This is a genomic window from Devosia sp. LC5 (assembly GCF_000735585.1).
In the GTDB taxonomy this organism is placed as follows: Bacteria; Pseudomonadota; Alphaproteobacteria; order Rhizobiales; family Devosiaceae; genus Devosia.
This window is the reverse complement of the sequence record NZ_JNNO01000045.1, coordinates 40,001-95,023: the sequence shown is the minus strand read 5'-3', so window position 1 is coordinate 95,023 and position 55,023 is coordinate 40,001. Positions and strand designations below refer to the sequence as shown.

Below are 55,023 nucleotides of genomic sequence, written 5' to 3'. Positions count from 1 at the left end.
TTCAAGGGTCCACCGCTTCGCAACTCGGCGACCTCTCCCCAGGTCGCCTATCTCCTGACGGCGATCATCACGTTCTGCGACTGGCGGCATCGGAAGCGCAGATACTGCTGCTGCCCCAGGTCGATGCCGGGACGGAGCTGGCCGCGATCGTCGTTCTGGACGCCCATGCGCTCGATCGCATCGAAGCGCTTGTCCGTTTCTGGACAGCCTGGCGCCGGCGGGCGGTCCCGCCCGACACGCGCATGACAGCGCAGCAGCGACTTCGATTCCGCCAGATGATCCAGGCGTCTGACGGCCGGTCGCACGGCGCCAGCTACAGGGACATCGCCACCGTCATCTTCGGCGCCGAGCGCATCCGATCAGAACCGTGGAAAACCTCGGCGTTCCGTGACGTCGTCATCCGCCTGGTGCAGGGCGGAAACCGCCTGATCGAGGGCGACTACTTGCGGCTCTTGCACCGCCGCCGCCTCGACCGCCGATAGCGGTCGCACGGGGCGCCGCGAGATCCACCGTCCCTCACTTGGGGGTGGCGAAGATCGCCACCCCCAAGTTCGCCATCCCCCCAGACGAAGCTCCTCCGCCACCGTGGTCGTCGCCCGCCGCTTCTCCTCAGCGGCCGCCCGCAACCCACGGAGGCCCCGATCCATGCGACCCGATTCCGTCGTTCTGCCGCCACGCTTCCTGCGCACCAAGGAAGCCGCCGAGTTCCTCAGCCTGTCGCCCCGAACGCTGGAAAAGCATCGGACCTACGGCACAGGGCCGTCGTACCGAAAGCTCGGCGGCCGCGTCGTCTACGCCATTGACGATCTCGAAGCCTGGGCCGCGCGCGGCGTCGTCACCTCGACCTCCGATCCGCGCGGACAGGTGCTTCCCGCCAAGCGTCAGCCGCTCCCGCAATCCGGACGCTACGCGCGCTGATCGCGTGCGGACTTCAAGATGGCGGTGCGACGTCGATCCCTCGCGGAGCGCGGACAGCTCGATCTGTTTCGGGCGCTCCCTGGCGACTTCGCGCCACGAGACGCGCAGGATCTCATGGCCTATCCCTTCTTCTCCCTCTCCAAATCCCATCGCGTCGCGCCGATCGACTTCGCCGCCGGCGACGTCGCGATCCGCGTCGAGGCCGTGCCCGATCACGGCATGGCGACAATCTGGGATGCCGACATCCTGATCTGGGCGGCGAGCCAGATCGTCGAGGCCCGCGACGCCGGTCTCAACACGTCGCGCCTGATGGCAGCGACCCCCTACGAAATCCTGACCTTCATCGGTCGCGGCGTGTCGCTGCGCGACTACCAGCGGCTGAAGGCGGCGCTGGACCGGCTGCAATCGACGACGGTTTCCACCACGATCCGCCAGCCCGCCGAAGGCCGGCGTCATCGCTTCTCCTGGATCAACGAGTGGCAGGAACGCACCGACCGCACCGGCCGCCCAGACGGCATCGAGCTGATCGTGCCCGATTGGTTCTACCGCGCCGTCCTCGATGACGCCCTCGTGCTCACCATCGACCGAGCCTATTTCGACCTGACCGGCGGACTCGACCGCTGGCTCTACCGCATCGTCCGTAAGCACGGGGGCCGGCAGAGTGCAGGATGGCGTTTCGACTTCCGCCATCTGCACCAGAAGTCGGGCAGCCTCTCGCCCTTCAAGCGCTTCGCCTTTGAGCTACGCGACATCATCCGCCGCCAGCCGCTGCCCGGCTACACCCTGTTCCTTGAGGTCGAGATCAGCGGTCGGATGCTGCTCGCCTTCGAGCCGTCGCGGCCCTGTGGAAAACCTGTGGAAGGCCTCGTGCTATCGGGAACCCGCACTATCGTGCCATCGGGAACCCGACCCTCGTGCTATCGGGAACCGGAATCGCCCCTAAGCTACGGCAGAAAAAGCCGAAATCGCGCCCTTAACTTAGAGTCTAACCAAGATTCTAACCTTGAAGAGCGCGCGCGCGATGTGGAGAACATCGCCGATCGGCATGGCGAGGCCGGCGCCGATCCGGTTCCGACACCGCAACACCCTCTTGGCGAGAAGCCGGGAGGCCAGCGGTGATCGTGGCTCTTCTCAACCAGAAGGGCGGGGTCGGCAAGACGACGCTGGCGCTGCACCTGGCCGGCGAATGGGCCGGGAGGGGGCGCAGGGTCACGCTGATCGACGCCGATCCGCAGGGCTCGGCGCTGGATTGGTCGCAGCAGCGCAGCCATGAGGGCCTGCCGCGCCTCTACGGCGTCGTCGGCCTGTCGCGCGACACCCTGCATCGCGAGGCGCCGGAACTCGCCCGTGACGCCGACATCGTCGTCATCGACGGCCCGCCGCGCGTCGCCGCCCTGATGCGCTCGGCGCTGCTCGCCGCCGACCTCGTGCTGATTCCGGTGCAGCCGTCCCCCTTTGACGGCTGGGCCTCCGCCGAGATGCTCGGGCTTCTTCGCGAAGCCCGCATCTATCGGCCCGAGCTCGCCGCGCGCTTCGTGCTGAACCGCTGCGCGGCCCGCACGGTGATCGCCCGCGCGACCGCCGAGACGCTGGCCGATCACGATCCGCCGGTGCTGGCCACGACAATCGGCCAGCGCGTGGTGTTTGCCGACGCCGCGCAGTCCGGCCGGCTTGTCTCGGAGATCGATAGCGACACTCCAGCGGCGCGGGAGATCGCGGCACTGGCCACCGAGATCGACCGGCTTCGCATCGGGAGGATCGCCCCATGACGATCCTCACAGGCGACTGCCGCGCCGTCATGCCGGCGCACGCGCCCTTCGATCTCATCCTCGCCGATCCGCCCTATGGCGACACCTCGCTCGCCTGGGACCGGCGCGTCGATGGCTGGCTCCCGCTCGCCCGCGCGGCACTCGCTCCGGCCGGTTCGCTGTGGGTCTTCGGCTCGCTGCGTTGCTTCATGGCGACCGCCGACCAGTTCGCCGACGCCGGGCTGCGGCTCGCCCAGGAGATCGTCTGGGAGAAGCAGAACGGCACCGGCTTCCACGCCGATCGCTTCAAGCGCGTCCACGAGCTCGCCGTCCAGTTCTATCCGGCCGAGACGCCATGGCGCGACATCTACAACGACGTCCAGACGACGCCGGACGCCACGGCGCGGACGGTGCGGCGCAAGCAGCGGCCGCCCCATACCGGCCATATCGACGCCGGCCACTATGTCAGCCTCGACGGCGGGCCGCGCCTGATGCGCTCGGTCATCTACGTCCGCAATGCCCACCGACACGCGATTCACCCGACCGAAAAGCCGTCGGCGCTGCTCGAAATCCTCATCCGGACGAGTTGCCCCGAAGGCGGGCTGGTCGGCGACTGGTTCACCGGATCGGGCGCAGCGGGCGAAGCCTGCCGCCTGTCCGGCCGTCGCTATCTCGGCTGCGAGATCGACGCCAGAATGGCGGATCGCGCTCGCGCGCGGATCGCCCAGGTTCTCCCGTTCCATGATGGCGGCGCGTCATGAGCGGTCGGGTGAACAAGCGCGGTTTCGCATCCCGTCCCGGCGACGCCGATAGCTGGATCAGGTCGGCGGATGTCCCGTCCGACCGCGCCGAGACGGCGGCGATCTACACCGCGCGGCTCACCATCGACATCACGCCGGAGCTGCGCGGCCACATCAAGATCGTCGCATTCCAACGCGGCACGACCGTCGCTGACATGCTGCGCGAGCTGCTCGCACGCGAATTTCCCCCGCCATCAGGAGACCCATCATGACCGGCGCCGCGGCCTCCCGCGTGCGCGGCGGCCCGGAGTCGGCCGCGCACGCTGCCGACCATCTCACCCATGTCGAACTGACCTGGGTGGAGAAGAAGATCGAATACTGGATCAGGTTCGGCGAACCCGCGCACGAACAGATCCTCGACCGCAGGCGGCGGGTTCTGTCGTTCCGCCCGAGCGCCACCTTCGCGTTCGTCCGCTGGGCGGCGAACGACTTCGGCACGATCATCTCGCGCATCGACATCGTGCGCGCCGTCGCACCGGGCGAGCCGTATCAGACCCTGCCTTTCGTTCGTCCCGGCGGCGAGATCCTGCTCAAGGTGGAGGACTGGCCGAAGGTCGAGCGCGTCCTTCTGCACATCGACGCGATCGAGGCTACGGGCATCGATCCATGCGCTGTCGCCCCTGACCACTGGCGTCACGTTCATCACCGCATGAGCGCCGGTCAGCAGCCGGGCGCCTACACCGCGTCGCGCCATGACGCCTGGCTGAAGCGCCGGAGCGTCGTGTCATGACCCGACGGACTCTTGTTGCGACCATGCTCGCGGGCGTGGGCCTGATGGTGGCGCCGGCGATCTCAGACCATCGGCCAGAACTGATCTGGAACGCCTCGGCCAGCGTGCCGATCGGTCTCTATCGCGTCTCTCCCGCGACGTGGATCGAAGTCGCCGATCTCGTCGCCGTCATGCCGCCTGAAGCACTCTCGGACTTCCTCGCCGAACGTGGATACCTCGCCCGCGACGTGCCGCTCATCAAGCGCGTTCTCGCGCTTCCCGGCACGACGGTCTGCCGCAACGGCGCGACCATCGTTGCCTATGATCACGCCTATGGGCAGGCGCTCGATCACGATCGGATCGGCCGTCCGCTGCCCGCCTGGCAGGGATGCCGCACGCTTCGCGACGGCGAAGTCTTCCTCATGAACTGGGACGCACCCGACAGCATGGACGGGCGCTATTTCGGCCCGCTTCCCATCAGCACGATCGTCGCCCGCGTGACGCCGATCTGGACCGACGAAGCCGGCGACGGCCGCTTCGTCTGGCGCGCCGCCGAGCCGGCGCCCTGAACCTCTTCCCAACCGCCATAGCAAAGGAGATTCCCAATGGCGCAGATCGGTCACTTCCATCGCACTCAGTCCGGTTATTCCGGGCGCATTCGCACCCTGTCGCTCGATCTCGAACTCACCCTCGCTCCGGCCGAAAATGCCGATGCCGAGAATGCGCCGGCCTACCGTATCCATCTCGGTGACGACGATGGGCCGGAGGTCGGCGCCGGCTGGAAACACACCGGCGAACGCGCGGGCGCCTTCATCTCGGTGCTCCTCGACGACCCGGTTTTCCCGCAGCCGATCCGCGCCCGACTCTTCCAATCGGATGAAGACGGCCGCGATTGGGGACTGCACTGGACCCGCCAAAAGAAGCGCGACGAGCAGGACTGACCATGCCCGCGCGCTCCATCCCAAACGCCCGTCGGCGATGCGGCACCCCCCGCCGCATCGCTCCTCTTCTCCTTTCCGGCCTCTTCCTCGGCTTCGCTCCGGTCCTCCCGACCGAGGCGCAGCCGGTACGCCCGGAACAGGCGACGGCGGGTCAATCCATCGCCGCCCATATCGCGGAAGCATCGCAACGTTTCGGCATTCCCGAACCCTGGATTCGAGCGGTCCTGCGAGCCGAGAGCGCGGGCGATATGCGCGCCGTGTCCTCGGCCGGGGCAATGGGTCTCATGCAAATCATGCCCGACACCTGGGCCGAGCTTCGGCTGCGCCATGGGCTCGGCCGCGACCCGTTCGATCCGCGCGACAACATCCTCGCAGGCACAGCCTATCTGCGCGAGATGCTCGATCGCTACGGCAACATCGCGGCGATGCTGGCCGCCTACAATGCGGGGCCTGGCCGCTACGACGAGCACCTCGCCACCGGCCGCTCCCTGCCGGCCGAGACCCGCGCCTATGTCGCCCAGCTCGCGCCGATCCTGGGCGCTGAGGTGCCAGCCGCGATCCCCGTCGCTGCGCCGCCACCGCCGCCCGATTGGCGCGAGGCTCCGCTGTTTGTCGATCGCTCAGGCCGCAATGAAGCTGCCGGGCCCGCGCCGCCAGAGCGCACGCCGACCGACACGCCCGCCGCCGCTCCGGTGCAGGTCGATCGCCCTGCCGGCGCACCGCAGACCGGCATCTTCCTCGCTCGCAATAGCGCCGGGGAGCGACCGTGATGCCCTGGAGCCTTCTTCGCAGCCTGTCGCGTTGCAGCGTGTCGTGGAGGGCACTGAGGGGAGAGGCAGGAACCCCAACCGTCCGATGGCAGGATAAAAGGGCGCACATTGCGCTTCGGTCGGGCGGTTGGTTTTGCTGGCTTTTCTGGCGCGCTCCGCACATTGCCCGGCTTTGGCGCAAGGTGCGCCGAAAGCCCAAACCTCTGTATCTGCGAGACCTTTCGCACATTGCGGCCTCCCGCCATGGCCGATGAACACGAATTCCGCGTCCGGCCTGGCCGCATTCGCTCGACCCGCGCGCAGCAGGCACGCCCCTTCATCGCGCAGGCGCTCGCCGCGGCGAAGAAGGCCGGCGGCGGCGTGTCCCGCTCAGGGCGCATCGTCGCCGGCAACCGCTCCCGCTTCGGCCATGGTCAGCGCGCCAGCATCCAGGCCAATCGCCTGATCACCGCCCGCTCCCGCGGGGCCGTGGTCAAGGCGCGCGTCGTCCGACATGCCGGCCGCTCAGCGCCGCTTGGCGCCCACCTCGACTATCTGCGGCGCGACGGCGTGACCCGGGACGGGGAGAAGGCGCGGCTGTTCGGGCCGGAGGGGGAGAACGCGGATGGCCGGGCCTTCGCCGAGCGGTGCCAGGACGACCGGCATCATTTCCGCTTCATCGTCTCGCCTGACGACGCGCTGGAGATGTCCGACCTCCGGTCCTTCACCAGCGACCTCGTCGGCCAGATGGAGAAGGATCTCGGCACCAAGCTCGACTGGGTCGCAGTCGATCACTGGAACACCGAACATCCCCATGTGCATCTGATCGTGCGCGGCGTCCGCGACGACGGCCAGGACCTCGTCATCTCCCGCGACTACATCAAGGAGGGCATGCGGGACCGGGCGCGCGACCTCATCACCGAGGAGCTGGGGCCGCGCACCGACCTGGACATTCGCCGCACGCTCGAACGCCAGATCGGGGCCGAGCGCTGGACACAGCTCGACCGCCAGCTTGTCCGCGACGGCGGAGAGGCGCGGATCGTCGATCTGGCCCCGCGCCCGGATCAGCAGCCCGACGAGTTTCACGCGCTGAAGGTCGGACGCCTGCGCACGCTGGAAGTCCTCGGCGTCGCAGGCCAGGTCGGCAATGCGCAATGGCATATCAAGCCCGAGGCTGAAGCCGTGCTGCGCGAGATGGGCGAGCGCGGCGACATCATCAAGCGCCTGCACCGCGCGCTGACCGACCAGGGCATCGAGCGCGGGTCGGCCAGCTATGTGCTCGCGGGCGAGAGCCTGGACACGCCGATCATCGGTCGGCTGGTCGCTCGCGGTCTTGGTGATGAACTGAACGGCACGGCCTATGCCGTGGTCGACGGCGTGGACGGCCGGACCCACCACATCAAGTTCCCCGATCTCGATGCGTCCGGCGACAGCGCCCCAGGCTCGATCGTCGAGCTGCGCAGCTTCGATGACGCACGCGGCCAACGCCGCGTCGCACTGGCCGTCCGCTCCGATCTCGACGTCAACGCCCAGGTGACGGCCTCGGGCGCGACCTGGCTCGACCGGCAAGCCATCGCCCGCGAGCCGGCAGCGTTGTCGCAAGGCGGGTTCGGCGCCGAGGTGCGCGACGCCATGGATCGCCGCACTGACCATCTGGTCGAACAGGGGCTGGCGGAACGGCGGGGCCAGCGCGTGGTCTTCGCGCGCAGGCTCCTCGACACGCTGCGCCGCCGCGAACTGGACGCGCTGGGTGAGAAGCTCACCGGACAAACGGGCCTACCGTTCAATCGCGCCGAGAGCGGTGGATTTGTCGCCGGCTCCTATCGCCAGCGCTTCGCGCTCGCCTCCGGCCGTTTCGCCATGATCGACAACGGGCTCGGCTTCCAGCTCGTGCCCTGGTCGCCATCGCTCGAAAAACAACTCGGTCGCCACGTCTTCGGTGTCGCGCGCGGCGACGGCGGCGTCGACTGGAGCTTCGGCCGCAAGCGCGGGCTCGGACTCTAACCACCAAAAAGAAAGGAACGGCCCATGTCAGGCACGAAAATCCTCTGGGGACCGATCACCGTCGTCTTCCTGATCATCCTCATCACCACCTGGGCGGCGACGCAGTTCGTGGCCTGGAGCCTCGGCTTTCAGGCGCAGCTCGGCCAGCCCTGGTTCGAGCTCTACGGCATGCCGATCTACTATCCGCCGGCGCTCTTCTGGTGGTGGTACTCCTACGAGGCGTATGCGCCGACCGTGTTCAACATTGGCGGCGTCATCGCCGCCTCCGGTGGCTTCATTGCCATTGGCGTCGCCATCATGATGTCGGTGTGGCGCGCGCGCGAAGCCGGAAACGTGGACACCTACGGCTCGGCGCGTTGGGCCGAGACGAAGGAGATCGCCGCCGCTGGCTTGCTTGGTCCGGATGGAGTCGTGCTCGGCCGCTACGAGCGATCCTATCTGCGCCACGATGGTCCGGAGCATGTGCTGTGCTTCGCCCCGACGCGGAGCGGCAAGGGTGTCGGCTTGGTCGTGCCGTCGCTTTTGACCTGGCCGGGCTCGGCGATTGTTCACGATATCAAAGGCGAGAACTGGCAGATCACGGCCGGGTTCAGGGCCAGGCATGGCCGCGTGTTGCTGTTCGATCCGACCAACGCGAAGTCGTCGGCCTATAATCCGCTGCTCGAGGTCCGCCGCGGCGAATGGGAGGTTCGAGATGTTCAAAACATCGCGGACATTCTGGTCGATCCGGAAGGAAGCTTAGAGAAGAGAAATCACTGGGAAAAAACCAGCCACGCGCTCTTGGTCGGCGCGATCCTCCATGTCCTGTATGCGGAGAAGGACAAGACCCTCGCCGGCGTCGCCGGATTCCTCTCCGATCCGAAACGGCCGATCGAGTCGACGCTCGCCGCAATGATGAAGACGGCGCATCTCGGCGAGGCGGGTCCGCATCCCGTCGTCGCCAGCGCCGCCCGCGAGTTGCTCAACAAATCCGACAACGAGCGCTCGGGCGTGCTTTCGACCGCTATGTCTTTCCTCGGCCTCTACCGCGATCCGGTCGTGGCAGAGGTCACGCGGCGGTGCGACTGGCGGATCGCCGACATCGTGGGCGGCGCCCGGCCGACGACGCTCTACCTCGTCGTGCCGCCGAGCGACATCAACCGCACCAAACCTCTGATCCGGCTTCTTCTCAACCAGATCGGCCGTCGCCTGACCGAGGATTTGCAGGCGAAAGGCGCGCGCCATCGCCTGCTCCTGATGCTGGACGAGTTCCCCGCGCTGGGCCGCCTCGACTTCTTCGAGTCCGCGCTGGCGTTCATGGCGGGCTACGGGCTCAAGAGCTTCCTGATTGCCCAGTCGCTCAACCAAATCGAAAAAGCCTATGGCCCCAACAATTCGATCCTCGACAACTGCCACGTCAGGGTGAGTTTCGCGACCAACGACGAGCGCACGGCCAAGCGCGTGTCGGACGCCCTTGGCACGGCGACCGAGATGAAGGCTATGCGCAACTATGCCGGCCACCGCTTGTCCCCATGGCTAGGGCACCTCATGGTCTCGCGATCTGAGACGGCCCGGCCGCTGCTCACGCCTGGCGAGATCATGCAGCTCCCGCCGGCCGACGAAATCGTCATGGTCGCGGGCACGCCGCCGATCCGGGCGAAGAAGGCGCGCTATTTCGAGGACGCGCGCTTCCAGGAACGTGTGCTGCCGCCGCCCGCGCTCGCAGCGCCAGGGCGAGGCCGCCCCGACGACTGGACCACCTTGCCGCTGCCTGCCACGCCGGCGCTCGATCCCGTCGATCCCGCCGCGGGCGAGGATGACGACCCGACCGGCTCCGAGAAGCGCAAACAGCCCGAATTGGCCCGCGCCAAGCCGATCGAGAAGAAGGCGCCGATCGACAACGAGTTCGAGATCGACGCGGCCGCCGACGATGATGAGGACGCCGCGCAGAACCGACGTCTCGCCAGAGTCATGCAAGGTGTCGCCCGCCAGGTCTCTTTGAATCCGAAGGACGGGATGGAGCTTTGATCGCCATGACGGTCCGCAAGAAGAAGGCGCAGATCTCCGTCTATCTCGATCCCGATGTCATGGCGATGCTCGGCGACTATGCGGCGAAACGCGATCAGCCGATGTCGATGATCGCCGAAGCGGCGATCGCCTCCTTTCTTTCGCCTGACGCCGCCGAGCGACGGGAAGCCGCCATCGCCCGACGGCTCGATCAGCTAGACCGACGCATGACGCGCCTCGAGCGCGACACCGGCATCTCAGTCGAGACGCTGGCGGTGTTCGTCCGCTTCTGGCTGAACACGACGCCGGCGCTGCCCGAGCCGGCAGTCGAGGCGGCGCGCGCCAAGGCGGCAGAGCGATACGAGGCGTTCATCACCGCGCTCGGCCGGCGATTGGCGAAGGGCCCCAAGCTCCGGCAGGAAATCGCGGAGGACGTCGCGGGCGAGGACGCCCGAATCTCACATTCTCCCACAGACGAATAGTAGTGATCGGACACGTTCGTCTCGACACCCAAAGTTCATCAACACCGCCGTTCTCCTGTATTTGCACGCTACACTTCTACTACGACCGAAACTTGTTGAATCGGCCTGACTTCGGGCTCTTTTAATCATCCCCGATCCGGGGATCGGTCATCGCATCCCCGCGCACGACGGGGAAGATATGACGGAAACCCACCAGAAATTCGAGGCGATCCAGCGCGGCGCACGCATGTTGCGCACGGCGCTCGGGCCCTCGATCGCGCGGTTTCTGGAAGACCCCGCCGTCGTCGAGGTCATGTTGAACCCGGACGGCCGTCTGTGGATCGATCGCCTCTCTGAAGGGCTCTCCGATACGGGTGAACGGCTGTCGCCAGCCGACGGCGAGCGCATCGTTCGCCTGGTCGCCCACCATGTCGGTGCGGAGGTGCATTCGCGCAGCCCGCGCGTCTCCGCCGAGTTGCCCGAGAGTGGCGAGCGGTTCGAGGGCCTGCTGCCCCCGGTCGTCGCCGCCCCGACCTTCGCCATCCGCAAGCCCGCCGTCGCCGTCTTCTCGCTCGACGACTATGTGGCCGCCGGCATCATGACGCCCGATCAGGCCGTGGTCCTTCGGCAGGCTGTCGTCGCGCGCGCCAATATTCTGGTCGCTGGCGGCACCTCGACCGGAAAGACCACGCTGACCAACGCGCTTCTGGCCGAGGTGGCGAAGGGCGACGATCGCATCGTCCTCATCGAGGACACGCGCGAACTGCAATGCGCCGCGCCTAATCTGGTCGCGATGCGGACCAAGGACGGCGTAGCGACGCTCTCCGATCTGGTCCGTTCCTCGCTTCGCCTGCGGCCCGATCGCATTCCGATCGGCGAGGTCCGTGGGGCCGAAGCGCTCGACCTCCTGAAAGCCTGGGGCACCGGCCATCCCGGCGGAGTGGGCACCATCCATGCCGGCTCCGGCATCGGCGCGCTGCGCCGGCTCGAACAGCTCATCCAGGAAGCCGTCGTCACGGTCCCGCGCGCACTGATCGCCGAGACCATCGATCTTGTCGCCGTCCTCTCCGGACGCGGCGCCGCGCGCCGGCTTGCCGACCTCGCCCGCGTCGAAGGGCTCGGGCCGAGCGGCGACTATCGCATCACCCCCGCAACCCTCGAACCTTCAGGAGATCCCCAGTGATCCGACACGCCCTGCGTATTCGCCGTCACATCGCGACGGCAGCCACCGTCACCTACGTCACCCTGGTCATGGCGCCCGCCGCGCATGCCTCCGGCTCCTCCATGCCATGGGAACAGCCGCTCAACCAAATCCTTCAGTCGATCGAAGGTCCCGTGGCCCGCATCGTGGCCGTGATCATCATCATTGTCACCGGCCTCACGCTGGCCTTCGGCGACACGTCGGGCGGGTTTCGCCGGCTGGTCCAGATCGTGTTCGGCCTGTCGATCGCCTTCGCCGCGTCGAGCTTCTTCCTGTCCTTCTTCTCGTTCGGCGGCGGGGCGGTGATCTGATGGCCGCTGTTCTCGAACAGCTCGACGCGGTGCCGGGCTTCGCCGTCCCGGTTCACAGGGCGCTGACGGAGCACATCCTGCTCGGCGGCGCCCCGCGCTCGATCGCCATCCTCAACGGCACGCTCGCCGCGGCCATCGGCATCGGCCTGCAGCTCTGGCTGGCCGGGCTCGCGATCTGGCTGATCGGCCACTTCGCCGCCGTCTGGGCCGCCAGGCGCGATCCGCTCTTCGTGGAAGTCGGCAGAAGGCACCTGCGCATCCCCGGTCATCTGTCGGTCTGAGGAGCGAACATCATGATGAACCTCGCCGAATATCGCCGGACCGCCGCAAGGCTCGCGGACTATCTGCCCTGGGCGGCCCTTGTCGGCGACGGCGTCGTCCTCAACAAGGACGGCAGCTTTCAGCGCAGCGCGAAGTTTCGCGGCCCCGATCTCGACTCCGCCGTCGCGGCCGAGCTGGTGGGCGTCGCGGGCCGCCTCAACAACGCCTTCCGTCGTCTCGGATCGGGCTGGGCCATCTTCGTCGAGGCGCAGCGGCACCCCTCCAATCAATATCCGGGAAGCGCCTTCGCCGATGCGGCGTCGGCGTTGGTCGACGCCGAGCGCAAGGCCGTCTTCGAAGAGGCCGGATCGCATTTCGAGTCGAGCTACATGCTCACCATCACCTATCTCCCGCCGGCCGAGGACGCCGCGCGCGCCGAAACCTGGCTCTATGAGGGACGCGATAAGGCCGGTGTCGATCCGTGGGAGATCCTGCGAGGCTTCGTCGATCGCAGCAATCGCGTGCTGGCGCTGCTCGACGGCTTCATGCCGGAATGCCGTTGGCTCGATGACGTCGAGACGCTGACCTACCTGCATTCGACCGTCTCGACCAAGCGGCACAGAGTCCGTGTGCCCGAGACGCCCATGCACCTCGACGCGCTGCTCGCCGACCAGCCGCTGACAGGCGGGCTGGAGCCACGCCTCGGCGAAGCGCATCTGCGCATCCTCACCATCGTCGGCTTCCCGAGCGCGACGACGCCGGGAATCCTCGACGAGCTGAACCGCCTGGCGTTCCCGTATCGCTGGAGCACCCGCGCGATCCTGCTCGACAAGACCGATGCGACGCGTCTGCTGACCCGGATCAGGCGGCAATGGTTCGCCAAGCGCAAGAGCATTGCGGCGATTCTCAAGGAGGTGATGACTAACGAGGCGTCCGCCCTGGTTGACACCGACGCCTCCAATAAGGCGGCCGATGCCGATCTCGCGTTGCAGGAGCTCGGCGCGGACTATGCCGGACAGACCTACGTCACCGCTACGGTCTGCGTCTGGGACGCCGATCCCCGCATCGCCGACGAGAAGCTCAGATTGGTGGAGAAGGTCATCCAGGGCCGCGACTTCACCTGCATGGCCGAGACCATCAACGCCGTGGACGCCTGGCTCGGCAGCCTGCCGGGACACCTCTACGCCAATGTCCGCCAGCCGCCGATTTCGACGCTCAATCTCGCCCACATGATCCCCCTGAGCGCCGTGTGGGCGGGGCCGGAACGGGACGAGCACTTCGATGCACCCCCGCTACTCTACGGAAGGACGGAGGGCTCGACCCCGTTCCGGTTTTCCCTTCACGTCGGCGATGTCGGCCATACCCTCGTCGTCGGCCCGACCGGCGCGGGCAAGTCCGTGCTGCTGGCGCTGATGGCGCTCCAGTTCCGGCGTTATCGAGGATCGCAAGTCTTCGCCTTCGACTTCGGCGGCTCGATCCGAGCGGCCGCGCTCGCCATGGGCGGCGACTGGCACGACCTCGGCGGCGCCCTGACGGATGGCGCCGAGACATCGGTTTCGCTCCAGCCGCTCGCCCGCATCCACGACACTTACGAGCGCGCCTGGGCTGCCGACTGGCTCGTCGCGATCCTGATGCGCGAGGGCGTGCAAAACACGCCCGAGACGAAGGAGCATTTGTGGACGGCGCTGACCTCGCTGGCTTCCGCGCCGGTCGAGGAGCGCACGATCACCGGCCTCGCCGTGCTCCTGCAATCGAACGATCTCAAGCAGGCGCTTCGACCCTATTGCGTCGGCGGTCCTTATGGCCGGTTGCTCGACGCGGAAGCCGAGCACCTCGGCGGCGCGTCCGTACAGGCATTCGAGATCGAGGGCCTGGTGGGGACAGGCGCTGCGCCGGCCGTGCTGGCCTATCTCTTCCACCGCATCGGCGACCGACTCGACGGCCGGCCGACGCTGCTCATCATCGACGAGGGCTGGTTGGCGCTGGACGACGAGGGTTTCGCCGAGCAACTCCGCGAATGGCTGAAGACGCTCAGAAAGAAGAACGCCTCGGTCATCTTCGCCACGCAGTCGCTCAGCGACATTGACAATTCGGCGATCGCACCCGCCATCATCGAGAGCTGCCCGACGCGCCTGCTGCTCCCGAACGAGCGCGCGATCGAGCCGCAGATCACGGCGATCTACAGGCGCTTCGGCCTCAACGACCGCCAGATCGAGATCCTCGCCCGTGCGACGCCGAAGCGGGACTACTACTGCCAGAGCCGGCGCGGCAACCGGCTGTTCGAACTCGGCCTCAGCGAAGTCGGTCTCGCGCTCTGCGCCGCATCCGCAAAATCCGACCAGGCCGCCATCGAACGTATCGTCGCCGAGCACGGCCGCGACGGTTTCATCGACGCCTGGCTACGCCTGCGCGGCGTCGAATGGGCGGCGGAGCTCATTCCCAACCTCACCAACCTGGAGATCGACCCATGAAGAAACGCCCTTTGCGCGCGGCCCTGCTTGCCGCCTCCGTCCTCTCATTGCCCGTCGCCATGTCGCCCGTGCTCGTCGCGCCAGCCGCGGCGCAGTGGGTCGTCTATGACCCGACCAACTATGTCCAGAACGTGCTGTCGGCGGCCCGCGCGCTGGAGCAGATCAACAATCAGATCACCTCGCTCCAGAACGAAGCGACGATGCTCATCAACCAGGCCCGCAATCTCGCCAGCCTGCCATACTCGTCTCTTCAGCAACTCCAGCAGTCGGTCCAACGCACCCAGCAGCTTCTCCAGCAGGCGCAGAACATCGCCTTCGACGTGCAGCAGATCGATCAGGTGTTCCAGCGCCAATACGGGAACGTCTCGATGACAGCGACGCAGCAGGAGCTCGTCGCCGATGCCCGGTCCCGCTGGCAGAACACGGTCGGCGGCCTTCAGGACGCGATGCGGGTGCAGGCCGGCGTCGTCGGCAACATCGATACCAATCGCGCGCAGATGTCGGCGCTGGTCGGCCAAAGCCAGGGCGCGACCGGTGCGCTGCAGGCGACGCAGGCGGGCAATCAACTCCTCGCTCTTCAGGCGCAGCAGCTTTCCGACCTCACCGCATTGCTCGCCGCTAACGGCCGCGCCGCCGCGCTCACCGAGGCCGAGCGCGCGGCCGCCGCCGAGCAGGGCCGCGAGCAGCGCCGTCGCTTCCTCACGCCAGGCACGAGCTACCAGCCCGGCAGCGCGCAGATGTTCAACAACGGCAACTGACAGCCGAAAGAGGGGCGACCATGGACGGCAAGATGCTGGCGCGGCTGGGGGCGGTGATTTTCGTCGCGCTCGCGATCACAGCCACCGCGGTGGAGATGACCCGTCAGGAGGACGCGCCGGAGACCCGGCCCGCGCGTGTCGTCGAGCCTCAGCGCGACCCCTTGCGCGAGAGGCAGCGCGCCTGCCAGCAGCTCGGCGAAGCGGCGGCGACCGATGCGGAATGCCTGCGCGTCTGGGGCGAGACCCGCGACCGCTTCCTCGGCCGCACCCCGCCGCCCGCGCCGTCGTCGGCTAACGAAGGACACTGACCCATGGGCGGATCGGGCGTCATCGACAACTTCCTCGGGGTCTTCACTCAATATATTGACTCCGGCTTCGGCCTCCTCGGTGGCGAGGTGGCGTTCATCGCCACGACCCTGATCGTCATCGACGTCACGCTCGCGGCACTCTTCTGGGCCTGGGGCGCCGACGACGACATCATCGCCAGGTTAGTCAAAAAGACCCTGTTCGTGGGCGTCTTCGCCTACATCATCGGAAACTGGAACAACCTCGCCCAGATCGTCTTCGAGAGCTTCGCCGGCCTGGGGCTGCTCGGCTCGGGAACGAGCTTTTCGGTGCAGGATCTCATGCGTCCGGGGCGCGTCGCGCAGACCGGCCTCGACGCCGCACGCCCATTGCTCGAATCCATCTCCGACCTGATGGGCTGGATCAGCTTCTTCGAGAACTTCATCCAGATCGCCTGCCTGCTCTTCGCCTGGGCGCTGGTGATCCTCGCCTTCTTCATCCTGGCGATCCAGCTCTTCGTCACCCTGATCGAGTTCAAGCTGACCACCCTGGCCGGCTTCGTGCTCATTCCCTTCGGCCTGTTCGGCAAGACCGCCTTCATGGCCGAGCGTGTGCTCGGCAACGTCATCTCCTCGGGCATCAAGGTGCTGGTGCTCGCCGTCATCATCGGTATCGGCTCGACCCTGTTCAGCCAGTTCACCGCAGGATTCGGCGGACAGACGCCCACCATCGACGACGCCATGGCCATCGTGCTGGCGGCGTTGTCGCTCGTCGGTCTCGGGATATTCGGTCCCGGCATCGCGAACGGCATCGTCTCCGGCGGCCCCCAGCTCGGCGCCGGTGCGGCCGTTGGCACCGGACTTGCCGTCGGCGGTGCGGCCGTCGCCGACGGCGAGGCGACCATGCTGGCCGCAAGAGGCGGCGCCGCTGCCCTCGCGGGCGGAGCCGCCGCCGTTCGCGGTGGCGCGGCCGCCGCCGGCGCCGCCTCGGCGGCCTACAGTGTCGGCTCGCTCGGCCAGTCCGGCGCCGCAGGTGTCGCGTCGGGGCTGGGTGGCGTCGCACGCACGGCCGGCGCCGCCGCGGTCTCGCCTCTGCGTCGAATGGCGGCGCGCGCGTCCTCGAGCATCCAGTCCAGCTACGCCGAGGGTGCGCGCGCCGGATTCGGCGCGACCGGCGGCAGTTCCACCATGGGAACGGTCGGCGGCGGCGCATCCGAGGCCGCGCCGTCGGCGGCATCCTCCGCCGACGCGCCACCGGCCTGGGCTCGGAACATGCGCCGCAGCCAGACCATGAGCCATGGCGTCTCCGCTGCCGCCCACGCCGTTCGATCCGGCGACAGCCATGGCGGCGGCTCCTCCATCAATCTCTCTGAAAGCGACCGCTCATGAGCCTCTTCAAAAGACCCGCCGCCCACTACGGCAAGACCCCGCAGCCCGAGACGCCGTATCAGAAAGCCGCACAGATCTGGGACGAGCGCATCGGCTCCGCCCGCATCCAGGCAAAGAACTGGCGCTACATGGCGTTCGGCTCGCTGATCCTTTCGGCCGGCTTTGCCGCCGCGCTGGTCTGGCAGTCGGCGCGCGGAACCGTCGTGCCCTGGGTCGTACAGGTGGACAATCTCGGTCAGGCCCAGGCCGTCGCTGCGGCGACGGCCGATTATCGCCCGACCGATCCGCAGATCGCCTGGCATCTCGGCCGCTTCATCGAGCAGGTCCGCTCGATCCCGGCCGACGCCATCATCGTGAGGCAGAACTGGCTCCGCGCCTATGAATGGACGACCGATCGCGGCGCGGCGGCGCTCAACGACTATGCGCGCAGCAACGACCCGTTCACCCGCGTCGGTCGCCAACAGGTCGCCATCGACGTGTCGAGCATCATCCGGGCCTCGCCCGACAGCTTCCGTGTCGCCTGGACGGAACGCCACTACGAGAACGGCCAGCTCGGCCGCACGGAACGCTGGACCGCCATCGTGACCATCGTGATCCAGCCGCCGCGCGATGCGGAGCGCCTCCGGTCGAACCCGCTCGGCATCTACGTCAACGCCATCAATTGGTCGCGGGAGATGAGCCAATGACCTCGCCCGCGTACAAATCCGCCCATCCGACTTTCCGTAAGTCCGGATTTGCGTTTGTTCTGCTCACTGCAACGGCGCTTGCCGGCTGCGCGACCGCGCCGAGGCCGCCTCAGATCAGCTATGATTCGAACGTGCCGCCGCTCCCGGCCGTTCCGGTAATGGTTACGGACCAGGCGCCGCGCCCGTTGCATGTCCCGCCGTCCTGGACCCCGGCGAGAGGCGGCGGCGCCGCCGCCTCGCCGAGTGCGCGCGTCGAGAACGCCAACGCCGCCGCCCGCATCGAACCCCGCCGTGAGGGTTACTACAACGCGATCCAGATCTACCCTTGGAGCGAAGGCGCCCTCTATCAGGTCTATGCGTCCCCCGGTCAGATCACCAATATCGCCCTTGAGCCGGGCGAGAGCCTGACCGGCGCCGGTCCGATCGCGGCGGGAGACACCGCCCGCTGGATCATCGGCGATACCGAGAGCGGCGCCGGCCCCACCCGGCGGGTCCACATCCTCGTCAAACCCTCGCGTCCCGAGATCTCCACCAACCTTGTCGTCACGACCGACCGCCGCGTCTACATGATCGAGCTGCGCGCGCGTGAAACGCCCTACATGCCGGCGGTCGCCTGGGCCTACCCGCAACCACCGGCCACGCAGCGCCAGGGCGTTCCGACCACGCCCGTCATTCCAGCCGCGGCGGCGCGGAACTATCGCTATGGGCTGACGGGCGACAATCCGCCCTGGCGGCCGGTCTCCGTCTACGACGATGGGCGGCGGGTCTACATCGAGTTCCCGCACGGCATCGTGCAGGGCGAGATGCCCCCGATCTTCGTGATCGGCTCGGAAGGCCAGCCCGAGATCGTCAACAGCCGAATTTACCAGAACATCCTGATCGTCGACCGGATATTCGGCGCGGCCGAACTGCGCCTCGGCAGCGGCGATCGTCAGCAGACGGTCCGGATCGTCCGCATAGACGGAAGGCCCGCATCATGAGCGACCACGAACCCCAAAGCGGTGACCACGCGCCGCCCGCCGCGCCGGCCACGGACACCGCCGCGCCCATGCGGCTGCGCGCTGAGCCCCCCCGCGTCACCCGCCTGTCCCGCAGGGTGCTCGCCAGCATGGGCGTGATCGCGGCTCTCGGTGTCGGCGGGGCATTGACCTATGCGCTTCAGACGCGGGATCGGAGCGGCGGCGGCGAAGAGCTGTATTCCACGGACAACCGGCAGACCGCCGACGGGCTTGCCGGTCTTCCGCGCGACTATACCGGGCCGGTGCTCGGCCCGCCGTTGCCCGGCGATCTGGGCCGACCGATCCTCGACGCTCAGAATCGCGGACAGCCGGTCGCGCCGCCCGTCATGACGACGCCCACCGTCGATCCCGAGGAGCAGCGACGCCGGGCCGAGGAAGAGGCCGCGCGCCTCAGCCGCGTGTTCTTCCAAAACGGACCGGCTCCAACCTCGGCGCCGGGCCTGCCCGCCGGCATCTCGACTCCGAATCTCGCCGGGCTTGGCCTTCCCGGACAGCCCGGCATGTCCTCGGCGCAGGATCGACAAACGGCCTTCCTCAACGCGCCGGTCGATCGGCGCACCGTCGCGACCGATCGTGTCATGCCGCCGGCGTCGCCCTACGTCCTGCAAGCCGGCGCCGTCATCCCGGCCGCGCTCATCACCGGCATCCGCTCCGATCTCCCGGGCCAGATCACCGCCCAGGTGACGCAGCACGTCTACGACAGCCCGACCGGCAGGCTGCTCCTGATCCCGCAAGGCACGCGGATCATTGGCGAGTACAGCAACGATGTCGGCTTCGGTCAGCGCCGGGTGCTTCTCGTCTGGAGTCGGCTGATCTTTCCAAACGGCCGATCCATCGTACTCGAACGCCAACCAGGCGCCGACACGCAAGGCTATGCCGGGCTCGAGGACGGGGTCGACTATCATTGGTGGGATCTGATGCGGGCGGCCGGGCTCTCGACCCTGCTCGCGGTCGGCGCGGAACTCGCGACGGACGACGAGGACCGGCTGATCCGGGCCATCCGCGATGGCGCGCAGGACACGATCAATGACGCTGGCCAGCAGATCATCCGCCGTCAGTTGCAGATCGCGCCGACGCTGACGATCCGCCCGGGTTTTCCGGTCAGGGTCATCGTCACTCGCGATCTGGTGCTCGAACCCTATGGAGGCTGACCGATGGCGAAGCTGAAGCTCGGACCGATCGTTGAGGACAAACCCGTGAAAGTCAGCGTGGAGCTGCCTGCGCCGCTTCATCGTGATCTAGTCACCTATGCCGAGATCCTGGCCCGCGAGACCAGCCAGCCCGTCGCTGATCCCGTGAAGCTAGTCGTGCCTATGCTGGAGCGGTTCATCGCCACGGATCGCGGCTTTGCTAAAGCGCGGCGAGGCTGAAGCCATTGTTCGCCGATCAGACATGGCGTTCAGGCCACATTGTTCATCAGCCTAGTCCTTTGTCGATGCACCAAAAGGCGCCAGTGTGCTCCTGCGATAGTCCGATGGCCGTAGATGTCGTCGGGCACTCACTCAATCTAGTGTGACCAAACGGCCCTCGATCGCTTCGAAGCGGTCTAGATCCGCTACTCAATGAAGGACTCAGATGGTGGCAACTGCACCATTCAACCGCTTTCCGGACCTTCTGGCCTTGGCCATGGACCGAGCCATGCTGAGCAGCCTCCGCATAGAGGGGTTATCGTTGACGGGCGACCAGATCGCACTGAACGGAAGGCATTCACCGCGGATCGGCCGATAGACGATGCCCGGGAAATGCGCTGCGGTGGTCGCCTCGCTGGTCAGGGTCAGTCCTCGGCCCAAGGCCACCAGCGGAAGCAGATTGTCGCGCCCTACCGCCTGCAGCTCAATCTCGGGATGACGACCAAGACCGGCGAGCCGTTGCACCAGATAGTCCTGGATTTCGGGACCGGGTGCGATCTCGCTGACGATGAAGCGCTCATCCAGCAGATCGGACCAGTCCAACTCGGACCTCTTCGCCAAAAGGTGGCCTTCGGGCAGCACCACGAACACACGTTCCGACCAGAGGTGCGCGATGTCGCATCCCGCGCGCTCGATGACGCCCGTTAAAAAAGCCACATCGATGCGGACTTGGCGAACCGCAGCGATGTGCTCGGCGGGGTCGCCGTCATAGAACTCGATCCTGACCCTCGAATGCCGTTCGGAGTAGGCTCGCATGAGATCAGACAGATAGCCCGAAGCCAGCGAGGAGAAGATCCCGATCCGAATGCGCCCCTCTTCATTCCGGCCGATGGCCGCAACATGCCTCGCGCCATCACCGATGCTTCTGAGCGCCTTACGCGCTCGCGGCAGAAATTGTTCACCGGCAAGCGTCAGGCAAACACCGCCATTGTGCCGGTTGAACAACGATGCGCCGAGATGGTCTTCGAGATCGCGGATGCGACGGCTCACCGCCGAATGGTCGAGACCCAGAACAACCCCGGCCTTCCGAAAGCTGCCATGCTCCGCTGTAGCAACGAAGTAGCGGAGATGCCGCAACTCTATTGTCAGCGAAGAAGTCGGCATACCTCATCCACGATCCGTCGCTGGAAGAGAGGTCTGCCAAGAGACCTGGCGCAGAGGCTCGCGATCATACCAGAGCCCCGTTTCGGATGTGCTTCTACGAATCCTGTAGACTGCTGCGGGAGGAAAATTGGCGAGGGTGCCGCCAATTCGTTCCGCCTCGAGTCCGAGATGATTCAGCAAGCTCAACCGGACTGGGCTGCGCGGACCGTAGGTGAACTGGTAGAACACGCCGTCCGGCCTCATCTTGCGGAACGCGCCCGTCAGGATCGCGATCACCTTGCGCGGCGGCATCGACAGGAGCGGCAATCCGCTAACGACGGCTCCGGCCGGTCGCCCGTCGAACAACTCGACCGTCCGCAGGCGAGCGGCGTCCATCCATAGCGTGCGCGCTCTCGGGTAATGGAAATGCAGCGCGGCGGCGAACTCGGACCCGAACTCGATCAGCGCGAAATCTTCCTGTCGGACGCCACGAGCGATCAGAGCGCGTGTAAACGCTCTTGTTCCCGGTCCCAGCTCGATCACCGGCCCGGTGTCATGCGAGATCTCCGAGGTCATGAGGCTGGCGAGCGCGCGTCCCGAGGGTGCGACGGCGCCGACGCGCAAAGGGTTCTTGAGCCAAGCCTGAAAGAAGCCGAACGCCTTGGCCACCTGCAATCCATTCACGACAAGCGTGACCATTCCTTCGGCCTCCAGTATACTATACCGTATCGTATACCGCTGTTCTGTATCTTCTGTCCAGCGCTCCGACGCAGTGAAGCCTCGGGTGGCCACCGAAGACGCCCAGTTGTCGGGGTTCGCCTTCGGTGGCCTTGGGGTCGCCAGCGGATTGGGGGATGTGACGACCCCTTTCGGATCGGCGGCTAGCGGGGGCGATTCCCCGATCCGAATTCAGTCCGTGACGGCCGGAGCCGTGCTCAGCGGCGGCTTGGGCGGCACTTGACGAATGCGCTGCATCCAAGTCGGTTGTTCCATGGTGAACGCACTAACTGCGTTCAGCTTGGCGATGTCGTCCGCAACGATGCCGGGCGAGGCCTCGATATCGACCATCGCCCGCTCGAGCTGGCCCGACCGGTTCCAAGCAGGGCGCCGGGGCCCCCTTCGGACGTCTGGGCCGAAGCCGCGCTCCCGAGGCCGAGTGCGACCGGTGCGGCGGCGGAGAGCGCCAGGAACGTGCGGCGGGCGTTGCCGTGGATTTCGGCAGTATCGGACATGGACAGGTTTCCTTTCGTTCCGACTCAGATTCGGGAGCGGGCGTTACGATGGATCCAGAATTCTTCGGTCGCCGTCGCGCCTCAGCCCAGCCCGCCGTTGGCGTGAACCGGCTGCCCGCTGTTGATCCATGCGGTGTCGCTCGTGCACAGGGCGGCGATGGCGTTCGCGATATCCTCGGGTTCGGCCAGACGCTGGAAGGGCGTCTGGTTGATGACGCCCTGAATCCAGGCCTGCGGCCTGTCATCGGTGAAGAGGGTCGTGTTGACGGCCCCCGGAGCGATGGGAACGACCGAGATGCGTCGGCTCCCCAATTCCTTGGCCAGCGAGCCCGAATAGCATTCCTGGGTCGCCTTCGAGGCGGCGTAGGGGCCATAGGCTGGCGGCCTCTGGACCGCGGCGCCGGAACTCAGGCTGACGATCCGACCGCCATCGCGGGTGCGCCGCGCAGCCTCGCGCAGGACGTTGAAGCTGCCTTTCACATTAGTCGCCATCATCCGGTCGAAGGCTTCGTCCGTCATCTCGGCGAAAGGGGCGAGGAACATCATCCCGGCGTTGTTGACGACGACATCGACGCCGCCGAACGCCTCGTCATTGGCGTCGAACAAGGCGCGGACGGCGGCGGGGTCGGCCACATCGGCCTGAAGCCAGATCGCCCGCCCGCCCTCGGCCTCGATGTCGGCCACGACCTGGGCGGCCAGGTCGGTATTGACGCGGCAGTTCACCGTCACGGCGAAGCCGTCACGCGCCAGGCGGCGGGCGGTGGCGGCGCCGATGCCGCGCTCGTCAGGGCGAGTGCAGCCGGTGCGGCGGCGGTGAGCGCGAGGAACGTGCGGCGGGAGTTGTCGGGGGTTTCAGGAATATTGGACATCGGCTGGGTTTCCATTGTTGATATTGAGTAAGATTTCGCGGGATGCGGCCTTGGCGACGTCCAGCTGTCACCGCCTCCGCAGTAAAGTGGCGAGGCGCTGGTTTGCGATCAGCAAGGCGACGGCGGTCAGAACCATCGAGACGGGGACGATCAGCAATCCGAGTCCGATGCCATTGGGAATCTCCGCTGCCGTCGCCGCATCGCTGATCATGCCGACGATCAGCGGCCCGAGCGCCGGACCCAGAAGGCCGGAACCGATCATCACGAGGCTGGACGCCTGCGCCTGCCGGCCCTCACCAGCCACCAGATGCGCCGCGCCGAAGGCCCAGGGCATCAGGAAGGAGAAGGCCAACATGCCCGGCACCAGCAGGAGGATGGACATCCATCCGACCGGGACGAACAGGGCGGCGGTCGTCGTCGCGCTGGCGATCAGGAAAAGAACGGCGGGAGGCCCGAGGACCCTTCCAGTGCCCGAGCTTGCTGCGCGGTCAAACCAGCGCCCGCCCAAAAGCGCACCGATAATACCCATCAAGCCTTGCGGGACACCGAACGCCAATCCGACCTCGCTGGCGGTGAAGCCGTGCGTCCGGATGAGGAACGGCGCAGAGAAGGCGTAGAAGGGCGCGGCGGCGAAGCCGAGGACGATCGCGCCGATGAACAGCCAGCGGAACGCTGGGGACGCCAGCAACCGACGGCTGGATTCCAGGAAAGGTTCGCTGGTGGCCGCCGTGCGCTCGAGCGTCGGGGTCGGCCCCATGACGATGAACGCCAACAGGGCGATCAGCCCGCCGATGGCTCCAGCGCCGATCATCGCGGTGCGCCAACCGAGCGTGTCGCCGATCGCGCCGCCCGCGGCGAAGCCGACCATGGTCCCGAGCGGGACGCCCATGGCGAACAGGCCGAGCGCGAGGCCGCGGCGTTCCGGCCGGATTTTTCGGGCGATAATCGCATGCCCGGAGGGGATCGCGCCCGCCTCGCCGAAGGCGACGCCGAACCGCGTCAGAGCCAGGAACAGAAAACTCGCGGCGATGCCGCCAAGCGCCGTCATGGCGCTCCAAAGCAGGATGCACGAAACTAGAACCAGGCGCGGCGAGCCGCGATCCGAGGCGCGCGCCAGTGGCAAAGACAGCAGCGCATAGCAGACCGCGAAGGCCAGGCCGGTGAGCAGACCCATTTGCGTATCGCTCAGCCCAAGGTCCGCTTTGATCGATTCCGCCAGAATGAATGGCAGTATCCGGTCAATCTGGGAAAACGCATTGATAAGCAGTAGGGTAATGAAGATAGCCGCAACGCGCCAACCACGTACATATTCGCTGCCCGATTCATCGAAGAGAAGCGATTGGCTTCTTTGAACATCTATTGACCGCGCAGCAGTTTCTGTCATGTTCGGCACACTCCTCGCTTGGTTGGCCCCCTCAAGCTAGATGGAGTGTCTAATGAGCAGAATGCCCGAACCCTCAAAAAATTTGCCTATTCCTGCAAGCGACGATACAATGCCAGTTATGGGTCGCGTGTTGCGCTGGCCTCGCAACCCACTGGAGGCTCGCGTGTCGTCATCGCTTCTTGCGGCGGTCAACGCCTATGTCGAGGCCCAGGGCGGAGGTCAGGGCCTGTTCCCGACGCCGATCACCGACGTCAACATTGTCCGTTCCTGTCAGACCATGATGCCGATGCGGCAGATTTACCGCCCCTCGCTCTGCGTCGTGATCCAGGGGGGAAAGGAGATCTTCTTCGGTGAGGAGAGGCTCGAATACCGCGCGATGGAATGCCTCGTCGTCAGCGTGGAACTGCCAGCCAGCGGGCGAATCGTCGAGGCGTCACCTGACGCGCCGTACATCGGTGTCACGATCGAACTCGACGTGACGGTGATGCGGGACGTGGTGGAACAGTTGGACGAACCGCCGATTCCGCCTGCCGGCCCTGGTCCCTGCATGTTCGTGAGCCGGGTCGACGAGCCTCTGGCGGATTGCATCCTGCGTCTCATCAGAATGTCCGGGACGCCGAAGGCGATCCCGATCCTCTATCCTTCCGTCATGCGCGAAATCTGCTTCTGGCTTCTGAACAGCCCGCATGGCGGCGAACTCTACAGACTGGCCTTGCCGGAATCGAATATCGAGCGGGTCGTCAAAGCCATTTCCCTGCTGCACGCGAACTTTGCACGGACGCTGCGGGTGGAACAACTGGCTGAGACCGCGCGAATGAGCCCGTCATCGTTCCATCAACACTTCAAGGCGCTGACCTCGATGACGCCGCTGCAGTTCCAGAAGCAACTTCGCCTTCTCGAGGCGCGACGCCTGATGGTGGCCGAGGCTTCGAACGTGGCGGAGGCAGCCTATCAGGTCGGCTACGAGAGCGCTTCGCAATTCAGCCGGGAATACTGCCGGATGTTCGGCGTGGCGCCGAAGCGTGACGTCATGAACCAGCAGCGCTTGTATAGCGAATACGCCAGCCGCAAAGTGCAAACTGCATAGCCTGTAGATCGCGCGTCTCGTAGGCCGCTCCTTACAGCTTCTGCTTGGAGCGGCCTTTCTGTTTCTGGCAGGGAGACGTCCGCGTGGCGGCGCCAAGGGCGCCATACAGACACTAAGAGTCCGTCCCGGAACTCATGTTGATCGTGCGATGCGTCGGATGAGGACCATGGCGGCGGCGGCGTAAAGGAAGGCCGTCGCCGAAGCGATTGTCGCCTCTGCGTCCTTCCAGAGGCAGCGATTTCGGTTGATCCAGGCGAAGAAGCGCTCGACAACCCATCTGCGCGGCTGCACGGCGAAGCCGATCTGGTCAGGCTTGCGACGGACGATCTCGACGGCGATGCGCGTCGCGGTCGCGACACGCGGTCCCTGATAGCCGGCATCGGCAAAGACCTTCCCGATGAAGGGGAACGGGCGGCGGGACGCCGCCAACAGCGGGCCTGCCCCGTCGCGATCCTGCACGCTGGCGGGATGGGCGAACAGGACGAGGCCGCGCCCGTCGGTGTCTACGAGGGCGTGACGCTTGCGGCCCGTGATCTTCTTGCCGGCGTCGTAGCCGCGCGGGCCTCCCGACTCGCTGGTCTTCACGCTCTGACTGTCGATGATGCAAGCGCTCGGCGAGGCTGCGCGACCGTTGCGTTCTCGGTCGATCATCAGCAGGGCGTGGTTCAACGCCTCGAACACGCCGTCGTCCCGCCAGGCCGCAAACCAGCGATAGGTCGTGCTCTTCGGAGGAAGGTCGCTGGGCAGAAGCCGCCACGCGACGCCGCCGCGCATCACGTAGAAGATCGCGTTGACGATCTCGCGCAGAGGCCAGGACAGCGGCCGCCCCGTTCGCTTCGGCGCCGGCAGCAGCGGCTCGATCAGCCGCCACTCCGCATCCGTCAAATCCGTCTCGTATCGAAGCCCCGCGCGACTATTGCTGCCGGCGAGTGGCTGGGGTCCACATCGCTCGCTTCCCAAGATGGCCTGAACAACCCCTTGGAATCATGAGCGCCCCAGCCGCTCAACCCTTTCGGGACGAGTTCTTAGAAATTGGCTACTTTGTTGCACGAGAGGTCTCGGCGAGCGACAATGACCGCTTCTGCCTCCATTCTCATTGCTCCAGCATCACCGCAGCAGCTTGGCTTCCTCGTCGGGCTGGAGATGCACAAGCAGCTTAGAATCGTTCCACAGTTGGAGAGCGCGCTCCTCGTCGTAGGAGATCTTCGACGATCGTGTTTCGATCAGACGGCCATCATTCGACTGGAAGTACTTTGCCGAATCTTCTGCGAAGACGGGATCTGCAGCGAGCCGCGCAAGCGAGGCTCCCGAAAACTCCATGCTACCCATCGTTATGCCAAGACGCTTCTGGAACCGGTTGAAGAAAGCCGTCCTCGACAGCCACCGGACCGGGCCGGACATGGCACGCAAGAATCCAGTACCAGCGGTGCTGCCCGGGTCGAAGGCAATGGAAGTGATCGCGCTTCCGGACTGCTTCAGACGCCTGTCCAGTTCATAGGCTGTAAGGACATTGCACAACTTCGACGTGGAATACCGCTTTCCGGCCGATGTAGGCTTACGCCCCTCCTTGCCATTGTGCGCGAGCATAAGGGCGTTCGGCTCGACCGCCGCGCCCACGAGCTTTCCGTCGACCGTCTCGGGATCGTGGGTGCCGCTGGCCGTGAATATCACACGGCCGTTCTCGACTACGCGGTCAATCAACAGTTCGAGCAGAAGGAAATGACCCAGGTGATTGGTGGCGAAGGTCTCCTCATAGCCGTCCACCGAGTAGTTGAGGCCTTGGATGCGCGCGCCGGCATTGCAGAGAATGGCCTGAAGGTGATCGACCGTCCCATCGTCCAGCAATGCATGGCACCTGGCGGCAGCCGCCCGGACCGATGCTAGGGACGACGTGTCGAGCTCTAGGGTGTTCACCTTGACGCCGTAGGTCCTCGCCAGCTCTCTCGCGACCGGTTCCACGCGTCCCAGCCTGCGCCCGGCGAGCAGGAGGTTGGTACGATAATGCGCGGCAAGATGTTTGCTGCACTCGAGCCCGATCCCTCCATGACCGCCCGTTATCAGAACTGTTGGCATACCTGCGTTTTCCTTTCCGGGTGGAGATCAGCGCGCCGCTGCGATCGTCTTTGCAAACCCCAGAAGCTCGATGGCGAGATGGACCTTATGCCCCTCGACCATTTCCTTGGGTGCCGTTGCAGGGAAGCAGCAGTAGCTTTCCGGAGACCAAGTGCGCCCTAAGATCAGACCGGACTTGGGGCGGCCCCAAATTGAAAGCATAGACCGGCGACCAACCACGATCGCCGGACCACACACATCGTGCAGTTACAGTATTCCTTCCTGTACTGCCTCATAAACCGTCCTCACTGTCGGCCGGAAACCGAGGCTCCGCGCCAGCGATGCATCGACATGGAGATACCAGGGATTTTGCATTGCCTCGACCGAGTGTTCCATTTGGTGGCCCACAAGTCCTACCAGTTCATATACCGTCGTCGGCGCTTCATCAGATATGTTAACGATCCGGCTGTCGAAGGCGCCTTCCAGTGCCAACCTCATCGCCGTCGCAATATCGCGATGATGTATCGTGCTCATCCGATTGGCGGGATGGAAGCCGAAGGTGACCAAGTGCTTAGGCAGCATCTCCAGGTGGCCGTCGGCGTCGCCATAAACGAACGGAAACCGTAAAATCGACCAGTTCAAGCCACTCTCGCGCAGCAGTTTCTCGGCTGCGACCTTGCTGGCAGGGTAGGCTTGTTCTGGCTCGACGCTATCTGTCTCGCGTGCGGGCTGAGTAGAGTTCCTGTTATAAACATTCGACGTGCTCGCCATGATGAAGCGAGCGTCAGGGGCATCAGCCTGCACGGCGGCGATTAGATTGCTGGTGCCCTCCAGGTTACTCCTCCAGATCAAATCCGTATCCGGGCTGCGAAAGACGGCGGCTAGGTGCACAATCGCCGAAACACCTCGAACAGCTTCCGAGAGCGTTGAAGGGTCGAGAATATCGCCGGTCACGGCGGATGCACCCGGCGGACAGGTTTTCCCTGTCCGCAGCAGCAGCCGGCAATCAAGACCTGCTTCCAGCAACCGCGGAACAAGTCGCTCGCCGACAAGACCTGTTGCTCCAGTTATTAGGATTGTCATTTACTCATGCCTTTCCTGAGAGGGTTTGTAGCCGCTCGGTCGCCAATCGAAGGACGCGGATCGTCGTGGCCAGATCGGTCTCGGCGATGCCGTCAAAAGCAGCCTGGTGAATAAACGAGAGGTCCGGGAGTTCGCGCCACAGGTCCTTGCCCGAACTCGTGAGTGTCAGAAGGCGCTGGCGCTGGTCTTCTCCGTCCGAGGTCTGCTGGAGCAGACCTTTGCGGACGAGCGTAGCGATGATCCCGCTTAACGTCGCCCGTTCGAGCTCAAGCGCACGCCCAAGATCGCGCTGCACCGTCGGACCAAAATTTGCGAGATGCCAGAGAACGTACCACTGCGTAGAACCCAGACCGAATGGTCGCAGCGTCGCGTCCATCAAGGCCCGTCCCGCAAAGTAGCATCGCTTGGTCCATGCCCCCACGGTCAGATGTTCGTTGTGCATGCCGCAAACGGCCTTTCCCGTTCGTTCGCTACCTTTCAAATATCGCAAGGTAGCGTACGAATGTCAAGCGTGTTCGCAGCGATTTACAGCGCTTTTGCTCAGGCGCGAGTCTCCGAGCGCGGGATCCGATGGGTAGGCTGGGTGCGGCAACGCGCTGACTGAACATGATCTAAGAGTCCGTCCCGGAACTCATGTTGATCGTGCGATGCGTCGGATGAGGACCATGGCGGCGGCGGCGTAAAGGAAGGCCGTCGCCGAAGCGATTGTCGCCTCTGCGTCCTTCCAGAGGCAGCGATTTCGGTTGATCCAGGCGAAGAAGCGCTCGACAACCCATCTGCGCGGCTGCACGGCGAAGCCGATCTGGTCAGGCTTGCGACGGACGATCTCGACGGCGATGCGCGTCGCGGTCGCGACACGCGGTCCCTGATAGCCGGCATCGGCAAAGACCTTCCCGATGAAGGGGAACGGGCGGCGGGACGCCGCCAACAGCGGGCCTGCCCCGTCGCGATCCTGCACGCTGGCGGGATGGGCGAACAGGACGAGGCCGCGCCCGTCGGTGTCTACGAGGGCGTGACGCTTGCGGCCCGTGATCTTCTTGCCGGCGTCGTAGCCGCGCGGGCCTCCCGACTCGCTGGTCTTCACGCTCTGACTGTCGATGATGCAAGCGCTCGGCGAGGCTGCGCGACCGTTGCGTTCTCGGTCGATCATCAGCAGGGCGTGGTTCAACGCCTCGAACACGCCGTCGTCCCGCCAGGCCGCAAACCAGCGATAGGTCGTGCTCTTCGGAGGAAGGTCGCTGGGCAGAAGCCGCCACGCGACGCCGCCGCGCATCACGTAGAAGATCGCGTTGACGATCTCGCGCAGAGGCCAGGACAGCGGCCGCCCCGTTCGCTTCGGCGCCGGCAGCAGCGGCTCGATCAGCCGCCACTCCGCATCCGTCAAATCCGTCTCGTATCGAAGCCCCGCGCGACTATTGCTGCCGGCGAGTGGCTGGGGTCCACATCGCTCGCTTCCCAAGATGGCCTGAACAACCCCTTGGAATCATGAGCGCCCCAGCCGCTCAACCCTTTCGGGATGCGCTCTAAGAGCCTGCAAACTTGTAGGAATAGGCAAGTGTTTTGAGGGTTCCGGCATGGAGATTCGCCACGCCCTACGCTTCTTGGTGATGAACGTGAAAAGCGAGAGCGTCGAGACGATCACCGCTCGAAGGCCCGCTGAACCTCCGAGAAGGCAAGGATCATTTATGGCGAAGTGGACGACCGAGAATATTCCATCGCAGAGCGGCCGTTCGGCTGTCATCACCGGCACCGGCGGGCTCGGCTACGAGCACACGCTGGCCTTGACTCGCGCCGGTGCGAGCGTGGTGATCGCCGGGCGCAACTCCCAGAAGGGCGCCGAAGCCGTAGCGGCGATCAAGAAGGCTGTCGCTGGCGCGCAGGTTCGGTTCGGCAAGGTGGACCTTGCCAACCTCGCCTCGATCGCCGCGTTCGCCGCGCAGCTTGCGCAGGAGCAGGACAGCCTCGACCTTCTGATCAACAATGCCGCGGTGATGAATCCGCCGCAGCGTCGCGCGACCAGCGACGGCTTCGAGCTGCAATTCGGCACAAACTACCTCGGCCATTTCGCGCTCACCGCACATCTGTTGCCGCTCCTGAAGAAAGGGCGGAATCCGCGCGTCGTGACCCTCAGCAGCATTGCGGCACGGCAAGGCGCGATCAACTTCGACGACCTGCAAGCCGAGCGCGGCTACAAGCCGATGCCGGTCTACAGCCAATCGAAGTTCGCCTGCCTCATGTTCGCCCTGGAACTGAGCCGGCGCAGCAAGTCGGCAGGATGGGGCGTGCAAAGTATGGGGGCACATCCCGGCATCACACGTACCGATCTGATTGTGAACGGATCGGGCCGGTGGAGTGCGGCCGGCATCATGCGTCGCTTCCTACCATTCCTGTTCCAGCCCGCGTGGCAGGGCGCACTGCCCACGCTCTATGCGGCGACCGATCCGACCGCACGGAACGGCGCCTACTATGGGCCTGACGGCATGGGCGGAACGCGCGGCTATCCGACCGAGGAGACGCCTCCAAAGCAGGCGCTGGATACGGCCGTCGCCGCCCGCCTATGGGAAAGATCCCTAGACCTGACCGGCGTGACCTTCGAGTGAGGCGGACCGGGGGCAAGCCAGCACCCTCACTGCCGATATTGCTCAGCCGCACCTCACGCAATTCTCGCCGCAGAGACTGGCTGCACGCCTCGGAATAGTCCCGCAATGGAGACAAACATCATGAGCAATGACCAAGACCACCACGAGAACCGGGGCCAGCGTCCGGCTGCAAACCGCCCGGCCAGTCCGTCCAACGAAAATCCGTCGCATCAGGCCAATGGCAGACCAGAACACCTGACCTCGCGACTCGACAATGAAAAAGTCTCAGATCGTGTAACCGAAAAGATAGCTTGATGATCGCATACGCACCGCGTCCTTAAACGGTGAAATCCCGAAAAGTCTGGAATATTCGCGACTGAACTGAGATGCACTTTCATAGCCCACTGCAAATGCTGCCTGAGTGGTATCCGCACTGGTCACGAGCATTCTTCTGGCTGCCTGCAAGCGCAAAGTTTTCTGGTATTGCAGAGGGCTCAAGGATGTCACCTCCTTGAAATGGCGGTGGAAGGACGGAACGCTCATCCCCGCAACCGCCGCCAGCTCTTCAGTACGCAGTTTTTGACCGAGATTCTGCCTGATCCACTCCACCGAGCGTCGAATATTTGTAACTCCATTTCCCTGGAGAATTGCCTGTCGCATCATATTTCCGTGCCCACTTTGCAACAGTCGGTATAGAACCTCACGTTCCCGGCCCGGACCAAGCGCCCCTATATCCTCTGGTCTGTCCAGCAGCGCCAGCAAGGCATCCAGTGCCTCCAACACATCGGTGGTCGCCCGTTCGACACCGAATCCTGTGCGGCTTCCCTTCTCCGCCGGTCCCGGGACCTCACTGGCAAGAGACGCCAACGTGTCGCGGTTGAGGATCAGCGCTACCGCAATGTAAGGTCTTTCCGCATCAGCCTCGAGTATGCAACCCATCGCCGGCAACTCGATCGTCGAGGCAAAGCAGCTCGCGGCTTCGAAGCGCAGGACGCTTCCGCCGATCAATACCTCTTTCACGCCCTGCACGACCACGCAGATGATCGGATCGCACAGGGTCATCGTGGGGACTGTCCTGTGCGCCAAAACCGCCAGGAAGAGGTTTGAGATCGCGGTAGCCCCGTCCGGACCGGGCGCGTGGCTAAGAACGCGTCCGCGCATGCGTTTGAGAATCTCTTCCATGCCTACACTCATACATCCTGCATCGACGTACGGGAAGCGGAATGATAGGATTAGGCATAGATCAGAGAGCTTCTGGAGGGCAAATTTTGCCCGCGCCTTTTATTTCTTGATCGGAAGTTTGGATTGTCAAACGACAAGGAGTATCGGCGATGACGTTCGCAAAGCGCACATTGGGCAAAGGAGGCCCTGAAGTCTCGGCTCTCGGCTTGGGCTGCATGGGTATGTCGGAATTCTATGGTCACAGCGACCGCGAGGCGGCGCTCGCCACGATCGCTGCCGCACTGGAGGCCGGCATCACGCTTCTCGACACGGGCGACTTCTATGGCATGGGGCACAATGAAGTGCTGCTGGCCGAGGCGTTGCGCGGCAAGCGGGACAAAGCTTTCATCCAGGTGAAGTTTGGTGTGCAGCGCGGCCCGGATGGCTCGTTCCTGGGCATCGATGCGCGTCCTTCTTCGGTCAAGACTGCGCTGGCCTATAGCCTTCGGCGCCTGGAGACCGATTATGTCGATCTCTATCAGACCGGATTAGATCCCGCAGTGCCGGTCGAAGAAACGATTGGTGCGATTGCAGACCTCGTTGCGCAAGGGTATGTGCGTCACGTCGGCATCACCAACGTTGACGCGGATACGATCCGGCGGGCACATAAGACGCATACGATCACTGCGTTGCAGTTCGAGTATGGCCTGATGTCGCGGGACATAGAGCACGAAGTACTGCCGGTCTGCCGCGAACTCGGAATCGGGATCACGGCCTATGGAGTCCTGGGAAGAGGCTTGCTCACCGGCAGCAAGGGCAGCGGCGAAGGTGACTACCGCAACATCCTGTATCCGCGTTTTCAGGGTGAGAATCTCACGCGAAATGAACGGTTGGCGGCCGCGCTCGCGATGGTTGCCCGAAACGAAGGCATCACGTCAGCTCAAGCCGCGATCGCATGGGTCGCCAGCCGAGGGGAAGACATCATTCCCCTTGTCGGCGCGCGCACTGTCGAACGGCTGGCCGAAGCACTGGCGTCGCCCCTGCAGTTACCAGCGGAAGCGCTTTTCGAAATCGAGAAGGCCGTCCCCGAGGACGCTGTTGGCGGTCAGCGCTTTATGGTCGCACATTAATCAGCCCGTTCTTACTGGTTCCATGGCCAGCTTCGTCAGCCATTTCGACTAACTGAGGCATGGAGTTCGTGAAAGCATCTGCTTCCCGAACTCCAAAACTCACTGCCCCGTGCGAGCACGAGCTGTTGCTTGGGCCGCTCGGATCAGCCCCTGATACTGTGCGTCCTTGCCGGGATACCAGGGCATCCGGCCGATATCAGCGAAACCGGGAATAGTCTCCATGTGCTGCACCATACGCCGGCGCATCGGTTCGTCCGGCAAGGGCCCGTACATGGCCTGGACATTGTCCTCGGCATGCTCGGGATTCGAGGTGCCGCACAACACCGTCGTGACCGCCGGATGCGCCATGACCCACTTGAGGAAGAACTGCGCCCAGGTCGCCGCTTCGAATTCGCGAGCGAAGTCAGGCAGCGAGTGACCTTCCACCACCCTCATCAGGCGCGCCTTTTCCAGCGGAAGGTTGATGAGGACGCCGACCCCACGGGCGGCGGCGGCGGGGAGCAGGCGCCGCTCGGCGCTGCGGTCGAAAATCGAGTAGTTCGTCTGAACGAAATCGACACCGCCACGCTCCACCAGTTCCGCAAGCTGATCCTGAGCTCCGCTTTCATGGTGGGTGACGCCGACGTAGCGAATGCGACCTTCCTGTTTCCATGCCTGCATCAACGGAATGACGACTGGAGCGTTGACGATACTGTGGCACTGCATGAGGTCGATCGTGTCACGCCAGATGCGCAACCGCGACTGCTCGAAACTCGCGACCGCATGGCTCTCGTCCCCGAGATATTCGCCGGTCGACCAAATCTTGTTGGCGATGAATAACTCGGATGCTTCCGGTACGCCCGCAAGGAACGCGCCAACAGAGACTTCGGCCGATCCGTAGAGGGGTGACGTATCGACGACCCGGCCACCGCCTGCGATGTAGCGCCGAAACACCTCACCCAGATGCTGCCGATCATCACCCGGGCGGGCGTCAAAGGTGAGGAATGTGCCGAGACCGAGTGTGGTAAGCGTCTGCTCCGTTCTCGGAATCGTTCGCGTTCGTGCAAGCGTCGTGGAGGCCGGCGCTAGCCCGCTTGCCTGGGCGCGGGCTTCACCAGAAAAGACGGACGCTCCGGCTATCAAGGTGGCTCCCGTCCCCAGGGCGCCGATAAAGGCACGTCTGTTGAAACCAGAATCCTGCTGGTCGTTCATGCGATAGTCTCCTCTTTTCTTGACGCGTCAGACGATGCCGCCGTTGGCACGCACGATTTGCCCATTGATCCAGTCGCTGCCCGGGCCCACGAGCACCGAGACGAAGCGGGCGATGTCATCGACTTCACCGAGGCGGCCGAGCGGGTTCTGCTGCTTGATACGGTCGAGCGTGGCCTGGTCCTTACCCTCAAGGAAAAGCTCCGTAGCGACCGGTCCAGGCGCGACCGCGTTCACGGTGATCCGCCGCGATCCGAGTTCCTTGGCCATAATGCAGGTCAGCGCTTCGACGGCAGCCTTGGTGGCGGCATACGCGCCGTAGGCGGGCTGATAGAGACCCACGACGCTTGACGAGAAGTTCACGATACGTCCGCCGTCGCGCAGCCGCTTCGCCGCTTCTCGCAGCGTGTTGAAGGTACCCTTGAGATTGACCGCGATAAGCTTGTCGAAAGCAGCGTCGTCCATCTCGGCCAAGGGTGACAGCTTCATGATGCCGGCATTGTTCACCAGCACGTCTACGCCGCCATACGCCGCCTCGGCCGTGTCGAACATCTGCTTCACGGCCTCCGGATCGCTCACGTCAGCCTGCGCGGACATTGCTCGTCCGCCCGCCTTCACGATCTGATCGACGAGTTGGGTGGCCGCGTCGGCCCGGCCTTGATAGTTGACGATGACCGTGAAGCCGTCTGCCGCCAACCGGCGTGCGATAGCCGCGCCGATCCCGCGAGAGGCGCCGGTTACGAGCGCGACCTGTTTTCCTGAAATGCCCATGGTCAGACCACGAAGTCGAAGCGCGCGAACTGACCGTCGCCCGCGGGGTTTATCGTCATGAGCAGCGTCTCATCGAAGATCCGGTCCCGCGCATTGCCCGGCTCGTCCGGAAAGAAGAGTTGCGTTGTCAGGACGTCTCGGCCTGGCCGTTGAACCCTGAAATGGAAGTGTCGCGCTCGCCCCGGGTACAGCGCCGGCACAACGGTGTTGAACCACCAGCGCCCTTGCTCGTCGGCGAATTGATGTCCCCGCAAGCGGAAGTCCTGACGATCGTACTCGCCGCTCTCATCGGCATGCCAGATATCAACGAGGCTCTGGGGAATCGGGCGACAGCGGCCATCGAGGACGTAGCCGGCGACGGTAATGCGCGCGGCGCGCGGCGCATCCGGATAGAGGTCTTGCTTCAAAGGCGAGTTCGGCTTGAAGAACGGGCCGGCCTCTCGGGCGAGCGTGGCTTCATCCCCGTCCGTGCAGGCGCGCGTCAGCGGCAACACCGGCGCTTCCTGCCCGAAAGCAATCGTGCCGGCCAGCGGCACGAGCGGCATGGCCAGAAACCCCGATAGGAGTGCGCGCCTCGATGTCGTCATTGCCGGATCTCCGTTGTTCACCGGATCAGAACTGCCAATTGACCGGAACCCAGGCATAGCCGGCGTCCGTCTTAAGCATTCGGCCAAGGCCCGGGAATGGGTAGTGGAAGCCGAGGACGAGGAGCCGATCCGCCGCCGCCATGTCGAAGATGCGGCGCCGGGAAGCGAGGGCGGTGTCCTTGTCACGATCTGGCCCAGGCACCCATGGCCGGTCGACATTGACGATCGGGTGGTAGGCGAGATCGGCCGTCAGCAGCAGCTGATCGGCCCCGGACTGAACGAGGAAGTTCGCCATTCCGGGGGTGTGGCCGAATGCCGGAAGCGTCGTCAGGCCAGGGACGATCTCCGCGCCAGCTTCATACAACTCTATCCCATTCGTGACGGGCTCGACGCTCCGCTTGATCGCCGCGGCGAAGTTCCGGCGGAAATCCTCCGGGACGGGCATGTAGGACAGGTCCGGATCGTTGCGGATGAAGAAGTCCCAATCGGCACGAGGCGCAAAGACGACCGCTCGCGGAAATGCCTTGCCTCCGTCCGCAGTTCGAAGATTGCCGACATGATCCGGGTGCGTGTGCGAAACGACGACGACGTCGATATCTTCGGGTTGCAGGCCGATGGCGGCCAGGTTCTCGAATATGCGGCCGCCTTGCGGCCCCATGGTCTGCCCGGCTCCGGCTTCGAGGAGGATCCGCCTGCCATTCGTCTCGATAAGGAGTGTGTTGAGATTGAGCGTCAGGCGGTCGGTCGGCAGGAAGGCGCGCCTCAGAACCTCTTCCAGTTCTGCCTCCGGCGCGTCGCTGGCGTAGACCTGCGGAGGGCCGCCGATCAGTCCGTCGCTCAGTACGGTCGCCGCGATGTCGTCGCCGACGCGAAAGCGGTAATGGCCGGCGTTTCCAGCCTGAGGAGGGACCGATGCGGCTGGGGCCGCCTGTGCAAATGCCGTTCCGGTCGGCAAGAGCAGTCCCGTCGCGACCGACGCAGCTGTCAGCATGATCTTTCTGCGATTAAGTGTAACTACATTCATATTTCAATCCCATCCACGCATCTCGGCACGGACGCCGTTTTTGACATTGGCGTCGTCGCTTCAATCGGTGTTTGTCTGTGGCGCCGCGTCGCGACACGTTTTCTAACGATGACACGGATCTATTGCGCGGATAAGCTAACCAGAACCGATCAGCTTATTAAGCGGGGCTTCGCAATGCGGCCATTGCGCCTTGACAGCCTGGAGATATTTGAAGACGTCGTGCGCTGCGGTGGCTTTAGAGCCGCCGCGCTTGGCAGGGGCGTCTCGTCTTCCGCCATAAGCCAGTCGATCAGCGTGCTCGAGGAAGCGCTGGGCATCCGGCTGCTGAATCGAACGACACGTAGCGTCGCGCCTACTGAAGCAGGCGAGCAGCTTCTGGAGCGGCTAAGGCCGGCTCTTCACGACATCAGAACGGCGATCGACGACCTCAATCAGCATCGCGAGAGCCCGTCCGGCACTGTGAGGATCAACGCGCCGGGACCGGCCGCCGACCACATTCTGTGCCCTCTGACTTTTGAATTCATGAAGCTCTATCCCGACGTCAAGGTCGAGATCGTCAGCGATGCTGCGATCATCGATATCGTGGAGCAGGGGTTCGATGCTGGGGTGCGCTTCGGAAACCAACTCGCCCAGGATATGATTGCCATGCCCATTGGCCCCCCCTTGCGATATGCGATCGTGGCCTCGCCTGACTATCTTCGTGAACGCGGCCGTCCCGTCTCACCGCGCGATCTCTTGCAGCACGACTGTATTCGTCGCCGTTTTCCTGGTGGAACCATGGTGACGTGGAAATTTGAGAAGGACGGCGAGCAGTTGGAAATCGCCCCGCAAGGTCGGCTGACACTGAGTTCGGCGCATCAAGAACTTCAGGCCGCACTTGCGGGATCGGGGATCGCCCACCTGCTGGAGGACTATGTCGGTGATGACGTCGAACACGGCAGAGTTATCGAATTGCTCTGCGAATGGAAACAGACCCTGCCGAGTTGGTATCTGTATTATCCTAACCGGCGGCATATGAGCGCGGCCATGCGAGCTTTCCTCGACTACATCCGTAATCAGAAATCCCGTCCGGCCAACGCGGCATTTATTCCCTGAACACAATTGAGGATCGTAAGCTTCGTTTTGGCCATGTATCGCGTTCATGAGCAAGAGACCGCCAAAGAAGTAGGCGCCTGAAACGACGTATCCCACCAGCGACGCTTTCCTGGTTGATGCTGGCCAACTCCTCAACTTCCCGAAGGCGACTAGCCGAAGGAAACCTGACCAAGTTGTTCCAAAGTCGCCCACAATCTATTGGCAGTCTCCAGGTCCTGAGACGCGGGGGGAGGCGTCGCAACGCCTGGCAAACCTCTCAAGCCTTGGAAATCCTTAGGCCCATAGTAGCCGCCGCCGACGGCGTGGGGCGACGTCCCTGCGTACAGCAGCGGAAGGGCGCCCAGAGCCGGGTCCTGCCACATCACGGGAATGTACCTGAACCGCCAACCTTCGGCGCTGTCGAGGCCGGGTCCATCCAGAACGATATTGGTGCGCGCGACGCCGGGATGGGCGGCGATGCTGGAGATACGCCAACCGGCCGCTCTGCTGCGGCGATCACATTCGAAGGCCAGCAGAAGGTCCGCGAGCTTGGCGTCGTCGTAGGCGCGGGCGTAGTCGTAGACCTTCTCTTGCTGAAGGTCATCGAAGTTCAGCTCCCCGAAATGCCCGCGCGAACTCGCCATCCAGACGATCCGGGGCGCGTTCCCATTGCGCAGCAGCGGCAGCAACTGGGCGGTCAGCGCGAACGGACCCAAGGCATTGGTCGCGAAAACCCGCTCAAAGCCATCGACGCTCACTTCACGATGCTGGCGCGCCATGACGCCTGCGCTGTTGATCAGCAGGTCGAGACGGTCGCCCGACGCGCGCATACGATCCGCGAACGCGCTGATCGACGCCAGGTTCGCGAGGTCCAGCGTCTCGAACCGCACAGTAGCGCCTGAGACTTCGGCACGCATTCTCCGAACGGCTTCTTCGCCGCGTTCCCGATTGCGCGAAGCGATCGTCACGTCCGCGCCCGCGCGAGCCAGGCCGAGCGCCTGATGATAACCCAGCCCGCTCCGATCCTCTTGCGGATACCCGTTGGCGCCGGTGACGATCACGCGCCGGCCGCGCTGGTCAGGAATGTTCTCGTAGGTCCAGTCGGGGATTTCCGCTGGCCCCCCTGTCAATCTGCCTGCGCCGAAGCCAACCATGCCGGCCGCGGCGCCAACAGCGGACACCTGCAGGAATGAACGCCGTGAAAAAGCCGATCGAGCCGCGCGTGGCGGCCGTCGGTCATCTTGATTGTCCGGTTCCGATCGCATGTCGAATCTCCATTGATTGCGATAGTCAGGCTCGCGAGTCAGGCACCGGCGGCGATCAAGCCGCGTCGCTTCGATGACCGCTGGGGAAGCAAATAGAACCCGCAGAAAGCCTAGAAGGCCCGGTAGACGGCGAACCCCATCCGGGCCTGGTTCTCCGATCCTTCCTCGGTGACTATGGGCGTGTCGGCCGCCTGATCGAGAAGACGGTCGTAGGAGGCGAACATGGCCACACCCCATCGACCGCTCAGCCGGTAACGGATGTTGGCGGAGAGACCGACGCTCTCGATGCCGGCGTCGGGCCGATAGGCCGCAAGCCCGGACGCGGCCGCGCCAAGGTCGTCCACGCCGAAATAGGTCTCCATGTAGTTTCTGTCGGCCCAGACGACATTCGCGCCGACGCCGTAGCTGAGCCGATCCGTGGCCCGCGCGGACCAGGAAACGTCCGCGGTCACATTGTATCCGCCATAGGCGTCGCCGAGGTCCGCCAGCACCTTCACGCCTGCGCCGACCCGACCCTGGCCGACGACCCAGGTCATCTCGGCGAAGACGCCGCCCTCCACCGTGTCGTCGATGGTCGGCAGGAGTCTGACGACGTCGTTCTCGATGTCGTCGTCGCGACCCCAGCGATAGCCGACGATGGGACCGGCCTTGAAACGGTCGCTCCCGATCAGATCGAGTTCGAGTTCCGTCCCCTCCATCGAAAGCGTCATGTCGCCGCGCCGATACTGGAAGCCCACGAAGGGCAAGGGCTGCACCTCGTAGTCGTCCGATCCCCGGAACTCGGGACGATGGACGCCAGCGACGCCGATCAGCGGGTGGAACGCCTCGTCAGGCTGTCTCTGCGCGACAGCTGGAGCCCCGGCGGCAAATGCGGCAAGGCCGGCGAAGTTGGCGACGGCGAGTTGGGTCTTGGTCATGTCAGGACTCGGTTCAGGGTTGAGAGAGGGCTGAGAAGGCGGGCGCCAGCGAGTGTCCGATGACGGCTCACCCGGACGACGACGGCCGAAGACCGATGGCCTGGGGTGGTTCGACCTCCTGCGCGCGCGCCACAAGCAAAGCGCTGAGCAGACAGACGAACCACATGGTGAAGATCGCCACGAGGGTCATGCTCTCGTAGATATGCGTCGTGCTCCACGCATAGCCGGTCGGGTCGGCCACGACGCGGCCGCCGTCGGCGAACACGCGCAGGATCAGAGCCAGGCTGATGGTGAAGAAGGGTATGATCGCCTGATACCAATAGCTCCGGCCGAAGACGGGCTGGCTGTCCTGTTGGGCGGTCGCTCCCCGGCTCCGCCACGCGAGGTAGAAGGCGAAGAGCTGGAAGATCGTGTAGACGCACAGCAGCCAGCCCAGATAGTTGGAGACGGGCACGCCGAAATAGCTGCCGCCGTCCTCCCAGACCCAGGTCCGACCGATGGTCGCGTTGATCGGGTCCATGACCATGTCCCACATGACCATGACCAGGCTGGCGATCACCGGGACGAAGACCACGTCCCGGCCACGCGGGTCTGGCCCGAACAGACCAAGCAGAATGTGCGCGATCGACCAGGCGAAATAGCCCGCAGCGAAGTAGGCCGGTGCGATCAACACGGGCACGAGGAAAAGCTTCGGCCCCAGCACATCCGTGTAGTAATAGTTCCCGAAGGGGAAGCCGGTGAGGATGCTGAGGTTCTCGTAGCCGTTGCTCACCACGAAGGCGATCACCGCGAATACAAGGAAGGTCGTCAGACTGTATCGGCGCAAGGCATGGATCGTCGTGACGACCAGCAGGACCACTATGGGCAATCCGGGAGCCGGCAACCGCAGACCGAACAGCGTGGTGGATAGGATGAGCAGCAGGTGGGCGCCGACGGCGCACCACAAGGCTACGCTCGCGATGGTCATGCGATTCATTCGGTTTCTCCAGACGAGGCGGAGGCGGCAATGCCCGACTTGCGATGGCTGCCCGGCCGCCGTCGATGGCGGGGCCGCCTGTCGAAGTGCCCCAGTAGGTGATCCTCAGAGGAAGCCGCCGTTGGCGAAGACGAGCTGCCCGTTAATCCATTCGCCGTCGCCGGCGCAGAGGGCAGCAATGGAGTTGGCGATATCCTCCGGTTCACCGATGCGGCCATAGGGCGTCATCTGCGCCGCCTGGGCACGCAGCGGCGGCGGCACGTCGAGCAGTCGCGTGTTGGTCGGTCCAGGGGCTAGCGCGTTGACCGAGATGCGCCGACCCGCGAGTTCCTTCGACAGGACGCCGGCATAGATTTCCTGGGCCGCCTTGGTGGCGGCGTAGCCGCCGTGGGTGGCGCGCTTGGCCTTGATCGAGGTGGACGCCAGGGTGACGATCCGGCCTCCGTCGCGCGTGCGGCGGGCTGCCTCGCGCAGCACGTTGAAGCTGCCTTTGATGTTGGTGGCGATCATCCGGTCGAAGGCCGCGTCCTCGAACTGGGCGAAGGGCGCGACATTCATGATCCCGGCATTGCTGATTACGACATCCACCCCGCCGAACGCCTCGTCATTGGCGTCGAACAAGGCCTTAACCGCCGCGGGATCGGCGACGTCGGCCTGAAGCCAGATGGCGCGGCCGCCGGCGGCCTCGATATCGCGCACGACAGCAGCGGCAAGATCCGTACTGGTCAAGCAGTTGACCGTGACGGCGTAGCCGTCCCGTGCCAGGCGCTTGGCCGTCGCCGCCCCGATGCCGCGCGAGGAGCCGGTGACGACGGCCGCCCGGCCAGCGCCGGGCAGCGTATCCGGCCCAGCTTCCAAGGTCTGGGCCGAGGCCGCGCCCCCGAGGGCTAGAGCCGCCGGAGCGGCAGCCGTAAGGGCCAGGAACGAGCGGCGGGAGTTGTCGGGGGCTTCGTGCGTATCGGACATGGGATAGGTTTCCATTGCTAAAATTGACGGAAGACTTGTTGGCGCGCAGCCGCGTTGGGCGATGACTGCCGTCGGCGCGAGACGGCGCGGCGCGGCTCTGCCGCCAGCATGGCAAGGCAGGTCCGGACGCCTACGGCCGGGGCAATCAAAACGCGGCATCCGAGGCCATCGGAATGTTCGCCACCGGCGCCACATCGAGCGAAATCACAGCCATTTTCCGGATCGAGCGAGCCCGCTCCACGTAGCGCCCGAGACAGGGACTTGCTGGCCGCGGCTGTGACGTTCGCTGGCGATCCATTGACAAATTACCTCTCTCGCTAGATGGTATCCTCTACCGTAGAGTATACCTGTTGAGGTGTCAATATCGCGCGCATTGGGGCATATCTATGTTGGAAATTGAGGATTCTGAATGAAGAGCTTAACTGGCCTGTCCCTGCCCGAAGCCGTGTTAAGCGCGGCGATCCCGACCTTTATCGACGGGGGATACGACAACACGTCCATGGACGAGATCGCGGCGCGCGCCGGCACCACCAAGCGGACGGTCTACGCCCACTTCGGTAGCAAGGAGCAACTGTTCCGCGCCGCCATCGCGAGCGCGGTCGAATTTTTCCACAGCCAGCTTCCGCCGTTCGGCGCAACGGACGATCCCGCCGCAGAACTTGAAGCGTTCGCGGCCCGATTTGTCGATCTCTCCACCACCTGGGAGCGCGCCGTTCGCCTGCAACGCATCGCGATGGGTGAAGCGAAGCGCTTTCCGGATCTCGCTCAACTTCTGCATCGTGACGTCATTGAGCGCACCGAACGTATCGTCGCGGACTACCTGCTGATGGTGGTCGCCGCGAAGCATCCGGGAGTGAAGGAGCGTTCGCTGGACTGGGCTCTGGCAATGGCAGCTCTGTTCCTGAACATGGCCACCGGCGCCCAACGCTTTGCGGCTCTTCTGCAAATGCACGAACTCATCCCAGGGCCGCCAGGGTCGGACACATCGCCAAAGGTCGACCGTGACCGGATCGACCTTGCGGTCAGGGTCTTTCTTTCTGGCTTCTACGCCGAACTGGGCAGGTGACGCGAAGCGACCAGATCGTAGGCCACTACTGCGCAGTGGAGTCCTACCGTCAGATTTCGCTTTCGAGGGCGTCAAACGCTTTCGCGCACCAAGGCAACACTTGAGCAACTTGGCGACGTGACATTCGGGCGGATGGGTTGATGCACAAATATCTCGCTCAATGCGCGATCCACTACGAGGTTGCTTGCCCCAGCAACCTCCGGGCCACCGGGGGCAACTATAAGCCGATGCAACCAAGCGTCAGCCTAGTTGCATCGGCTGGGTGGGAACGGGGAAATTGTGAGCGCCGGTTGGCCGAAGGGATGCAACGGGGAACGCGTAGCGGGCTCCCTTGCCGACCAAAAGAGAAATGGCGCCCCGCCCTGGATGAACAAAATGAATACGAGTCGCCGTTTTTGCTACCCTACCGTCCTGGCCACATAGCCAAGAATGTGGTCGCGATATCCCGGAGCTCGGTCTCGCTTGCCCTGTTGGCGGCGGCAACCAACAGACCGTCAGTGGCGGCCTTGAGAGTCAGCGCCAAGCCGCGTGGCGGGTATGCCGACGGGAAATCGCCATCGCGGGCGGCCTGCTCGACACGAGCGATAAGCGCGTCACGCCAGTAGAGACCGCGCTGCATGACGAAATCCCTGATGCTTTCGTCGCCAGGCGCATGGCTGAGCGAGTGAATGATGCCCATGCTTCCTTTCGGGTCTGCGGAATTGGTCTGGAGCGCGATCGTGCCGAGCAGCAGATGCTCGGCCACGCCTCGGCCAGTCGGCTGGTCCAGCGCCTCAAGCATATAGGCGGTTTTCTCGCGTTCGTAGAGGTCCATGACCTTCCGGAACAGATCCTCTTTGTCGCCAAAGGACGCATATAGCGTTGCGCGGCTGACCCCCATTGCTGCAACCAGCGTGCCGATGCTCGCGCCGGCATAACCGTGCCGCCAGAACACCCGCATCGCTGCAACCAACGCCGCATCGCTGTCGAACTGGCGAGGGCGGCCACGCAAAGCTGGCGGCTCGGTCTTCGCGACCGGTAGCTTTGTCATTCCGTTCCTCTCTTCAATTTTTGCATCGCCTTACGCAGTTCCACACTGTTGACTTTTGGAACGATCGGTATAGCTAGAAGTTTCTGGAACGATCGGTTTAGCGATTGCCGATCGCGGATCAAGGCCGTTCAACAACAACTGGAAGGTAATTATGCCCTATTCTCCCCAGGAAGAAGCGAACCTGCGCGTCGTAACCGAGGCGCTCACCGACGCATCTCACGACTTCCCGAAGTTCTTCGAGGCGATCTTCGCATCCGACGCCGAGTGGACGATCGCGGGGCATGGTCCCGTCGCGCGAACCTACCACGGCATGAAGGACTTATTCGACAACGCCGAGGAAGCGCTATTCGCCCGCTTCGCGGAACCGCTGCGGATCACGACACGCGGCGTTTGGGCCGATGGAGACGAAGTTTTTGCAAGGATCGAAAGCGCCAGTCGTGCCCTCGATGGGCAGCCGTACAAAAACGAGTATATGTACATCATGACGCTCAGAGACGGCAAAGTCGTCTCCGGCATCGAATGGTTGGACCTCAACGCCTACTACGAAATTCTGGAGCGCGTTGCCGTCTGACGCGCGGCGTACGGGTGGAGACGATCACCGCCGGCCCGCACGGCCCCTGTCCAGCGGTCGCTCAAGGCGCGCAAGCCGAAGACGATGCCGCCGATGGCGGTGGGCGGCCCGACGCTACTCACTGGCATCTCTGCTTCTGCGCGTGCTGCGGCGGCGCGATGACGCTGCGCACAGGCACCAGCAGCATGGGCCGGAGTATGGCTACTACACCTGCTCGACCAAGGTGCGACCGGCTGCCCCGGCATCACCGTACCGATGGACCGGCCTAATAAGGCCGTGGGCGGACGACCCGACTGGCGAGACGATCATATTCATAGATCGACGACGCTTCGACCGATCGCCAACTCGCTCCGGCTACACGCGACACTATATTGCATCCGGGCCCGGAACGGAAGCGGGGGCTTGAATGCCTCCATGCCTACGAGAAACACGATCGCGATGAGCATTTCCATCGACGCACCGCCGCCGATAGCCCGGATGGCTGGCATCGGGAGGCAATGCAAAGCTCAGTCGCAGTGCGCGGTCATGGTGAGCAACCTCCAGCGAATCGAGGCCACTATATTGGCCCAGTTGAGACGGATCTCATCGCGCTCGAAGCAGAATTTGCTTCCATCCCTTTCCCAAGCCGCAGTCTCAGCACTGTCGTTCGCTGGGGACCATTTGGATAAGCGTCGACACCGGCAGCTTCAATCGTCGCCAATGCGATGACGCGGATCAATCTCGAAACCTACTGCCTTGAAGAAGCTACAGAAACCGTCTACTATGCAAAGCATAGGTATGGCTGAAACGCTGCCGTGTGCAAGGCGACGTTTATTATCCCTGCGAGCCGTCCGCTGCACGAGATCGCGTAAGTATTTGCGCGACGCTATGCTACGCGGGGCTACTCCAATGTTCGCTTTTCCACCCGCAGCAGGCAGATCTCCCGCCGACTACTTCTCTGTAACTATTGATATTTTTGCGCCAGTGTCCATCTGCGGCGAGCATTTTCGCCGCATGGTCACGCAAGATCGGCGCAGGAATGGACAAGAAACCCGACAAAGCGCGAAGGGACATCAGCCGGCTCGGCGAGCCCGAGCTGACGCTCGCAAAACGTGGCGAGGGCTCCGATCCACGCTTGGTCGAGTTGGTGCGCCTGCTCGCGCGTCGTGCCGCGCTGGAGTTGTACGAAGCCGAGATGAGGGAGCACGGCGCGACACGCTCCTGACCGCCTTGCAGGAGAGCGCATCGTGAGAGCCGCCATCTACGCCCGTTATTCCTCCGACAATCAGCGCGACGCCTCGATCGCCGACCAGTTCCGCGTCTGCCGCCTTCATGCCGAGAAGCAGGGATGGCACGTCGTCGAGGAGTACTCCGACCACGCGATCTCCGGTTCCTCGCTGCTTCGTCCCGGCATCCAGGCGCTGATCTCCGACGCCAACCGCGGGCGGTTCGATCTGATCCTCGCCGAGGCGATGGACCGCCTGTCGCGTGACCAGGAGGACATCGCCGGCGTCTTCAAGCGCATGACCTATTCCGACGTGAAGATCTTCACCCTCTCCGAGGGAGAGATCACGCATCTGCATGTCGGCCTCAAGGGTACGATGAATGCGCTGTTCCTGAAGGATCTGGCCGACAAGACGCGGCGCGGCCAGCGTGGCCGTGTCGAGGCAGGTAAGTCCGGCGGTGGAAACTGCTACGGCTACGATGTCGTCAAGAAGTTAGACGGCAACGGCGAACCAGTGCGCGGGGACCGCACGATCAATGAGATGGAGGCCGAAGTCGTCCGGCGAATCTTCCGCGATTATATCGCTGGCAAGTCTGCGAAACGTATCGCCGTCGAGCTGAACAAGGATGGCATCAAGGCTCCGGGCGGCGGCGATTGGGGCTTCAGCACCATCAACGGCAATGCCAAGCGAGGCAACGGCATCCTCAACAACGAGATGTATGTCGGCAAGCTCGTCTGGAACCGTCAGAGGTTCTTGAAAGACCCCGACACCGGCAAGCGCCAGGCGCGGCCGAATCCGGAGTCCGAGTGGATCATCCAGGAGGTGCCGGAGCTGCGCATTCTCGACGACGATATCTGGCAGTCCGCCAAGGCGCGCCAGGCAGCCATCAAATACACACGGGCCGACAGCAGCGAGGAGGAGAACCATTTCCGCGAGCGCCGGCGGCCCAAATATCTCTTCTCGGGCCTGACCAGGTGCGCCTGCTGCGGCGGAGGCTACTCCATGATCTCGGCCGATCTGGTCGGCTGCTCGACGGCGCGCAACAAGGGCACCTGCGACAATCGCCAGAATATTCGCCGCGACCGGCTGGAGGCGCGGGTGCTGAACGCGCTGCGCCATCACCTGATGGACCCGGCGCTGTTCAAAGCGTTCTGCGACGAGTTCACCCGCGAGATGAACCGGCTGCGCATGGAGGGCCGAGCGTCGATCGATACGGCGGAAGCGGAGGTGAAGCGCATCGACCGGGAGCTGGACACGCTCCTGAACCTAATCTTGAAGGGCGGAGCCGCCGATCGGATCAACGACAAGATGGTCGGCCTCGAACGCCGCAAGAAGGAACTGGAATCCTTCCTCACCGATGCCGTCGAGCCGCCGCCCCTGCTGCATCCGAACATGGCAGCGTTCTACCGGGTCCAGATTGAGGAGCTTTACGAGGCCCTGCAATCGGATACCGAGGCGAAGCGCATGACAGCCTCCGACATCATCCGGACGCTGGTGAAGGAGATCATTCTGACACCGGAGGACGGCGAGCTACAGATCGACGTTCGGGGCGATCTTGCTGGAATCCTGAGCATATCCCTCAAAAGCAAAACCCCCGCCACAAGGGCGGGGGGATCGCAAGTTGAGGTGGTTGCGGGAGCAGGATTTGAACCTGCGACCTTCAGGTTATGAGCCTGACGAGCTACCGGGCTGCTCCATCCCGCGTCAAAACGTTGATAACAATGCCAGCTGGCTTGGTCATCACGGCGACCCGGTGGTCGCGACGTGAGGCGTATATAGGGGGTGTATTCGCTCAGCTCAACCCCTAAACGGTCGGGCATGACGCTTTTTTGACACTTATACCGGATCACCGCCTTGTCTGCCGCTGCTCCCCGTTTTATCCGCTTATTGCCTCTTCCCGTTTCCTCCCGATCATCTGGAATTTGCTCATGAAATTGAAGCCATTGGGCCGCACCGAGCTGCGGGTCACCGAAATCTGCCTTGGCACCATGACCTGGGGCAGCCAGAACACCGAAGCCGAGGGCCACGCCCAGATCGACATGGCACTCGAGGCCGGCGTCAATTTCATGGACACCGCCGAACTCTATGCCGTGCCCGGCAGTGCCCAGACATCGGGGCGCACCGAGGAGATCATCGGCAATTGGTTCGCCAATAGCGGCAAGCGCGACCAATGGATCCTCGCCTCCAAGATCGGCGGCGGGGGCAGTAGCTTTATTCGCAACGGCGCCCGCGCCGACGGTGCTTCGATCCGCATTGCGCTCGAACAGAGCCTGACGCGGCTCAAGACCGACCGCATCGAGCTCTACCAGATCCATTGGGCCTCGCGCGGCAGCTATAATTTCGATGGCTCCTGGACCTATGCGCCCCACACCCAGGACAGCGCCGACGTGCTCGACAATATCGGGGACATGCTCGAAACCCTGGGCGCGCTGGTCAAGGAGGGCAAGATTGCCCATGCCGGCGTGTCCAACGAAACGACCTGGGGCATCGGCCAATGGCTGGCCATTGCCGGGGCCCGCAACCTGCCGCGCCTGGTTTCCGTGCAGAACGAATATAACCTGCTCCGCCGCCATTTCGACCTCGACCTGGCCGAACTCAGCCACCATGAACAGGTCGGGCTGCTCGCCTATTCCCCGCTCGCCGGCGGTCTGCTGACCGGCAAATATTTCGATGGCGTCGTGCCGCCCGGCAGCCGCGCCGATTACCAGAAGGGCTTTTGGCGCCTCAATCCCCATTCGGAGGCGGCCGCCAAGGACTATGTCGAGCTGGCCCGCCAGCATGGGCTCGACCCGGCACAATTGGCCATTGCCTTTGCACTGACCCGGCCCTTCATGACCTCGGTGATCATCGGGGCGACCAGCACGGACCAATTGGCCAATGCCATCGGCGCAGCCAATCTTACCCTGTCACCTGAAGTGCTGACCGCGATTGAAGCCATCCATCGCCGCTGGCCGCGCACGATCTAAAGGCCCAAGGGCGGCGGTTCATGCCGTCGCCTTTTTCTGCGGCCGCGGTATAAGTAATCAAGCAAATCACTCCGGGGCATGACCTTGTCGATCACGCTGATCTCCACCATCCTGCCGCTGATCTGCTATTTCGCCTATAATATCATCGTGCCCTGGATCGAGCGGCGGCGCCCCTCGCTCTCGGTAATCATGAACATGCAGCGCCGGCGCTGGGTCGCCAATGCCGCCAGGCGCGAAACCCCATTCGACGCGATTCTGTCGGGCAATATCATGCAATCGGTCAGCTTTCTCGCCTCGACGGCGGTGCTGATGGTGCTGGCGGTGTTTGCTGTCTTCGGGCAATTGCCGACGCTGATGGCGGCGCTCGATTCCCTCTCATTGGACCGCGCCTATTCAGTCAGCGATGTGGAAATCCATCTCGTGGTCATGCTGGCGTTGTTCGTGCTGGCGTTTTTCGCCTTCACCCTGTCGCTGCGCCAATTCAACCATTTCTGCATCATGCTGGGGGCGCTGGACCATAATGTGGAGACCCCCGATGATGAGGTCGAGGCCATTGCGCGCATGAATGCGCTGGGCGCCAAGAATTTCAATAGCGGCATCCGCGCCTATTATTTCTCGGTGGCGACAGTGGCCTGGTTCGCCTCCGAATGGCTTTCCATCGTCGTGTGCCTCGCCACCATCATCATCCTGGCCCATCGCGAATTCTTCTCGACCGCCCACCGCACGGCCGCCCTTGCCGCTGTCATTGCCGCGCGCCGCCAGCAGAAACCCGATAGCTGAACGCCATTTCCGGCAAATGTGTTCGGCGATCTTAATTTCTGACATTGACAATCATGAATGCTGGTCGCTTTATGCCGCCCAGCAAGCTCCACCCTGACAAGCCGGCAAAAATGCTCGTCTGCCAATGCAACATGATCACGTCCCGGGAAATCGAGGACATCGTTCTCGACCTCCTCAAGGCCGATCCGTGGCAATTGGTGGTTCCGGCCAAGGTCTATAACGAACTCAATCGCCGCGCCAAATGCAGCGGTTGCGTGCCGAATGTGGTGGACATTATTGTCCGCGTCACCGAAAACTACCACTCGCAGCAAGCCCATCCGCCTGCCGATCTGATCCACATTCAGACCGGGCTGGAGAAGCTCAAGAAACAGCAGAGTGGAGTACGTCGTGAAAGGCGAAGCACAAGTCATCGAGCGGCTTAACGAGGCCCTCTTTCTCGAACTCGGCGCAGTGAACCAGTATTGGGTCCACTTCCGCCTCCTGGACGACTGGGGCTATAAGAAGCTCGCCGCCAAGGAACGCGCTGAATCAATTGAGGAAATGCATCACGCCGATCGCCTGATCGAGCGCATCATCTTTCTCGAAGGCCATCCGAACCTGCAGCGCGTCGCGCCCCTGCGAATCGGCCAGACCATCAAGGAAGTCCTCGAGGCCGATCTCGCCGGCGAATACGACGCCCGCGCCGCCTATAAGGCCAGCCGCGAGCTCTGCGAAAGCCTTGGCGACTATGTCTCCAAGAACCTGTTCGAGGCCCTGCTGACCGACGAGGAAGGCCATATCGACTTCCTCGAAACCCAGCTCGAACTGCTCTCCAAGATTGGCGAAGAAAAATACGGCCAGCTCAATTCCGCTTCCGCTGACGAAGCCGAATAACCAGCCGAACAGTCTTGCAGACCGCCCGGCCCCAGGCCGGGCGGTCTTTTCATGATCTCTTATGCACTATGGCCCCTGCTCCATCGTCCCCTCTCCCCCTGAGGGGAGAGGGTAGCGGAGCCGGGAGCGTAGCGACCTGGCGAAGCTGGGTGAGGGATGCCATGCTTCCACATCTTGCATCTTGCAGCATCGCCCCCCTCACCCGCCGGCTTCGCCGCCGACCTCTCCCCTGAGGGGCGAGGTGAACCCCGCCCCTGGAGCCATAAGCCCCCAGCCCAAGGAACGATAATGACCTGGCATACCGGCCGCCTCATAGACCATGTGCATCTGCGCGCCGGCAACTTCGCCAATACGCGCTATTTCTATGAAAAGGTGTTGGCCGTGCTTGGGCACAGGATCGAGCAATCGGGCAAGAACTGGTTCCAGGTCGATGAGTTGTTCGTCGATGCCGCCAACGCCAGGACGGTGCCCACCCACATTCATCTGGCGTTCCAGGCCAGGGACCGCGCCATGGTCGACGCTTTTTATAAGGCCGCCCTTGCCGCCGGCGGCACGGACAATGGCCCGCCCGGGGAGCGCCATTATCACCCCGGCTATTACGCCGCCTTCGTGCTCGATCCCGATGGCAACAATATCGAAGCGGTGTTCCACGGCCCGGTGCAGCGCTCGGCCGAGTCAGTCAGGTTCGATCCCGCCTGATCACTCCGGCCAGGGCACCACGGTCAATTCGGGCCAGATGCCCTTGTTGCGCTCGGCCTTGGCGTGATGGGTGTTGCGATTGTCGAGCGCCGGATTGGGTGTGATGCGGAATGAGAACATGTCATCGAGCCCGAACGGCGCGAAGATGCTGAGCGCATCGTCATCCTCGAGCCGCGCCGCGACCGCATGGGTCTTGGAGGCGAAATAGTCCATCATCTCGGCACTGCTGCGCAATTGCGGATAGGGCGTGCCGAACTTTTGCGGAAACCACAAATGCACCCGCGCCTGGTTGCGCACCTCGACCGGCAGCGGCAGATCCGCGAACCGCTCTGCCGCGCGGCGGATCACCCGATCCTCGGCCTCGTAAGACAGATCGCTATCGTCGAAATAGACGACATCGGCATCCTTGATGCCGGTCAACGGCGGCCTTCCGGTCAGCTCATTCCACACCGAATTATAGATCGCACCCGACCCCAGCAGCGGATCGGGCAAGGCCATGTCGCGCAACCGTTCGAGAATAGCCATCAGCACCGGCTGGCGCCGGATGATGGCCTTGACGGTCTCGATCTGAACCTGGTGGCTGACGCCGGAAAATCGCAAGTGATCGTTCATGCGAGCAGGCTAGCGCGATTCTGCGGCGGCGAGCTATTTCTGGATCGGCTGGAACATGGCATCCATCTGCTGGATGATCTGGTCCATCGGCGCAATCGCTTCCGGCAATTGCTCGGGCGGCTCCGGCACCACGGCCACATAGGGCACCCCGCTCGGGAAAGCCCCGAACATCTGGAAAAAACTCACCATGTCGTCGAGCACCGGCATGCGCCAGCGCCACATCGCGCCCATGGCAATCACCGGCTCCATATGACCGAAGCCGGAATAATATTGGGTGGTCACCCAGATGCCGCTATCCTTGAGTTTCTGGGCGAAACGCTCGGTATTCTGCATTCGCACGATGGGATCAGTCGTGCCAGTCGCCAGATACATGGGCGGGGTATCGGAGGTGACCAGATTAATCGGCTGGGTGCCCTGCGGATTGGGAGCATCCCCGAAGGCATCGCGCACCTCACCATATTCGAACGGGTAGAAATCGTAGGGCCCCGACAAGGCCGCCACACCCAGGATGGACAGCGTCACGCCATATTCACGCAGGAAGGACGGATCGAGCGCCAGCATCACCGCATTATAGGCGCCGGCCGAATGCCCGGCCAGGAACACCCGATTGGGGTCGCCACCATAGTGGGCGATATTGTCCTGCACCCAACGCAATCCATTGGCATTGTCTTCGAGAAACTGAGGATAGCGTACTTCCGGCACCAGCCGGTAATCGGCGATGACGGTGACAAAACCCCGTGCCGCCAGGGCCCGGCCGACAAATTGATAATCGCTGCGCTCGCCCCGGTTCCAGCCGCCGCCATAGATGAAATAGACCACCGGCGCCGCTTCACCGCGCTGTTCGGGCGCATAGACATCGAGCTTGTGGCGCGGACCATCGGCATAGGCAATGCCATCGCCGACCTTGGCCGTGCCGGCATCCATGGCCGCCGGCAGGTTGAACGGATCCAGCAGCGACAGCGCCAGACTGGGCGCCGGGTGGATCGCGATCAGCACCATCAGCGCCATCAGGATGCGGCGCAGCAGCAAGGGATTACGGGTCATGAACATCTTGGTTTTCAGCGGAGGGAGATGGTGCCTAGCGCCCAATGCGGAGGATTTTATGGCCGCCGGAATGGGCGAGGGCAGGAGCCTCAATGGTCCGAGACGCGCCTGCCCTCTGCTTAAGCGCCGCCAAATCTGGGCGCAATTGGTTAACGGAGTGTTAACGCCGGGCTAGCGTTTGAGCATGTCCAATAGCCGTCCGGACACATGTCCATCAGCCGGCAGGCCAGCCCGGTTCTGATAGGCCATCACCGCCGCCCGCGTCTTGGGGCCGATCACCCCATCGGGCGAACCCACATCATAACCCGCCCGCGCCAGCAGCGACTGCACCTGGGCGCGCTGCTCCTTGCTCAGCGCATAATCGCCCGATGGCCAGGACGCGGCAAATTGCCCGCCCCCGATGATCCGGTCGGCCAGATGCCCGACGGCCAGGGCATAGCTATCCGAATTATTGTAGCGCTTGATCACATCGAAATTGGGCAGCAGCAGGAAGGACGGCCCCGCCGCACCGGCCGGCATATAGATCCGCGCCATATCGCCCTGCCGCGGGAACGGCTTGCCCGAAACCCTTGTAATCCCCATGGCCTGCCATTGGCTGAGCGGCGCCCGTTCCAGCTGCCTTGCGGCGGCGAAATTGAACCCGGCGGGCAGCTTGATTTCGTAACCCCAGGTCTCGCCCGGGCGCCAGCCGAAGCGCTTGAGATAATTGGCGGTCGAGCCCAAGGCATCGGGCACCGAATTCCAGATATCCTTCCTGCCGTCGCCATTATAATCGACCGCATAGGCCATGAAGCTCGATGGCATGAACTGGGTATGGCCCATGGCGCCGGCCCAGGAGCCCACCATGTTGGAGGGGCTAACATTGCCATCCGAAATGATGCGCAATGCCGTCAGCAGCTCGCGGCGGAAGAAATCGGCGCGATAGCCGCCTTCGACCAGAGTGGCGAGCGCATGGATCGTGTTCTCCCCACCCATAAAGCCACCGAAATTGGTTTCCATGCCCCAGATGGCCAATACGATTTCCGGCTGAACGCCATAGCGCTGCTGCGCGCCGGTCAGCGTCTGGTTCCATTCCCCGCGCATTGCCCGGCCCTTGGACGCCTGGGCATCGGTGACGCGGCGATCGACATATTGCTGCACGGTCTGGGAAAATTCGGGCTGCTTGCGCGTCAGTTCCATGATCTTGGGCGAATAGCTATACCCGGCAAAGGCCGCCTCATACGCCGCCCGGCTCACCCCCTGGGCTTGCGCCTGCGGCCACAGGCTGCGCACGAAATCGGCGCTATTGGCAAAGGCCGGCCCCACGGTGCCGAGCGCCAGAATGGCAGCCAGCGCCAGCAGGGACAGGCGGGGGGAGAGGGCAATCTTCTTGCCGGATGGGTGCATGGCGGGCCTCGTGATACGCTGAGTTCAGTCACGGTGGCGGAGCAGCATGCCCCGGCCGCGCGCCAAGTGTGCCGCACAGGGCGCGTATCACTATTTTAACCAATCACATTAAGATCGGCTTAAGCTAACGCTTGCCCCCGATCACAACTCGGTCAGCGGCCCATCTGCGGGCTTCCCTGCGTCATCGGCCGGCGGGCCCAGTGTGCGGCCCGAGGCCCGCGCCTGGCCGCCCTGCACATAAGTGACATGGGGATATGG

General features: G+C 64.1%; 61 protein-coding genes, 1 tRNA gene and 2 pseudogenes (3 of these 64 cut by a window edge). 38 read left to right on the top strand and 26 right to left on the bottom strand.

Annotated features, from left to right (window positions below; genetic code table 11):
- Positions 1-58 carry the end of a DUF6499 domain-containing protein gene (locus FF80_RS22285; protein WP_348270339.1) on the top strand. 293 nt of this gene lie to the left of the window's left edge, so 58 of the gene's 351 nt are visible here — the last part of the coding sequence; its start codon lies off the left edge, out of view; the stop codon is at positions 56-58.
- Positions 1-482, top strand: the 3' portion of a protein-coding gene (locus FF80_RS18730; RefSeq protein WP_081917544.1) for a DUF2285 domain-containing protein. The gene continues 25 nt to the left of window position 1, outside the view; only the last 482 of its 507 coding nucleotides appear in the window; its start codon lies beyond the left edge, outside the window; it ends in the stop codon at positions 480-482. The genes FF80_RS22285 and FF80_RS18730 overlap by 83 nt, the downstream gene beginning before the upstream one ends.
- Positions 483-645: 163 nt before the next feature.
- Positions 646-918, top strand: coding sequence for a helix-turn-helix domain-containing protein (locus FF80_RS18725; RefSeq protein ID WP_035103134.1), 273 nt, complete (start codon positions 646-648; stop codon positions 916-918).
- 18 nt (positions 919-936) lie between these two features.
- Entirely contained in the window at positions 937-2,037 is a 1,101-nt protein-coding gene (locus tag FF80_RS18720) for a replication initiator protein A (RefSeq protein WP_052153759.1), read from the top strand.
- On the top strand, positions 2,034-2,687 hold the full coding sequence (gene parA / locus FF80_RS18715; protein ID WP_035103132.1) for a ParA family partition ATPase: 654 nt from the start codon (positions 2,034-2,036) through the stop codon (positions 2,685-2,687). The genes FF80_RS18720 and parA overlap by 4 nt, the downstream gene beginning before the upstream one ends.
- Entirely contained in the window at positions 2,684-3,427 is a 744-nt protein-coding gene (locus tag FF80_RS18710; RefSeq protein WP_035103131.1) for a site-specific DNA-methyltransferase, read from the top strand. The genes parA and FF80_RS18710 overlap by 4 nt, the downstream gene beginning before the upstream one ends.
- A complete protein-coding gene (locus FF80_RS18705) occupies positions 3,424-3,678 on the top strand; it encodes a hypothetical protein (protein WP_152558435.1) in 255 nt (84 codons plus the stop codon). Before FF80_RS18710 ends, FF80_RS18705 begins: the two co-directional genes overlap by 4 nt.
- A complete protein-coding gene (locus FF80_RS18700) occupies positions 3,675-4,196 on the top strand; it encodes a DUF2840 domain-containing protein (protein ID WP_035103130.1) in 522 nt (173 codons plus the stop codon). Before FF80_RS18705 ends, FF80_RS18700 begins: the two co-directional genes overlap by 4 nt.
- Entirely contained in the window at positions 4,193-4,744 is a 552-nt protein-coding gene (locus FF80_RS18695) for a S26 family signal peptidase (RefSeq protein ID WP_035103128.1), read from the top strand. The genes FF80_RS18700 and FF80_RS18695 overlap by 4 nt, the downstream gene beginning before the upstream one ends.
- A gap of 36 nt (positions 4,745-4,780) precedes the next feature.
- Positions 4,781-5,116 (top strand): DUF736 domain-containing protein, encoded by a 336-nt coding sequence (locus FF80_RS18690; RefSeq protein WP_035103126.1) that lies wholly within the window; start codon positions 4,781-4,783, stop codon positions 5,114-5,116.
- Positions 5,117-5,118: 2 nt separating this feature from the next.
- Positions 5,119-5,886, top strand: a complete 768-nt coding sequence (locus tag FF80_RS18685; protein WP_035103125.1) for a lytic transglycosylase domain-containing protein — start codon at positions 5,119-5,121, stop codon at positions 5,884-5,886.
- A 243-nt stretch (positions 5,887-6,129) separates the two neighbouring features.
- Positions 6,130-7,869, top strand: a complete 1,740-nt coding sequence (locus FF80_RS18680) for a VirD2 family relaxase/mobilization nuclease (RefSeq protein ID WP_035103124.1) — start codon at positions 6,130-6,132, stop codon at positions 7,867-7,869.
- Positions 7,870-7,893: 24 nt separating this feature from the next.
- On the top strand, positions 7,894-9,876 hold the full coding sequence (locus FF80_RS18675) for a conjugal transfer protein TraG (protein ID WP_035103123.1): 1,983 nt from the start codon (positions 7,894-7,896) through the stop codon (positions 9,874-9,876).
- A gap of 5 nt (positions 9,877-9,881) precedes the next feature.
- Entirely contained in the window at positions 9,882-10,337 is a 456-nt protein-coding gene (locus tag FF80_RS18670; RefSeq protein ID WP_035103260.1) for a hypothetical protein, read from the top strand.
- 178 nt (positions 10,338-10,515) lie between these two features.
- The gene (trbB, locus tag FF80_RS18665; protein WP_035103122.1) at positions 10,516-11,499 is read left to right on the top strand and encodes a P-type conjugative transfer ATPase TrbB; all 984 of its coding nucleotides are present in this window, start codon (positions 10,516-10,518) and stop codon (positions 11,497-11,499) included.
- A complete protein-coding gene (locus FF80_RS18660) occupies positions 11,496-11,828 on the top strand; it encodes a TrbC/VirB2 family protein (protein ID WP_035103121.1) in 333 nt (110 codons plus the stop codon). The genes trbB and FF80_RS18660 overlap by 4 nt, the downstream gene beginning before the upstream one ends.
- Positions 11,828-12,109, top strand: a complete 282-nt coding sequence (locus FF80_RS18655; RefSeq protein ID WP_035103120.1) for a VirB3 family type IV secretion system protein — start codon at positions 11,828-11,830, stop codon at positions 12,107-12,109. The genes FF80_RS18660 and FF80_RS18655 overlap by 1 nt, the downstream gene beginning before the upstream one ends.
- Before the next feature lie 12 nt (positions 12,110-12,121).
- Positions 12,122-14,560, top strand: a complete 2,439-nt coding sequence (gene trbE / locus FF80_RS18650; protein ID WP_035103119.1) for a conjugal transfer protein TrbE — start codon at positions 12,122-12,124, stop codon at positions 14,558-14,560.
- Positions 14,557-15,318, top strand: coding sequence for a P-type conjugative transfer protein TrbJ (gene trbJ / locus FF80_RS18645; RefSeq protein ID WP_035103117.1), 762 nt, complete (start codon positions 14,557-14,559; stop codon positions 15,316-15,318). The genes trbE and trbJ overlap by 4 nt, the downstream gene beginning before the upstream one ends.
- Before the next feature lie 20 nt (positions 15,319-15,338).
- Positions 15,339-15,626 (top strand): putative entry exclusion protein TrbK-alt, encoded by a 288-nt coding sequence (trbK-alt, locus tag FF80_RS18640; protein WP_035103115.1) that lies wholly within the window; start codon positions 15,339-15,341, stop codon positions 15,624-15,626.
- Positions 15,627-15,629: 3 nt separating this feature from the next.
- Positions 15,630-16,991, top strand: coding sequence for a P-type conjugative transfer protein TrbL (trbL, locus tag FF80_RS18635; RefSeq protein WP_035103113.1), 1,362 nt, complete (start codon positions 15,630-15,632; stop codon positions 16,989-16,991).
- Positions 16,988-17,677: a conjugal transfer protein TrbF gene (trbF, locus tag FF80_RS18630; RefSeq protein WP_035103112.1), complete on the top strand. Its 690-nt coding sequence runs from the start codon at positions 16,988-16,990 to the stop codon at positions 17,675-17,677. The genes trbL and trbF overlap by 4 nt, the downstream gene beginning before the upstream one ends.
- Complete coding sequence (gene trbG, locus FF80_RS18625) at positions 17,674-18,657, top strand: P-type conjugative transfer protein TrbG (protein WP_035103111.1); 984 nt, start codon at positions 17,674-17,676, stop codon at positions 18,655-18,657. Before trbF ends, trbG begins: the two co-directional genes overlap by 4 nt.
- Positions 18,654-19,847 (top strand): TrbI/VirB10 family protein, encoded by a 1,194-nt coding sequence (locus tag FF80_RS18620; protein WP_052153758.1) that lies wholly within the window; start codon positions 18,654-18,656, stop codon positions 19,845-19,847. Before trbG ends, FF80_RS18620 begins: the two co-directional genes overlap by 4 nt.
- A 3-nt stretch (positions 19,848-19,850) precedes the next feature.
- A complete protein-coding gene (locus FF80_RS18615; protein WP_035103109.1) occupies positions 19,851-20,066 on the top strand; it encodes a DUF2274 domain-containing protein in 216 nt (71 codons plus the stop codon).
- Between the two features lie 201 nt (positions 20,067-20,267).
- Here FF80_RS18615 and FF80_RS18610 read toward each other — a convergent pair whose 3' ends face one another.
- From FF80_RS18610 to FF80_RS18595, 5 genes and pseudogenes are all read right to left on the bottom strand, one after another.
- Positions 20,268-21,209: a LysR family transcriptional regulator gene (locus FF80_RS18610; protein WP_035103107.1), complete on the bottom strand. Its 942-nt coding sequence runs from the start codon at positions 21,207-21,209 to the stop codon at positions 20,268-20,270.
- Positions 21,210-21,212: 3 nt separating this feature from the next.
- Positions 21,213-21,887, bottom strand: a complete 675-nt coding sequence (locus FF80_RS18605) for a phospholipid methyltransferase (RefSeq protein WP_081917543.1) — start codon at positions 21,885-21,887, stop codon at positions 21,213-21,215.
- A 210-nt stretch (positions 21,888-22,097) separates the two neighbouring features.
- Entirely contained in the window at positions 22,098-22,256 is a 159-nt protein-coding gene (locus FF80_RS22010) for a hypothetical protein (RefSeq protein WP_160172860.1), read from the bottom strand.
- Between the two features lie 245 nt (positions 22,257-22,501).
- Positions 22,502-23,289, bottom strand: a pseudogene (locus FF80_RS18600) (SDR family oxidoreductase).
- 67 nt (positions 23,290-23,356) lie between these two features.
- Positions 23,357-24,673, bottom strand: coding sequence for an MFS transporter (locus tag FF80_RS18595; RefSeq protein WP_035103106.1), 1,317 nt, complete (start codon positions 24,671-24,673; stop codon positions 23,357-23,359).
- A gap of 163 nt (positions 24,674-24,836) precedes the next feature.
- Here FF80_RS18595 and FF80_RS18590 point away from each other — a divergent pair, with 163 nt between their 5' ends.
- On the top strand, positions 24,837-25,760 hold the full coding sequence (locus FF80_RS18590; RefSeq protein ID WP_200877233.1) for an AraC family transcriptional regulator: 924 nt from the start codon (positions 24,837-24,839) through the stop codon (positions 25,758-25,760).
- A 132-nt stretch (positions 25,761-25,892) separates the two neighbouring features.
- On the opposite strand, the gene FF80_RS18585 is transcribed toward FF80_RS18590, so the two are convergent.
- From FF80_RS18585 to FF80_RS18565, 5 genes are all read right to left on the bottom strand, one after another.
- Positions 25,893-26,706, bottom strand: a protein-coding gene (locus FF80_RS18585; protein WP_244445826.1) for an IS5 family transposase whose coding sequence is annotated in 2 segments (ribosomal slippage) — positions 25,893-26,678 and positions 26,680-26,706 — 813 coding nt in all. Because the reading frame shifts where the segments join, the coding sequence is not laid out codon by codon here.
- 161 nt (positions 26,707-26,867) lie between these two features.
- Positions 26,868-27,833 carry an SDR family NAD(P)-dependent oxidoreductase gene (locus FF80_RS18580; protein ID WP_052153757.1) on the bottom strand — a complete coding sequence of 322 codons (966 nt, stop codon included), beginning with the start codon at positions 27,831-27,833 and terminating at the stop codon, positions 26,868-26,870.
- A 246-nt stretch (positions 27,834-28,079) separates the two neighbouring features.
- Complete coding sequence (locus FF80_RS18575; protein WP_035103104.1) at positions 28,080-28,895, bottom strand: NAD(P)-dependent oxidoreductase; 816 nt, start codon at positions 28,893-28,895, stop codon at positions 28,080-28,082.
- 4 nt (positions 28,896-28,899) lie between these two features.
- Complete coding sequence (locus FF80_RS18570) at positions 28,900-29,271, bottom strand: MarR family transcriptional regulator (RefSeq protein ID WP_244445827.1); 372 nt, start codon at positions 29,269-29,271, stop codon at positions 28,900-28,902.
- 255 nt (positions 29,272-29,526) lie between these two features.
- A protein-coding gene (locus FF80_RS18565) for an IS5 family transposase (RefSeq protein ID WP_244445826.1) occupies positions 29,527-30,340 on the bottom strand; the annotation gives its coding sequence in 2 pieces (ribosomal slippage) (positions 29,527-30,312 and positions 30,314-30,340; 813 coding nt in all).
- Between the two features lie 240 nt (positions 30,341-30,580).
- Here FF80_RS18565 and FF80_RS18560 point away from each other — a divergent pair.
- Complete coding sequence (locus FF80_RS18560) at positions 30,581-31,495, top strand: SDR family oxidoreductase (RefSeq protein ID WP_035103101.1); 915 nt, start codon at positions 30,581-30,583, stop codon at positions 31,493-31,495.
- A gap of 264 nt (positions 31,496-31,759) precedes the next feature.
- Here the strand turns inward: FF80_RS18560 and FF80_RS18555 are convergent, their stop codons facing one another.
- Positions 31,760-32,656 (bottom strand): AraC family transcriptional regulator, encoded by an 897-nt coding sequence (locus tag FF80_RS18555; protein WP_035103099.1) that lies wholly within the window; start codon positions 32,654-32,656, stop codon positions 31,760-31,762.
- A 149-nt stretch (positions 32,657-32,805) separates the two neighbouring features.
- Between FF80_RS18555 and FF80_RS18550 the strand changes: the two genes are divergently transcribed.
- Positions 32,806-33,765 (top strand): aldo/keto reductase, encoded by a 960-nt coding sequence (locus FF80_RS18550; RefSeq protein WP_035103097.1) that lies wholly within the window; start codon positions 32,806-32,808, stop codon positions 33,763-33,765.
- A gap of 99 nt (positions 33,766-33,864) precedes the next feature.
- Here the strand turns inward: FF80_RS18550 and FF80_RS18545 are convergent, their stop codons facing one another.
- Genes FF80_RS18545 through FF80_RS18530 form a run of 4 tightly spaced genes read right to left on the bottom strand, consistent with a single transcriptional unit; the run spans position 33,865 to position 37,302 of the window.
- Positions 33,865-34,956 (bottom strand): aldo/keto reductase, encoded by a 1,092-nt coding sequence (locus tag FF80_RS18545; RefSeq protein ID WP_035103095.1) that lies wholly within the window; start codon positions 34,954-34,956, stop codon positions 33,865-33,867.
- Positions 34,957-34,983: 27 nt separating this feature from the next.
- On the bottom strand, positions 34,984-35,724 hold the full coding sequence (locus FF80_RS18540; protein WP_035103094.1) for an SDR family oxidoreductase: 741 nt from the start codon (positions 35,722-35,724) through the stop codon (positions 34,984-34,986).
- A gap of 2 nt (positions 35,725-35,726) precedes the next feature.
- Positions 35,727-36,311: an intradiol ring-cleavage dioxygenase gene (locus tag FF80_RS18535; protein ID WP_035103092.1), complete on the bottom strand. Its 585-nt coding sequence runs from the start codon at positions 36,309-36,311 to the stop codon at positions 35,727-35,729.
- Between the two features lie 25 nt (positions 36,312-36,336).
- Positions 36,337-37,302, bottom strand: a complete 966-nt coding sequence (locus FF80_RS18530; RefSeq protein WP_035103088.1) for an MBL fold metallo-hydrolase — start codon at positions 37,300-37,302, stop codon at positions 36,337-36,339.
- Positions 37,303-37,443: 141 nt separating this feature from the next.
- On the opposite strand from FF80_RS18530, the gene FF80_RS18525 reads away from it, so the two are divergent.
- Positions 37,444-38,430 (top strand): LysR family transcriptional regulator, encoded by a 987-nt coding sequence (locus FF80_RS18525; RefSeq protein WP_035103085.1) that lies wholly within the window; start codon positions 37,444-37,446, stop codon positions 38,428-38,430.
- Positions 38,431-38,579: 149 nt separating this feature from the next.
- Here FF80_RS18525 and FF80_RS18520 read toward each other — a convergent pair whose 3' ends face one another.
- The 4 genes from FF80_RS18520 to FF80_RS18505 all read right to left on the bottom strand — a co-directional run bounded on the left by FF80_RS18520 (position 38,580) and on the right by FF80_RS18505 (position 42,533).
- Positions 38,580-39,674 (bottom strand): oxidoreductase, encoded by a 1,095-nt coding sequence (locus FF80_RS18520; RefSeq protein ID WP_052153756.1) that lies wholly within the window; start codon positions 39,672-39,674, stop codon positions 38,580-38,582.
- A 110-nt stretch (positions 39,675-39,784) separates the two neighbouring features.
- A complete protein-coding gene (locus FF80_RS21180; RefSeq protein ID WP_052153755.1) occupies positions 39,785-40,591 on the bottom strand; it encodes a MipA/OmpV family protein in 807 nt (268 codons plus the stop codon).
- A gap of 67 nt (positions 40,592-40,658) precedes the next feature.
- The gene (locus tag FF80_RS18510; protein WP_052153754.1) at positions 40,659-41,567 is read right to left on the bottom strand and encodes a carotenoid biosynthesis protein; all 909 of its coding nucleotides are present in this window, start codon (positions 41,565-41,567) and stop codon (positions 40,659-40,661) included.
- A gap of 105 nt (positions 41,568-41,672) precedes the next feature.
- Positions 41,673-42,533, bottom strand: coding sequence for an SDR family oxidoreductase (locus FF80_RS18505; RefSeq protein WP_035103082.1), 861 nt, complete (start codon positions 42,531-42,533; stop codon positions 41,673-41,675).
- Positions 42,534-42,942: 409 nt separating this feature from the next.
- On the opposite strand from FF80_RS18505, the gene FF80_RS21175 reads away from it, so the two are divergent.
- Positions 42,943-43,599, top strand: coding sequence for a TetR/AcrR family transcriptional regulator (locus tag FF80_RS21175; protein ID WP_052153753.1), 657 nt, complete (start codon positions 42,943-42,945; stop codon positions 43,597-43,599).
- A gap of 403 nt (positions 43,600-44,002) precedes the next feature.
- Here FF80_RS21175 and FF80_RS18495 read toward each other — a convergent pair whose 3' ends face one another.
- Positions 44,003-44,629 (bottom strand): TetR/AcrR family transcriptional regulator, encoded by a 627-nt coding sequence (locus FF80_RS18495; RefSeq protein WP_035103079.1) that lies wholly within the window; start codon positions 44,627-44,629, stop codon positions 44,003-44,005.
- A 151-nt stretch (positions 44,630-44,780) separates the two neighbouring features.
- Here FF80_RS18495 and FF80_RS18490 point away from each other — a divergent pair, with 151 nt between their 5' ends.
- The 3 genes and pseudogenes from FF80_RS18490 to FF80_RS22280 form a co-directional block, all read left to right on the top strand.
- Entirely contained in the window at positions 44,781-45,200 is a 420-nt protein-coding gene (locus FF80_RS18490; protein WP_052153752.1) for a nuclear transport factor 2 family protein, read from the top strand.
- A 1,018-nt stretch (positions 45,201-46,218) separates the two neighbouring features.
- Positions 46,219-46,404, top strand: coding sequence for a hypothetical protein (locus FF80_RS18485; protein WP_035103075.1), 186 nt, complete (start codon positions 46,219-46,221; stop codon positions 46,402-46,404).
- 22 nt (positions 46,405-46,426) lie between these two features.
- A pseudogene (locus tag FF80_RS22280) lies at positions 46,427-47,461 on the top strand (recombinase family protein); the annotation flags it as partial.
- Positions 47,462-47,671: 210 nt separating this feature from the next.
- Here FF80_RS22280 and FF80_RS22275 read toward each other — a convergent pair.
- The gene (locus FF80_RS22275) at positions 47,672-47,848 is read right to left on the bottom strand and encodes a hypothetical protein (protein ID WP_244445825.1); all 177 of its coding nucleotides are present in this window, start codon (positions 47,846-47,848) and stop codon (positions 47,672-47,674) included.
- Positions 47,849-48,032: 184 nt separating this feature from the next.
- Positions 48,033-48,109: transfer RNA gene (locus tag FF80_RS18475), tRNA-Met, on the bottom strand.
- Positions 48,110-48,333: 224 nt separating this feature from the next.
- Here FF80_RS18475 and FF80_RS18470 point away from each other — a divergent pair.
- From FF80_RS18470 to FF80_RS18450, 5 genes are all read left to right on the top strand, one after another.
- The gene (locus FF80_RS18470) at positions 48,334-49,371 is read left to right on the top strand and encodes an aldo/keto reductase (protein WP_035103070.1); all 1,038 of its coding nucleotides are present in this window, start codon (positions 48,334-48,336) and stop codon (positions 49,369-49,371) included.
- Positions 49,372-49,449: 78 nt separating this feature from the next.
- Positions 49,450-50,151 carry a DUF599 domain-containing protein gene (locus tag FF80_RS18465; protein ID WP_052153751.1) on the top strand — a complete coding sequence of 234 codons (702 nt, stop codon included), beginning with the start codon at positions 49,450-49,452 and terminating at the stop codon, positions 50,149-50,151.
- 53 nt (positions 50,152-50,204) lie between these two features.
- The gene (locus FF80_RS18460; protein WP_244445824.1) at positions 50,205-50,573 is read left to right on the top strand and encodes a (2Fe-2S)-binding protein; all 369 of its coding nucleotides are present in this window, start codon (positions 50,205-50,207) and stop codon (positions 50,571-50,573) included.
- On the top strand, positions 50,539-51,024 hold the full coding sequence (bfr, locus tag FF80_RS18455; protein WP_035103068.1) for a bacterioferritin: 486 nt from the start codon (positions 50,539-50,541) through the stop codon (positions 51,022-51,024). Before FF80_RS18460 ends, bfr begins: the two co-directional genes overlap by 35 nt.
- A gap of 288 nt (positions 51,025-51,312) precedes the next feature.
- On the top strand, positions 51,313-51,723 hold the full coding sequence (locus FF80_RS18450; protein WP_035103067.1) for a VOC family protein: 411 nt from the start codon (positions 51,313-51,315) through the stop codon (positions 51,721-51,723).
- Here the strand turns inward: FF80_RS18450 and FF80_RS18445 are convergent, their stop codons facing one another.
- The 4 genes from FF80_RS18445 to FF80_RS18430 all read right to left on the bottom strand — a co-directional run.
- A complete protein-coding gene (locus FF80_RS18445) occupies positions 51,724-52,335 on the bottom strand; it encodes a nucleotidyltransferase family protein (protein ID WP_035103066.1) in 612 nt (203 codons plus the stop codon). It abuts the gene before it with no gap.
- A 33-nt stretch (positions 52,336-52,368) separates the two neighbouring features.
- Positions 52,369-53,379, bottom strand: coding sequence for an alpha/beta hydrolase (locus tag FF80_RS18440; protein ID WP_244445823.1), 1,011 nt, complete (start codon positions 53,377-53,379; stop codon positions 52,369-52,371).
- Between the two features lie 171 nt (positions 53,380-53,550).
- Positions 53,551-54,765, bottom strand: a complete 1,215-nt coding sequence (locus FF80_RS18435; protein WP_052153750.1) for a lytic murein transglycosylase — start codon at positions 54,763-54,765, stop codon at positions 53,551-53,553.
- 141 nt (positions 54,766-54,906) lie between these two features.
- Positions 54,907-55,023: the 3' portion of a mechanosensitive ion channel domain-containing protein gene (locus FF80_RS18430; protein ID WP_052153749.1), read on the bottom strand. The gene runs 2,085 nt beyond the window's last position; the window shows 117 of its 2,202 coding nt (coding positions 2,086-2,202); the start codon falls outside the window, past its right edge — the gene reads right to left on this strand; the stop codon is at positions 54,907-54,909.

What these genes read in the sequence shown, in the direction of transcription:
- FF80_RS18725 (WP_035103134.1), top strand. Translation starts at nt 646, where the DNA reads ATGCGACCCGATTCCGTCGTTCTGCCGCCACGCTTCCTGCGCACCAAG.
- FF80_RS18720 (WP_052153759.1), top strand. Translation starts at nt 937, where the DNA reads ATGGCGGTGCGACGTCGATCCCTCGCGGAGCGCGGACAGCTCGATCTG.
- FF80_RS18710 (WP_035103131.1), top strand. Translation starts at nt 2,684, where the DNA reads ATGACGATCCTCACAGGCGACTGCCGCGCCGTCATGCCGGCGCACGCG.
- FF80_RS18705 (WP_152558435.1), top strand. Translation starts at nt 3,424, where the DNA reads ATGAGCGGTCGGGTGAACAAGCGCGGTTTCGCATCCCGTCCCGGCGAC.
- FF80_RS18700 (WP_035103130.1), top strand. Translation starts at nt 3,675, where the DNA reads ATGACCGGCGCCGCGGCCTCCCGCGTGCGCGGCGGCCCGGAGTCGGCC.
- FF80_RS18695 (WP_035103128.1), top strand. Translation starts at nt 4,193, where the DNA reads ATGACCCGACGGACTCTTGTTGCGACCATGCTCGCGGGCGTGGGCCTG.
- FF80_RS18690 (WP_035103126.1), top strand. Translation starts at nt 4,781, where the DNA reads ATGGCGCAGATCGGTCACTTCCATCGCACTCAGTCCGGTTATTCCGGG.
- FF80_RS18685 (WP_035103125.1), top strand. Translation starts at nt 5,119, where the DNA reads ATGCCCGCGCGCTCCATCCCAAACGCCCGTCGGCGATGCGGCACCCCC.
- FF80_RS18680 (WP_035103124.1), top strand. Translation starts at nt 6,130, where the DNA reads ATGGCCGATGAACACGAATTCCGCGTCCGGCCTGGCCGCATTCGCTCG.
- FF80_RS18675 (WP_035103123.1), top strand. Translation starts at nt 7,894, where the DNA reads ATGTCAGGCACGAAAATCCTCTGGGGACCGATCACCGTCGTCTTCCTG.
- FF80_RS18670 (WP_035103260.1), top strand. Translation starts at nt 9,882, where the DNA reads ATGACGGTCCGCAAGAAGAAGGCGCAGATCTCCGTCTATCTCGATCCC.
- trbB (WP_035103122.1), top strand. Translation starts at nt 10,516, where the DNA reads ATGACGGAAACCCACCAGAAATTCGAGGCGATCCAGCGCGGCGCACGC.
- FF80_RS18655 (WP_035103120.1), top strand. Translation starts at nt 11,828, where the DNA reads ATGGCCGCTGTTCTCGAACAGCTCGACGCGGTGCCGGGCTTCGCCGTC.
- trbE (WP_035103119.1), top strand. Translation starts at nt 12,122, where the DNA reads ATGATGAACCTCGCCGAATATCGCCGGACCGCCGCAAGGCTCGCGGAC.
- trbJ (WP_035103117.1), top strand. Translation starts at nt 14,557, where the DNA reads ATGAAGAAACGCCCTTTGCGCGCGGCCCTGCTTGCCGCCTCCGTCCTC.
- trbK-alt (WP_035103115.1), top strand. Translation starts at nt 15,339, where the DNA reads ATGGACGGCAAGATGCTGGCGCGGCTGGGGGCGGTGATTTTCGTCGCG.
- trbL (WP_035103113.1), top strand. Translation starts at nt 15,630, where the DNA reads ATGGGCGGATCGGGCGTCATCGACAACTTCCTCGGGGTCTTCACTCAA.
- trbF (WP_035103112.1), top strand. Translation starts at nt 16,988, where the DNA reads ATGAGCCTCTTCAAAAGACCCGCCGCCCACTACGGCAAGACCCCGCAG.
- trbG (WP_035103111.1), top strand. Translation starts at nt 17,674, where the DNA reads ATGACCTCGCCCGCGTACAAATCCGCCCATCCGACTTTCCGTAAGTCC.
- FF80_RS18620 (WP_052153758.1), top strand. Translation starts at nt 18,654, where the DNA reads ATGAGCGACCACGAACCCCAAAGCGGTGACCACGCGCCGCCCGCCGCG.
- FF80_RS18615 (WP_035103109.1), top strand. Translation starts at nt 19,851, where the DNA reads ATGGCGAAGCTGAAGCTCGGACCGATCGTTGAGGACAAACCCGTGAAA.
- FF80_RS18610 (WP_035103107.1), bottom strand. Translation starts at nt 21,209, where the DNA reads ATGCCGACTTCTTCGCTGACAATAGAGTTGCGGCATCTCCGCTACTTC.
- FF80_RS18605 (WP_081917543.1), bottom strand. Translation starts at nt 21,887, where the DNA reads ATGGTCACGCTTGTCGTGAATGGATTGCAGGTGGCCAAGGCGTTCGGC.
- FF80_RS22010 (WP_160172860.1), bottom strand. Translation starts at nt 22,256, where the DNA reads ATGGTCGATATCGAGGCCTCGCCCGGCATCGTTGCGGACGACATCGCC.
- FF80_RS18595 (WP_035103106.1), bottom strand. Translation starts at nt 24,673, where the DNA reads ATGACAGAAACTGCTGCGCGGTCAATAGATGTTCAAAGAAGCCAATCG.
- FF80_RS18580 (WP_052153757.1), bottom strand. Translation starts at nt 27,833, where the DNA reads ATGCCAACAGTTCTGATAACGGGCGGTCATGGAGGGATCGGGCTCGAG.
- FF80_RS18575 (WP_035103104.1), bottom strand. Translation starts at nt 28,895, where the DNA reads ATGACAATCCTAATAACTGGAGCAACAGGTCTTGTCGGCGAGCGACTT.
- FF80_RS18570 (WP_244445827.1), bottom strand. Translation starts at nt 29,271, where the DNA reads ATGGACGCGACGCTGCGACCATTCGGTCTGGGTTCTACGCAGTGGTAC.
- FF80_RS18560 (WP_035103101.1), top strand. Translation starts at nt 30,581, where the DNA reads ATGGCGAAGTGGACGACCGAGAATATTCCATCGCAGAGCGGCCGTTCG.
- FF80_RS18555 (WP_035103099.1), bottom strand. Translation starts at nt 32,656, where the DNA reads ATGGAAGAGATTCTCAAACGCATGCGCGGACGCGTTCTTAGCCACGCG.
- FF80_RS18550 (WP_035103097.1), top strand. Translation starts at nt 32,806, where the DNA reads ATGACGTTCGCAAAGCGCACATTGGGCAAAGGAGGCCCTGAAGTCTCG.
- FF80_RS18545 (WP_035103095.1), bottom strand. Translation starts at nt 34,956, where the DNA reads ATGAACGACCAGCAGGATTCTGGTTTCAACAGACGTGCCTTTATCGGC.
- FF80_RS18540 (WP_035103094.1), bottom strand. Translation starts at nt 35,724, where the DNA reads ATGGGCATTTCAGGAAAACAGGTCGCGCTCGTAACCGGCGCCTCTCGC.
- FF80_RS18535 (WP_035103092.1), bottom strand. Translation starts at nt 36,311, where the DNA reads ATGACGACATCGAGGCGCGCACTCCTATCGGGGTTTCTGGCCATGCCG.
- FF80_RS18530 (WP_035103088.1), bottom strand. Translation starts at nt 37,302, where the DNA reads ATGCTGACAGCTGCGTCGGTCGCGACGGGACTGCTCTTGCCGACCGGA.
- FF80_RS18525 (WP_035103085.1), top strand. Translation starts at nt 37,444, where the DNA reads ATGACACGGATCTATTGCGCGGATAAGCTAACCAGAACCGATCAGCTT.
- FF80_RS18520 (WP_052153756.1), bottom strand. Translation starts at nt 39,674, where the DNA reads ATGCGATCGGAACCGGACAATCAAGATGACCGACGGCCGCCACGCGCG.
- FF80_RS21180 (WP_052153755.1), bottom strand. Translation starts at nt 40,591, where the DNA reads ATGACCAAGACCCAACTCGCCGTCGCCAACTTCGCCGGCCTTGCCGCA.
- FF80_RS18510 (WP_052153754.1), bottom strand. Translation starts at nt 41,567, where the DNA reads ATGAATCGCATGACCATCGCGAGCGTAGCCTTGTGGTGCGCCGTCGGC.
- FF80_RS18505 (WP_035103082.1), bottom strand. Translation starts at nt 42,533, where the DNA reads ATGTCCGATACGCACGAAGCCCCCGACAACTCCCGCCGCTCGTTCCTG.
- FF80_RS21175 (WP_052153753.1), top strand. Translation starts at nt 42,943, where the DNA reads ATGAAGAGCTTAACTGGCCTGTCCCTGCCCGAAGCCGTGTTAAGCGCG.
- FF80_RS18495 (WP_035103079.1), bottom strand. Translation starts at nt 44,629, where the DNA reads ATGACAAAGCTACCGGTCGCGAAGACCGAGCCGCCAGCTTTGCGTGGC.
- FF80_RS18490 (WP_052153752.1), top strand. Translation starts at nt 44,781, where the DNA reads ATGCCCTATTCTCCCCAGGAAGAAGCGAACCTGCGCGTCGTAACCGAG.
- FF80_RS18485 (WP_035103075.1), top strand. Translation starts at nt 46,219, where the DNA reads ATGGACAAGAAACCCGACAAAGCGCGAAGGGACATCAGCCGGCTCGGC.
- FF80_RS18470 (WP_035103070.1), top strand. Translation starts at nt 48,334, where the DNA reads ATGAAATTGAAGCCATTGGGCCGCACCGAGCTGCGGGTCACCGAAATC.
- FF80_RS18465 (WP_052153751.1), top strand. Translation starts at nt 49,450, where the DNA reads ATGACCTTGTCGATCACGCTGATCTCCACCATCCTGCCGCTGATCTGC.
- FF80_RS18460 (WP_244445824.1), top strand. Translation starts at nt 50,205, where the DNA reads ATGAATGCTGGTCGCTTTATGCCGCCCAGCAAGCTCCACCCTGACAAG.
- FF80_RS18450 (WP_035103067.1), top strand. Translation starts at nt 51,313, where the DNA reads ATGACCTGGCATACCGGCCGCCTCATAGACCATGTGCATCTGCGCGCC.
- FF80_RS18445 (WP_035103066.1), bottom strand. Translation starts at nt 52,335, where the DNA reads ATGAACGATCACTTGCGATTTTCCGGCGTCAGCCACCAGGTTCAGATC.
- FF80_RS18440 (WP_244445823.1), bottom strand. Translation starts at nt 53,379, where the DNA reads ATGACCCGTAATCCCTTGCTGCTGCGCCGCATCCTGATGGCGCTGATG.
- FF80_RS18435 (WP_052153750.1), bottom strand. Translation starts at nt 54,765, where the DNA reads ATGCACCCATCCGGCAAGAAGATTGCCCTCTCCCCCCGCCTGTCCCTG.